Annotated in this window: 55 protein-coding genes (2 of these 55 cut by a window edge); 29 read left to right on the top strand and 26 right to left on the bottom strand. The window is 72.4% G+C overall.

Going from position 1 to position 55,815, the window contains the following annotated elements:
* Positions 1-137, bottom strand: partial view of a trypsin-like serine peptidase gene (locus BMX74_RS30790; RefSeq protein ID WP_055505290.1) — the 5' end (the start) only. It extends 949 nt beyond the left edge of the window; the window shows 137 of its 1,086 coding nt (coding positions 1-137); it begins with the start codon at positions 135-137; its stop codon lies beyond the left edge, outside the window.
* 315 nt (positions 138-452) lie between these two features.
* On the opposite strand from BMX74_RS30790, the gene BMX74_RS30795 reads away from it, so the two are divergent.
* From BMX74_RS30795 to BMX74_RS30805, 3 genes are all read left to right on the top strand, one after another.
* On the top strand, positions 453-713 hold the full coding sequence (locus BMX74_RS30795; protein ID WP_055505289.1) for an SSI family serine proteinase inhibitor: 261 nt from the start codon (positions 453-455) through the stop codon (positions 711-713).
* Positions 714-880: 167 nt separating this feature from the next.
* A complete protein-coding gene (locus BMX74_RS30800; protein WP_091104127.1) occupies positions 881-1,762 on the top strand; it encodes a hypothetical protein in 882 nt (293 codons plus the stop codon).
* A 9-nt stretch (positions 1,763-1,771) separates the two neighbouring features.
* Positions 1,772-2,728, top strand: a complete 957-nt coding sequence (locus BMX74_RS30805; protein ID WP_055505287.1) for a zinc-binding dehydrogenase — start codon at positions 1,772-1,774, stop codon at positions 2,726-2,728.
* Between the two features lie 180 nt (positions 2,729-2,908).
* Here the strand turns inward: BMX74_RS30805 and BMX74_RS30810 are convergent, their stop codons facing one another.
* The 5 genes from BMX74_RS30810 to BMX74_RS30830 all read right to left on the bottom strand — a co-directional run bounded on the left by BMX74_RS30810 (position 2,909) and on the right by BMX74_RS30830 (position 9,745).
* Positions 2,909-3,649 (bottom strand): PadR family transcriptional regulator, encoded by a 741-nt coding sequence (locus BMX74_RS30810; protein ID WP_055505286.1) that lies wholly within the window; start codon positions 3,647-3,649, stop codon positions 2,909-2,911.
* Positions 3,646-4,449, bottom strand: coding sequence for a DUF4097 family beta strand repeat-containing protein (locus tag BMX74_RS30815; protein WP_055505285.1), 804 nt, complete (start codon positions 4,447-4,449; stop codon positions 3,646-3,648). The genes BMX74_RS30810 and BMX74_RS30815 overlap by 4 nt, the downstream gene beginning before the upstream one ends.
* Before the next feature lie 357 nt (positions 4,450-4,806).
* Complete coding sequence (locus BMX74_RS44425) at positions 4,807-4,983, bottom strand: DUF6104 family protein (RefSeq protein WP_091104129.1); 177 nt, start codon at positions 4,981-4,983, stop codon at positions 4,807-4,809.
* Positions 4,984-5,258: 275 nt separating this feature from the next.
* Positions 5,259-8,894 carry a multifunctional oxoglutarate decarboxylase/oxoglutarate dehydrogenase thiamine pyrophosphate-binding subunit/dihydrolipoyllysine-residue succinyltransferase subunit gene (locus BMX74_RS30825; RefSeq protein ID WP_055505284.1) on the bottom strand — a complete coding sequence of 1,212 codons (3,636 nt, stop codon included), beginning with the start codon at positions 8,892-8,894 and terminating at the stop codon, positions 5,259-5,261.
* 206 nt (positions 8,895-9,100) lie between these two features.
* Positions 9,101-9,745, bottom strand: coding sequence for a B3/B4 domain-containing protein (locus tag BMX74_RS30830; RefSeq protein ID WP_091104130.1), 645 nt, complete (start codon positions 9,743-9,745; stop codon positions 9,101-9,103).
* A 74-nt stretch (positions 9,746-9,819) separates the two neighbouring features.
* Between BMX74_RS30830 and BMX74_RS45095 the strand changes: the two genes are divergently transcribed.
* Positions 9,820-10,404 (top strand): winged helix-turn-helix domain-containing protein, encoded by a 585-nt coding sequence (locus tag BMX74_RS45095; RefSeq protein WP_091104132.1) that lies wholly within the window; start codon positions 9,820-9,822, stop codon positions 10,402-10,404.
* On the top strand, positions 10,401-11,747 hold the full coding sequence (locus BMX74_RS30840; RefSeq protein ID WP_218154101.1) for an MFS transporter: 1,347 nt from the start codon (positions 10,401-10,403) through the stop codon (positions 11,745-11,747). Before BMX74_RS45095 ends, BMX74_RS30840 begins: the two co-directional genes overlap by 4 nt.
* Here the strand turns inward: BMX74_RS30840 and BMX74_RS30845 are convergent.
* Complete coding sequence (locus BMX74_RS30845) at positions 11,695-12,543, bottom strand: glutathione S-transferase family protein (RefSeq protein ID WP_055505280.1); 849 nt, start codon at positions 12,541-12,543, stop codon at positions 11,695-11,697. The genes BMX74_RS30840 and BMX74_RS30845 overlap by 53 nt on opposite strands.
* 55 nt (positions 12,544-12,598) lie before the next feature.
* On the opposite strand from BMX74_RS30845, the gene BMX74_RS30850 reads away from it, so the two are divergent.
* From BMX74_RS30850 to BMX74_RS30885, 8 genes are all read left to right on the top strand, one after another.
* Positions 12,599-13,660: an MBL fold metallo-hydrolase gene (locus tag BMX74_RS30850; protein WP_091104133.1), complete on the top strand. Its 1,062-nt coding sequence runs from the start codon at positions 12,599-12,601 to the stop codon at positions 13,658-13,660.
* 78 nt (positions 13,661-13,738) lie between these two features.
* The gene (locus BMX74_RS30855; RefSeq protein ID WP_055505278.1) at positions 13,739-14,611 is read left to right on the top strand and encodes an SDR family oxidoreductase; all 873 of its coding nucleotides are present in this window, start codon (positions 13,739-13,741) and stop codon (positions 14,609-14,611) included.
* A gap of 177 nt (positions 14,612-14,788) precedes the next feature.
* Positions 14,789-15,946: an ROK family transcriptional regulator gene (locus BMX74_RS30860; protein ID WP_055505277.1), complete on the top strand. Its 1,158-nt coding sequence runs from the start codon at positions 14,789-14,791 to the stop codon at positions 15,944-15,946.
* 41 nt (positions 15,947-15,987) lie between these two features.
* Complete coding sequence (locus BMX74_RS30865; RefSeq protein ID WP_055505276.1) at positions 15,988-17,472, top strand: sugar ABC transporter ATP-binding protein; 1,485 nt, start codon at positions 15,988-15,990, stop codon at positions 17,470-17,472.
* On the top strand, positions 17,472-18,509 hold the full coding sequence (locus BMX74_RS30870; RefSeq protein WP_201784646.1) for an ABC transporter permease: 1,038 nt from the start codon (positions 17,472-17,474) through the stop codon (positions 18,507-18,509). Before BMX74_RS30865 ends, BMX74_RS30870 begins: the two co-directional genes overlap by 1 nt.
* Positions 18,506-19,552 (top strand): substrate-binding domain-containing protein, encoded by a 1,047-nt coding sequence (locus BMX74_RS30875; protein ID WP_091104135.1) that lies wholly within the window; start codon positions 18,506-18,508, stop codon positions 19,550-19,552. Before BMX74_RS30870 ends, BMX74_RS30875 begins: the two co-directional genes overlap by 4 nt.
* 11 nt (positions 19,553-19,563) lie before the next feature.
* Complete coding sequence (locus BMX74_RS30880) at positions 19,564-20,718, top strand: Gfo/Idh/MocA family protein (RefSeq protein WP_091104137.1); 1,155 nt, start codon at positions 19,564-19,566, stop codon at positions 20,716-20,718.
* Positions 20,715-21,719 (top strand): sugar phosphate isomerase/epimerase family protein, encoded by a 1,005-nt coding sequence (locus BMX74_RS30885; RefSeq protein WP_055505273.1) that lies wholly within the window; start codon positions 20,715-20,717, stop codon positions 21,717-21,719. The genes BMX74_RS30880 and BMX74_RS30885 overlap by 4 nt, the downstream gene beginning before the upstream one ends.
* Positions 21,720-21,770: 51 nt before the next feature.
* Here BMX74_RS30885 and BMX74_RS30890 read toward each other — a convergent pair whose 3' ends face one another.
* The 3 genes from BMX74_RS30890 to BMX74_RS30900 are packed head-to-tail and all read right to left on the bottom strand — an operon-like array spanning position 21,771 to position 23,515.
* Positions 21,771-22,856: a zinc-binding dehydrogenase gene (locus BMX74_RS30890; RefSeq protein ID WP_091104138.1), complete on the bottom strand. Its 1,086-nt coding sequence runs from the start codon at positions 22,854-22,856 to the stop codon at positions 21,771-21,773.
* An 18-nt stretch (positions 22,857-22,874) separates the two neighbouring features.
* A complete protein-coding gene (locus BMX74_RS30895; RefSeq protein ID WP_055505271.1) occupies positions 22,875-23,066 on the bottom strand; it encodes a ferredoxin in 192 nt (63 codons plus the stop codon).
* On the bottom strand, positions 23,063-23,515 hold the full coding sequence (locus BMX74_RS30900) for a pyridoxamine 5'-phosphate oxidase family protein (RefSeq protein ID WP_091104140.1): 453 nt from the start codon (positions 23,513-23,515) through the stop codon (positions 23,063-23,065). Before BMX74_RS30900 ends, BMX74_RS30895 begins: the two co-directional genes overlap by 4 nt.
* A 79-nt stretch (positions 23,516-23,594) precedes the next feature.
* Here BMX74_RS30900 and BMX74_RS30905 point away from each other — a divergent pair, with 79 nt between their 5' ends.
* On the top strand, positions 23,595-24,230 hold the full coding sequence (locus tag BMX74_RS30905) for a class I SAM-dependent methyltransferase (protein WP_420538150.1): 636 nt from the start codon (positions 23,595-23,597) through the stop codon (positions 24,228-24,230).
* A gap of 30 nt (positions 24,231-24,260) precedes the next feature.
* Here the strand turns inward: BMX74_RS30905 and BMX74_RS30910 are convergent, their stop codons facing one another.
* The 4 genes from BMX74_RS30910 to BMX74_RS30925 form a co-directional block, all read right to left on the bottom strand.
* Positions 24,261-25,241, bottom strand: a complete 981-nt coding sequence (locus tag BMX74_RS30910; RefSeq protein WP_176573443.1) for a DUF1702 family protein — start codon at positions 25,239-25,241, stop codon at positions 24,261-24,263.
* Positions 25,242-25,456: 215 nt separating this feature from the next.
* On the bottom strand, positions 25,457-26,524 hold the full coding sequence (locus tag BMX74_RS30915; RefSeq protein WP_091104141.1) for a glycoside hydrolase family 15 protein: 1,068 nt from the start codon (positions 26,522-26,524) through the stop codon (positions 25,457-25,459).
* Positions 26,521-27,231, bottom strand: coding sequence for a class I SAM-dependent methyltransferase (locus tag BMX74_RS30920; protein ID WP_055505266.1), 711 nt, complete (start codon positions 27,229-27,231; stop codon positions 26,521-26,523). The genes BMX74_RS30915 and BMX74_RS30920 overlap by 4 nt, the downstream gene beginning before the upstream one ends.
* Positions 27,232-27,278: 47 nt before the next feature.
* The gene (locus BMX74_RS30925; RefSeq protein WP_055505467.1) at positions 27,279-28,550 is read right to left on the bottom strand and encodes a glycosyltransferase family 4 protein; all 1,272 of its coding nucleotides are present in this window, start codon (positions 28,548-28,550) and stop codon (positions 27,279-27,281) included.
* Positions 28,551-28,798: 248 nt separating this feature from the next.
* On the opposite strand from BMX74_RS30925, the gene BMX74_RS30930 reads away from it, so the two are divergent.
* Positions 28,799-29,827, top strand: coding sequence for a GDP-mannose 4,6-dehydratase (locus tag BMX74_RS30930; RefSeq protein WP_055505265.1), 1,029 nt, complete (start codon positions 28,799-28,801; stop codon positions 29,825-29,827).
* A gap of 126 nt (positions 29,828-29,953) precedes the next feature.
* Here BMX74_RS30930 and BMX74_RS30935 read toward each other — a convergent pair whose 3' ends face one another.
* The gene (locus tag BMX74_RS30935; protein WP_256257359.1) at positions 29,954-30,778 is read right to left on the bottom strand and encodes an AraC family transcriptional regulator; all 825 of its coding nucleotides are present in this window, start codon (positions 30,776-30,778) and stop codon (positions 29,954-29,956) included.
* A 293-nt stretch (positions 30,779-31,071) separates the two neighbouring features.
* Here BMX74_RS30935 and BMX74_RS30940 point away from each other — a divergent pair, with 293 nt between their 5' ends.
* A complete protein-coding gene (locus BMX74_RS30940) occupies positions 31,072-31,914 on the top strand; it encodes a hypothetical protein (RefSeq protein WP_143078817.1) in 843 nt (280 codons plus the stop codon).
* A 376-nt stretch (positions 31,915-32,290) separates the two neighbouring features.
* Here the strand turns inward: BMX74_RS30940 and BMX74_RS30945 are convergent, their stop codons facing one another.
* Both BMX74_RS30945 and BMX74_RS30950 read right to left on the bottom strand, forming a co-directional pair.
* Complete coding sequence (locus BMX74_RS30945; RefSeq protein WP_055505263.1) at positions 32,291-32,665, bottom strand: CBS domain-containing protein; 375 nt, start codon at positions 32,663-32,665, stop codon at positions 32,291-32,293.
* Between the two features lie 81 nt (positions 32,666-32,746).
* Complete coding sequence (locus BMX74_RS30950) at positions 32,747-33,037, bottom strand: hypothetical protein (protein WP_055505262.1); 291 nt, start codon at positions 33,035-33,037, stop codon at positions 32,747-32,749.
* Positions 33,038-33,297: 260 nt separating this feature from the next.
* Between BMX74_RS30950 and BMX74_RS30955 the strand changes: the two genes are divergently transcribed.
* Complete coding sequence (locus BMX74_RS30955) at positions 33,298-33,729, top strand: CBS domain-containing protein (RefSeq protein WP_055505261.1); 432 nt, start codon at positions 33,298-33,300, stop codon at positions 33,727-33,729.
* A gap of 109 nt (positions 33,730-33,838) precedes the next feature.
* A complete protein-coding gene (locus tag BMX74_RS30960; protein WP_201784645.1) occupies positions 33,839-34,540 on the top strand; it encodes a phosphoribosyltransferase in 702 nt (233 codons plus the stop codon).
* A 358-nt stretch (positions 34,541-34,898) separates the two neighbouring features.
* Here BMX74_RS30960 and BMX74_RS30965 read toward each other — a convergent pair whose 3' ends face one another.
* Complete coding sequence (locus tag BMX74_RS30965; RefSeq protein ID WP_305728677.1) at positions 34,899-37,838, bottom strand: ATP-binding protein; 2,940 nt, start codon at positions 37,836-37,838, stop codon at positions 34,899-34,901.
* 167 nt (positions 37,839-38,005) lie between these two features.
* On the opposite strand from BMX74_RS30965, the gene BMX74_RS30970 reads away from it, so the two are divergent.
* A complete protein-coding gene (locus tag BMX74_RS30970; protein ID WP_091104149.1) occupies positions 38,006-38,362 on the top strand; it encodes a VOC family protein in 357 nt (118 codons plus the stop codon).
* 201 nt (positions 38,363-38,563) lie between these two features.
* Positions 38,564-39,139 (top strand): DoxX family protein, encoded by a 576-nt coding sequence (locus BMX74_RS30975; protein ID WP_091104150.1) that lies wholly within the window; start codon positions 38,564-38,566, stop codon positions 39,137-39,139.
* A 92-nt stretch (positions 39,140-39,231) separates the two neighbouring features.
* On the opposite strand, the gene BMX74_RS30980 is transcribed toward BMX74_RS30975, so the two are convergent.
* Positions 39,232-39,627, bottom strand: a complete 396-nt coding sequence (locus tag BMX74_RS30980; protein ID WP_305728678.1) for a CBS domain-containing protein — start codon at positions 39,625-39,627, stop codon at positions 39,232-39,234.
* A 141-nt stretch (positions 39,628-39,768) separates the two neighbouring features.
* The gene (locus BMX74_RS30985) at positions 39,769-40,953 is read right to left on the bottom strand and encodes a cytochrome P450 (protein ID WP_218154102.1); all 1,185 of its coding nucleotides are present in this window, start codon (positions 40,951-40,953) and stop codon (positions 39,769-39,771) included.
* A gap of 278 nt (positions 40,954-41,231) precedes the next feature.
* On the opposite strand from BMX74_RS30985, the gene BMX74_RS30990 reads away from it, so the two are divergent.
* The 4 genes from BMX74_RS30990 to BMX74_RS31005 are packed head-to-tail and all read left to right on the top strand — an operon-like array spanning position 41,232 to position 45,209.
* The gene (locus tag BMX74_RS30990; protein WP_091104153.1) at positions 41,232-42,077 is read left to right on the top strand and encodes a fumarylacetoacetate hydrolase family protein; all 846 of its coding nucleotides are present in this window, start codon (positions 41,232-41,234) and stop codon (positions 42,075-42,077) included.
* A complete protein-coding gene (locus BMX74_RS30995) occupies positions 42,074-43,513 on the top strand; it encodes an L-fuconate dehydratase (RefSeq protein ID WP_256257362.1) in 1,440 nt (479 codons plus the stop codon). The genes BMX74_RS30990 and BMX74_RS30995 overlap by 4 nt, the downstream gene beginning before the upstream one ends.
* A complete protein-coding gene (locus BMX74_RS31000; RefSeq protein ID WP_091104155.1) occupies positions 43,510-44,265 on the top strand; it encodes an SDR family NAD(P)-dependent oxidoreductase in 756 nt (251 codons plus the stop codon). The genes BMX74_RS30995 and BMX74_RS31000 overlap by 4 nt, the downstream gene beginning before the upstream one ends.
* Positions 44,262-45,209 (top strand): aldo/keto reductase, encoded by a 948-nt coding sequence (locus BMX74_RS31005; protein WP_055505253.1) that lies wholly within the window; start codon positions 44,262-44,264, stop codon positions 45,207-45,209. Before BMX74_RS31000 ends, BMX74_RS31005 begins: the two co-directional genes overlap by 4 nt.
* Before the next feature lie 3 nt (positions 45,210-45,212).
* Here the strand turns inward: BMX74_RS31005 and BMX74_RS31010 are convergent, their stop codons facing one another.
* Positions 45,213-46,160 (bottom strand): DNA polymerase ligase N-terminal domain-containing protein, encoded by a 948-nt coding sequence (locus BMX74_RS31010; protein WP_091104157.1) that lies wholly within the window; start codon positions 46,158-46,160, stop codon positions 45,213-45,215.
* Between the two features lie 205 nt (positions 46,161-46,365).
* Here BMX74_RS31010 and BMX74_RS31015 point away from each other — a divergent pair, with 205 nt between their 5' ends.
* The gene (locus tag BMX74_RS31015; RefSeq protein ID WP_055505251.1) at positions 46,366-46,887 is read left to right on the top strand and encodes an RICIN domain-containing protein; all 522 of its coding nucleotides are present in this window, start codon (positions 46,366-46,368) and stop codon (positions 46,885-46,887) included.
* A 106-nt stretch (positions 46,888-46,993) separates the two neighbouring features.
* Here the strand turns inward: BMX74_RS31015 and BMX74_RS31020 are convergent, their stop codons facing one another.
* The 5 genes from BMX74_RS31020 to BMX74_RS31040 form a co-directional block, all read right to left on the bottom strand.
* Positions 46,994-47,668 carry a FadR/GntR family transcriptional regulator gene (locus tag BMX74_RS31020; protein WP_055505250.1) on the bottom strand — a complete coding sequence of 225 codons (675 nt, stop codon included), beginning with the start codon at positions 47,666-47,668 and terminating at the stop codon, positions 46,994-46,996.
* A gap of 25 nt (positions 47,669-47,693) precedes the next feature.
* Complete coding sequence (locus BMX74_RS31025) at positions 47,694-48,719, bottom strand: MBL fold metallo-hydrolase (RefSeq protein ID WP_055505249.1); 1,026 nt, start codon at positions 48,717-48,719, stop codon at positions 47,694-47,696.
* Complete coding sequence (locus tag BMX74_RS31030) at positions 48,716-49,831, bottom strand: steroid 3-ketoacyl-CoA thiolase (protein ID WP_055505248.1); 1,116 nt, start codon at positions 49,829-49,831, stop codon at positions 48,716-48,718. The genes BMX74_RS31025 and BMX74_RS31030 overlap by 4 nt, the downstream gene beginning before the upstream one ends.
* Positions 49,832-49,873: 42 nt before the next feature.
* Positions 49,874-50,863: a sigma-70 family RNA polymerase sigma factor gene (locus BMX74_RS31035; RefSeq protein ID WP_055505247.1), complete on the bottom strand. Its 990-nt coding sequence runs from the start codon at positions 50,861-50,863 to the stop codon at positions 49,874-49,876.
* Between the two features lie 70 nt (positions 50,864-50,933).
* On the bottom strand, positions 50,934-51,587 hold the full coding sequence (locus BMX74_RS31040; RefSeq protein ID WP_176573442.1) for a TetR family transcriptional regulator: 654 nt from the start codon (positions 51,585-51,587) through the stop codon (positions 50,934-50,936).
* A gap of 188 nt (positions 51,588-51,775) precedes the next feature.
* Between BMX74_RS31040 and BMX74_RS31045 the strand changes: the two genes are divergently transcribed.
* The 4 genes in view from BMX74_RS31045 to BMX74_RS31060 are tightly spaced (each overlapping or abutting the next) and all read left to right on the top strand, a layout consistent with a single transcriptional unit that may run on beyond the window.
* A complete protein-coding gene (locus BMX74_RS31045; protein WP_091104160.1) occupies positions 51,776-53,437 on the top strand; it encodes an AMP-binding protein in 1,662 nt (553 codons plus the stop codon).
* Positions 53,437-54,540, top strand: a complete 1,104-nt coding sequence (locus BMX74_RS31050; RefSeq protein ID WP_055505245.1) for an acyl-CoA dehydrogenase family protein — start codon at positions 53,437-53,439, stop codon at positions 54,538-54,540. The genes BMX74_RS31045 and BMX74_RS31050 overlap by 1 nt, the downstream gene beginning before the upstream one ends.
* Entirely contained in the window at positions 54,540-55,694 is a 1,155-nt protein-coding gene (locus BMX74_RS31055; protein ID WP_055505244.1) for an acyl-CoA dehydrogenase family protein, read from the top strand. Before BMX74_RS31050 ends, BMX74_RS31055 begins: the two co-directional genes overlap by 1 nt.
* On the top strand, positions 55,691-55,815 hold the start of the coding sequence (locus tag BMX74_RS31060) for a bifunctional MaoC family dehydratase N-terminal/OB-fold nucleic acid binding domain-containing protein (RefSeq protein ID WP_091104161.1). Its footprint extends 820 nt past the window's final position; only the first 125 of its 945 coding nucleotides appear in the window; its start codon is at positions 55,691-55,693; its stop codon lies off the right edge, out of view. The genes BMX74_RS31055 and BMX74_RS31060 overlap by 4 nt, the downstream gene beginning before the upstream one ends.

The raw sequence follows: 55,815 nt of genomic DNA on the forward strand, positions 1-55,815 counted from the left end.
TTCTTCACGTCCGCCGCGGTCTTGGCGAGGGAGACGGAGAACACCCTGCCGGCGGCCGCCGCGGTCCCCGCGAACACGGGCAGCACGAGCAGCGCGCTGAGCGCGGCTGCCAGCAGATGCCTGGTCCGGGGGATCATGAAAATGCCTTTCTTGGGGTCGTAAGGGTGGATTTTTCCAGATGTAGACCCCGTATTGCAGCTTGGATGGTGATTCGTTACCTGATCAAGGCTGCCGACCGTGCTATAAGGCGGACGTCAGCCGATGTGTCCTGATACGCCGGAAATGATCAGGCGTGTTGGTTGTTGCCGCAGGTCAGGGGGCTGATGGACGCTGCTGGCATGCGACGAATTCTGTGTCTCGCCGCGCTTTCCTGCGCGGCTTTCGCGGCCACGCCAGTGGCGTACGCCACGCCGTCGCCGCCCGATGTGCCGAGGTTCCACAAAAGGTTTTTCGTGATCACGGTAGGCGACAGGTACGGCCTGCTGGTCTGCGGACCGGCCCCGACGAGCCCTGCGGCGTGCGCCGCGCTGGAGCGGGTGGGCGGCGATCCGGCCCTGCTCGCCCGGCGCCCCGACGCCTCCTGCACGATGGAGTACGCGCCGGTGAAGGTGACCGCCAGGGGCGTCTGGGACGGCGTCCGCCGCCGCTACACGCACACCTTCCCGAACGCCTGCGAACTGGCCGTCACCGGCGGCTCCGTCTTCAGCGTCTGACGGCCGGAGGTCCCGGTCCTCTGCCGGCCGGGGGCCGGCGGGAAGGCCGCTGATCGCCGCTGATTCCTCCGCAGGGGCTTGCGGGGGTGGCGTCTGCTCCGCTGAACTGGGGGAGGCGCGTGGGCCGTCCTGACTCGGCCGGGACCGCGCGGGATCGCGGGGGTGCGGTGGCCGACCGGTTCGACGTCATCGAGGCAGGCGGACGCAGGCGCCGCCGGTGGATCGGTGTGGCGGTGGTGGCCGCCCTCCTGGTGGTCCCCGCCGTCAGTCTGCTGCTCAGCCGCGACCCCGGCCCGCCGCCGCCCGTTCCCGCGTCCACGTCCCGGCCGGTGGCGACGCCCGTCGCCGCCGACGACACCCCCAACGCCGTCCACCCGCGCGCCGTCCGCAAGGGCGGGGACGAGGTGATCGAGGTGGTGTTCCCCGACGGGCGGCGGGCCGAGGTGCGCTACCCGGCCGAGCTGGCCCTCGCCGGCCTCGGCGTGCGGCCGTTCCAGGGCGTCTGGGTGGACGGGCAGTACCGGCCGCTGACCGCGCCGTACAGCGTGGCCGCGGAGGTCGGCAGGGGCGGCAGGCCGCTCAGGACCTTGACCCCGAACGTCGCCCTCTGGCCCCCGCCGCCCAGTGGCGTGTCGAGGGGCGACGTGCTGCTGTTCACGTTCGGCCCGTGGCGGGTGGCCCTGCCCGACCAGCCGGTGGCGCTCACCTTCGAGCAGCGCCTGGCGGCGGCCGAGGGGCTGCGCGGCACGGTCACCGAGGACGGCTACCTGGTGCTGTCGGCCAGGGGCGCGGTCCGGCTGGCGCGGCCGGGCGAGACCCTGGCGGGCCTGAGCGTCGGGCCGCAGCTCTGGTTCGGCGGGGGTGCGGGCCCCCTGCTGGTGTTCACGCAGGCGCCGCACTGCCGCGCGGGCCAGGCCGCGCCTTCGGCGGTCCTCAGCCGGACGCAGCCGTCCGGCGCGGTCTGCCGCGACGGTGTGCAGATCGCCGTCTCGAGCTCCGAGGAGTTCCGCGGCAAGGCGCTCGACGGGATCCGGATCACGCTGAAGTAAGGTGCGGCCATGTTCGCCGTAACCGCCACACAGACCGATCCCGACAATCCACTCGCCGGGCTCACGCTCGGCGAGCACCCGGAGCCCGAGGCCAAGGACGGCTGGACCACCGTCTCCGTACGGGCGGCCGCGCTCAACCATCACGACCTGTGGACGCTCAAGGGCGTCGGCATCCGGCAGGACCGCCTGCCGATCGTGCTCGGCTGCGACGCGGCAGGCGTGGACGAGGACGGCAACGACGTCATCGTCCACTCCGTGATCGGCACGGGCGCCGACGAGACGCTCGACCCGAAGCGCAGCCTGCTGTCGGAGATCCACGACGGGACGTTCGCCGAGCGCGTGGCGGTGCCGCGCCGCAACCTCGTCCCCAAGCCAGCCGCGCTCAGCTTCGAGCAGGCGGCGTGCCTGCCGACGGCGTGGCTGACCGCGTACCGGATGCTGTTCGACAAGGCGGGGCTCGAACCCGGCTCGACCGTGCTCGTGCAGGGCGCGGGCGGCGGCGTCGCCACCGCGCTCATCGCGCTCGGCCGCGCGGGCGGCTACCGGATGTGGGCGACCAGCCGGTCGGAGGAGAAGCGGGAGCGGGCCAGGAGCCTGGGCGCGGACCAGGTGTTCGAGCCGGGCGCACGGCTGCCGGAACGCGTGGACGCCGTCATGGAGACCGTGGGGCAGGCCACCTGGGACCACTCGCTCAAGTCGCTCAAGCCGGGCGGACGGATCGTCGTGTCGGGCGCGACGAGCGGCGCCGTGCCGCCCGCCGACCTGAACCGGGTCTTCTTCCTGCAGCTCTCGGTGGTCGGCTCGACGATGGGGACGCGCGACCAGCTCCAGCGGCTGGCGGTGTTCCTGGAGCAGACCGGGCTGCGCCCCGTGATCGACAGGACGCTGCCGCTACGCGAGGCGCGGGACGGCTTCGCCGCCATGGCGGAGGGCGACCTCTTCGGGAAGATCGTCTTCACCGTCTGACGGCCGGCGGCGGGCCTGCCGCACGCCGCGGTTCCGGGTGGTACGGACGGATGAGGGCCGTATCACCCGGGCGACGGCATCAGGGAGGGGCGGCGTCACGGAGAGGTGGCGTCACCGAGGGGCGGCGCACCTACGGCAGGGGGGTGGCGTTCACCGCAGGCCGGGCGGACGTCGCCGCCGTCAGTCCTCCAGGATGCGGCGGACGTCCTCGGCCGCCCGGTCGAGCGTGCGGCGCAGCTCGGCCAGCTTCTCCGGCGTGAGCGGGGCGCCGGACGCCTCCTGGCGGGCCTGCGCGACGAAGTCGGCCAGCAGCTCGCCCAGCTCGGCGTCCAGATCGGCACGGTTCGGGGGCGCGCCGCCCATCGTGGCCCAGATCTCCGTCCAGATCCTGCGCCACTCGCCGGCCAGCCGCTCGCTCTCGCCCTGCCAGTGGTAGGCGTGGTCCATCCACTGCCGCTTCTGCTGCTCCTTGAGCCGCTTGAAGTCCTCCCGCTGCTTGGCGTGCATCCGCTTGACGTCCTCGCGGCTGCCGGTGCGGACGTCCTTGGCCATCCTGGTCAGCTCCTCGCGGAGCGACTTGACCGTGTCGCGGACGTCCTCCTTCACCTCGCGGGCGATGTCGCGGACCGAGGCGGAGATCTCCTGCTCCAGGTCGTCGAGCTCGTCGAGGCGCGCGTTCAGCTCCTCGCGGCCCTTGTCCGTGATCGAGAAGACCTTCTTGCCGTCGATCACCTCGTGCGTCACCAGGCCCTCCTCCTCCAGGCGGGCCAGGCGCGGGTAGATCGTGCCGGGGGAGGGCGAGTAGACGCCGAGGAAACGGTCCTGCAGCAGCCTGATCACCTCGTACCCGTGCTTGGGGCTCTCCTCCAGCAGCTTGAGCAGGTACAGCCGGAGCCGGCCGTGACCGAAGACTGGGCTCATTCCTTCTCCCCCCTGAGCAGCGCGACCTTGCCGGAGACCGTGGTCGCCGACAGCGAGGCCATGCCGCCGCCGAGCCTGCCGGACAGCGACTTCGCGCCGGGCCTGCTGCTGTCGATCAGTTCGTCGAACGTGCTGACCAGCCTGCCTGAGGTGGACCGCACGGCGACGTCCGCGTCCACGTCCTCCTGCAGTCTGACCAGGATGGCACCGGAGACGCTGTTCAACGTCACATGTCCGGTGGGTCGCAGCGTCAGGTCGGCGGTGATCCGGCCCGACACCGTGTTGGCCCGCAGCCGGCGCGGCACGCCGTCGGCCACGGTCAGGTCGCCCGAGACGCTCTTGAAGGCGAGGTCGCCCTCCATGGCGCGGCTCTCGACGGCCCCGGAGACCGTCGTCGCCGACACGTCGCCGCTGACGCCGTCGAGCACGATCTCGCCGGACACGCTCCTGACCTGAGTGGTCCGCTCGAACCCGGCCACGACGGCGGGCGCGGACACCACGCCGGCGTTGACCGTGCAGTGCTTGGGCACCGTGAGGGTGACCACCGTCCTGCGTCGGTCGCGCCGCAGCCAGCCCAGCAGGCCGTCCCAGGAGAGGTCCTTGTAGGTGATGGTCAGCTCGCCGGTGTCCTCGTCGTACGCGACCATCAGCGGGGACGCCGACTCGATCTCGGCCACCTCCAGAGTGGGCGGGCCGTCGCTGGCGAGCACCGCCAGGCGGCCCGCGACGATGCGCACGTCGAGGGAGTCGACCGGGCCGAACGTCAGCCGTTCGGGCTCCTTGATCGTCCACTGCTGCATGATCCCGCCCTCTCGTGTCAGACGACTCTCGTACAAGACACGATATGTCGCGTTTCGCGATTACTCAAGATGTATCGCGTTTTAGACTACTGGGCAGGGCTCTGGCATGGTGAACGGGCTGTCACGGGCGCTGGGAGGACGCGCGGGAGGGCTCGGCAGGCCGGCACGTCCGGCTCGGTGCGATGGCTCGCCACCACGCCTGGACGCACCCCTGATCAGGCGTTGCCGTTACCGGAGAGGGGGCTGTGCCCAGGGGCCTCAGGACCGGGGCCGGGCCCGTCGTGGGCGGTGGCTTCGGATGGTCGGCGAGCGCCCGGCCGACGCCCGGCGGGGCCGCCGGGCGCGGCTTCGGCCGGTTTACTCGTCCTCGTCGTCGAGCCGGGCCAGCCAGGTGGCGAGCCGCTCGACCGGCGTCTCGAACTCCGGGTTCAGATCGACGAACTCACGCAGGCGCTCGCCCAGCCACAGGAGGCTGACCTCCTCCTCGCCGCGCCGCTCGACCAGCTCCTCGATCCCCCGATCCGTGAAATACATGTGCACACTCTAGCCGGGCCGACGACCCCCTCCCGCCGCACCACCGGGGGTCCTCCCGGGGGCGGCTACGGGCCGACGACCCCCTCCCGCCGCACCACCGGGGGTCCTTCCGGGGGGCGGCTACGGGCCGACGACCCCCTCCCGCCGCACCACCAGGGGTCCTTCCGGGGGGCTACGGGGTGACGAACCCCTCCCGCCGTGAAGGCGTCGGTCGTCTCTTGGAAACGGAAGGCCCCTCGCCCTGGGCGGGCGAGGGGCCTGAGGGAGGTCCTGGGTCAGCTGAAGAGCTGCGACAGGATCTCCTCCAGCTCCGTGTCGTGGGAGTTGTGCGAACCCGTCGCGGGCGAGCTGTTCGGGGTGCGCGAGACGCGGCGGAGCGGGCGGCCGCCCAGCGTCTGCGGGTCCTCGGCCAGCTTCAGCGTCAGGTACGGCCACGGGCCCATGTTGACCGGCTCGTCCTGCGCCCAGACCAGCTCCGCCTGCGGGCTGAAGCGCGACAGCGCCGCGGCCAGCTCGTCGGCGGGGAACGGGTACAGGCGCTCCAGACGGACGATCGCGACGTCCTCGCGGCCCAGCTTCTCCCGCTGCGCGGCGATCTCGTAGTAGACCTTGCCCGAGCAGAGGATGACCTTGGTGACCTTCGACGGGTCGGCCGTCGTGTCGCCGAGGACCGGCTGGAAGGTGCCCGAGGTGAAGTCGGACGCCTTGGACGTGGCCGCCTTGTGGCGCAGCAGCCACTTCGGCGTGAAGACCACCAGCGGCTTGTGCCGGCCGGACTGCACCTGCCAGCGCAGCAGGTGGAAGTAGTTGGCCGGGGTGCTGGGCTGCGCCACCGTCATGTTGTCGAGGGCGCAGATCTGCAGGAACCGCTCGATGCGGGCCGAGGAGTGGTCGGGGCCCTGGCCCTCGAAGCCGTGCGGCAGCAGCAGCACGACGGACGACTTCTGGCCCCACTTCTGCTCACCGGACGAGATGAACTCGTCGATGATCGTCTGGGCGCCGTTGACGAAGTCGCCGAACTGCGCCTCCCAGCAGACCAGGGCGTCGGGACGCACGACGCTGTAGCCGTATTCGAAGCCGAGCGCCGCGAACTCGCTCAGCAGCGAGTCGTAGACGTAGAACTTCGTGGTGCCGTTGTTGAACGCCTTCAGCGGCGTGTGGTCGGCGCCGGTGAGGCGGTCGACCAGCACCGCGTGCCGCTGGGTGAACGTGCCGCGCCGGGAGTCCTGGCCGACGAGCCTGACCGGGTGGCCGTCGATGAGCAGCGAGCCGAAGGCGAGGGTCTCGCCCATGGCCCAGTCGATGGAGTCCTGCTCGACCATCTGGCCGCGGCGCTGCAGCACGGGCGCCAGGCGCGGGTGCGGCGTGAAGCCGTCGGGCAGGTTGAGCTGGGTGTCGACGATGCGCTTGAGCGTCTCGTCGGTGATGGCCGTGGGCGTGCTGTCGTGCGACCACTTGACGACCTCGGTGTGCGGCACGCGCATCGCGCCCGCCTCCAGCGGCTTCTTGGCCGCCTCGCGCACCTCGGTGAACGCCTGCTCCAGCTTGGCCTGGTAGTCGCGCAGCGCCGACTCGGCCTCCTCGACCGTGATGTCGCCACGGCCGATCAGCGCCTCGGTGTAGAGCTTGCGCGTGGAGCGCTTGGCGTCGATCAGGTCGTACATCAGCGGCTGGGTGAAGGCGGGGTTGTCGCCCTCGTTGTGGCCGCGGCGGCGGTAGCAGATGAGGTCGATGACGACGTCCTTGCGGAACGCCTGGCGGTACTCGTAGGCGAGCTTGCCGACGCGGACCACGGCCTCGGGGTCGTCGCCGTTGACGTGGAAGATCGGCGCCTGGATCATCCGCGCGACGTCGGTGGCGTACACCGACGAACGGGACGAGGCGGGCGAGGTGGTGAAGCCGACCTGGTTGTTGACCACGACGTGGACGGTGCCGCCGGTGCGGTAGCCGCGCAGCTGCGACAGGTTGAGCGTCTCGGCAACGACGCCCTGGCCGGCGAAGGCCGCGTCGCCGTGGATCAGCACGGGAAGGACGGTGAAGCCCTCCTCGCCGCGCTCCAGGAGGTCCTGCTTGGCGCGGACGACGCCTTCGAGGACGGGGTCGACCGCTTCGAGGTGCGACGGGTTGGCGACCACGGACGCGGTGATGGTGGTGCCGCTCGGCGCGGTGAACGTGCCCGACGCGCCGAGGTGGTACTTCACGTCGCCGGAGCCGTGCGCCGTGCGCGGGTCGATGTTGCCCTCGAACTCGCCGAAGATCTGCGCGTACGACTTGCCGACGATGTTGGCGAGCACGTTGAGCCGGCCGCGGTGCGCCATGCCGATGACGACCTCGTCGAGGTGCTCGTCGGCGGCGCTGCTGATCACGGAGTCGAGCAGCGGGATGAGGGACTCGCCGCCCTCCAGGGAGAAGCGCTTCTGGCCGACGAACTTCGTCTGCAGGAACGTCTCGAACGCCTCGGCCGTGTTGAGCCTGCTCAGGATGTTGAGCTGCTCGTCGCGGGCGGGGGAGGCGTGCGGCTTCTCCACCCGCGCCTGGATCCAGGCCCGCTCCTCGGGGTTCTGGATGTGCATGTACTCGATGCCGACGGTGCGGCAGTACGAGTCGCGCAGCACGCCGAGGATCTCGCGCAGCCTCATCAGCGCGCGCCCGCCGAAGCCGCCGGTGGCGAACTCGCGCTCGAGGTCCCAGAGGGTCAGGCCGTGGGACTGGATGTCGAGGTCGGGGTGCTTGCGCTGCTTGTACTCGAGCGGGTCGGTCTCGGCCATGAGGTGGCCGCGGACCCGGTAGGCGTGGATGAGCTCGATCACGCGGGCCGACTTGGCCACGTCGTCGTCGTGGGTGGCCGAGATGTCCTGGACCCAGCGGACCGGCTCGTACGGGATCCGCAGCGCCTCGAAGATCTCGTCGTAGAAGCCGTCCTCGCCGAGCAGCAGCCGGTGGATCTGGCGCAGGAAGTCGCCCGACTGGGCGCCCTGGATGATCCGGTGGTCGTAGGTGCTGGTCAGCGTCATGACCTTGGACACGGCCAGGCGCGACAGGGTCTCCGGGGCCGCCCCCTGGTACTCGGCCGGGTACTCCATCGCGCCGACGCCGATGATGGTGCCCTGGCCGGGCATGAGCCGCGGCACGGAGTGGACGGTGCCGATCGTGCCGGGGTTGGTGAGGGAGATGGTGGTGCCGGCGAAGTCGTCGACGCCCAGCTTGCCCGCGCGTGCCTTGCGGACGACGTCCTCGTACGCCATCCAGAACTGGCGGAAGTCCATCTCCTCGGCGCCCTTGATGGACGGCACGAGGAGCTGGCGGTCGCCGTTGCTCTTCTGGACGTCGATGGCGAGGCCGAAGCCGACGTGCTCGGGCTTGACGAGGGTCGGCTTGCCGTCGATCTCCGCGTAGGAGTAGTTCATCTCCGGCATCGCCTTCAGCGCCTTGACGATGGCGAAGCCGATCAAGTGCGTGAAGGAGACCTTGCCGCCGCGCCCCCGCTTGAGGTGATTGTTGATCACGATGCGGTTGTCGATGAGCAGCTTGGCCGGGATGGCGCGGACGCTGGTGGCGGTGGGGACCGCCAGGGACAGGTCCATGTTGGAGGCCGTGCGGGCCGCGGCGCCGCGCAGCCTGACCTCCTCGGCGCCCTTGGGCACCGGGGTGGCGGGCTGCTTCGGCTTCTCGGCCTCGGGCGCCTTCGGCGCCGCCTTGGTCGGAGGCGGGGCGGTCACAGTGCCGTTCCCCGCCTCTCTGGCCGGGGTACGGCCCGGTCCGTAGTCAGGGTTGTAGTCAGCGAAGAAGTTCCACCAAGCCTTGTCAACAGACTCGGGGTCTTGGAGGTACTTCTGGTACAGCTCGTCGACAAGCCACTCGTTCTGACCAAAGCTTGCCAGCGGGTTTGTCCGCGACGACTCAGACGACACGGCGGAAATCGCCCTCTTCCGCAGATCGGCGTTGATGTTAAGAGAACCTGTCCAAGGCTACTCGCCTGGACCGGCGGCGCGTGCCCGTGTGGGCGTGCCGCCTTGAACGATCCTCTCAGGAGACTCCAAAGAGGTCACGTCCCCCTAGTCAATCCAGGTGGTCACCCTCATTATTACTGTTTGATATCAACACCGGGGGCGGAGGTTTATTTCCCGGAAGCGATCACTCGGGTGGCGATCCTGACGTCCGGCGAGAGCCGTGTCAGCAGGTCGGCGAGCTCCTCTCCGGCCTCCTTCAGCTCCTCCAGCGTCATCGGCTCCAGCCGCTCCAGCAGGAACAGGGCGTTGACCGTCTCCTCGGTGAGCCGGGTGCGCGCCACCTGGCGCCAGTTCCAGCGGCGGCAGGTGACGCCGGTGTCGTCGCGCCAGATCACCTCGCCGGGCTCGGGCGTGCCGAGCGCCTCCTCGGACGCCTCGTCGCCGGCGGCGCGCACGAGCCTGGCCGGGCCGTCGTAGCGGTCGAGGTCCTCGCCGCCGATGGGCAGGGCGTGCCTGACGCTGACCGTGTTGTAGGCGTCGACGACCAGGTTGATCTCCGGCAGGGGCATGCGGCGGGTGAGTGCGTCGACGGAGGGGCGGGTGCGCTGGGGTTTGGCGCCGAAGCCGCGATAGGCGTCCTTCCACGCGTCGATCTTCTCGGGCTGCGGCTCGCACGCGGAGGCGGCGGCCAGCCAGGCGCGGGAGCGGTCGTCGGTGGGGCCGTTGGTGAGGCCGTGCGCGGTCATGGCGAGCACCGCGAAGTCGGGGCGCAGGTCGAAGACGGCGTCGTCCACCCGGATCTCGTCGAGCATCCACCCAGTCTACGAGGCGGGGAGAATCGCAAAATTCCCTTTGCAAAATTCCCCTTGCGGTCTACCGTGAAGGGATGGAGGAAGCGTTCAAGATCGACGATCCGCGGCTGCTGAAGGTCGTCGCGCACCCGCTGCGCGTGCGCCTGCTCGGCCGGCTCAGGGCGCAGGGCCCGGCCACGGCCAGCGAGCTGGGCCGCGCGGTGGGCGAGAGCTCCGGCCTGACCAGCTACCACCTGCGCGAGCTGGCCAAGCACGGCTTCATCGAGGAGGACCCCGAGCAGCGCGACGGGCGCGAGCGGCGCTGGCGCGCCCGCCACCGCTACACCTCGTGGGACAACCTGACCCTCGCCGCCTCGCCCGAGGGGCGTGAGGTGCTGAAGGTCATGCACCTGCGCCAGGTGGAGGCCGTCGCGCGCTCCGTCGAGGCGTTCGACGAGAGCGAGTGGCCGCGCGAGGTGGTCGACGCCGTCGGCATGAGCGACCACCTGGTCATGCTGCCGCCCGAGGGGGTGCGCGAGCTCCAGGAGCGCGCCGACGACCTCGTACGGGAGCTCGCCGCCCGCTACGCCGGCGCGGACGGCGCCGAGCAGTACCACGTCTGGGCCGGCGCCTTCCCGTACCCGAAGCACCCTGACCACCCGCAGAAGGAGGAGCAGTGACCGCGCGCTCGGCGTTACGCCGCTACCTGCTCGTCAGCTTCCTGACCTGGCTGCCGCTGGGGCTGATGATGGCCGTGATGGTGCTGCTGATGACGCAGCGGGGCCTCAGCCTGGCCCAGGTCGGCCTGTGCGTGACCCTGTTCTCCGCCGTGACCCTCTGCCTGGAGCTGCCGACGGGCGGGCTCGCCGACGTCGCGGGCCGCAGGACCGTGCTCGCCGTCTCCGCCGGGTTCCTCGCGGCGGCGCTGGCGCTGATGAGCGTGGCGCAGACGGTGTGGGCGTTCGCCGGCGTCGCCGTGCTGAAGGGGGTGGCCAGGGCGCTGTCCACCGGGCCCGCCACCTCCTGGTACGTCGACACGCTGCACGCGATCGAGGGGCCCGACGCCGATCTCAAGCCCGGCCTGGCCAGGGGCGGGGCGATGGAGTCGGCGTCGCTGTGCGTCGGCGTGCTGGTGGGCGGGGTGCTGCCGCTGGTCGCGCCCGGCGGGCCGGTGCCGCCGCTCGCGTTCTCGCCGGCGCTGGGAGCGGTTGCGGCGGTCGCGCTGCTGGTCGTCACCGTCTTCGCCCTCCCCGAGCCGGGCGGACGGCGTCCCGCGGGAGCGCGGCGCGGGGTGGTGGCCGGGCTGCTCAGGGACGTGCCCGCCACCGTGACGGCGGGCCTGCGGCTCGTGGGGGGCCGTCCCGCGCTGCGGCGCCTGATGCTGGCGTCCGCCGCCTCGGGGGTGGTGCTGTGCGTGATCGAGCTGCTCACACCCGGGCGCCTCGCCGAACTGGCGGGGACGGCCGAGGAGGGCAGCCTGGCCTACTCGGTCGTGGCGGCGCTCGGGTTCGCGGGGAGCGCGGCGGGCAGCGCCCTGGCCCCTCGTGTCGCCCGCCTCGCCGCTCCCGCCGCCGCGGCCTCGGCCCGGGGGTCGGTGCGCGGCGCCGTCGTGGGCGTGGTGGTGGCGGCGTCCTCGCTGGGGGCGCTGGCCGCGACGGCGGGGCTCGGGGGCGCGGCCGGGCTGGCCGGCGCGGGGATCGCGTACGTCGTGCTGTTCATGGGGCTCGCGGTGGCGGCGGTGCTGTGCCAGGAGATGACGCACCGGGCGGTCACCGCCGCGCAGCGCACCACCGTCACCTCGACCTCGTCGCTCGCCCTGCAGTCGGGCGCCATCGCGGCGAACCTGGGGTTCGGCGCGCTCGCCACGCAGGCGGGAACGGCCGTCGCGTGGGGGGCCGCCGCGGTGCTGGCGCTGGCCTCGGCGCTGCTGTTCGTGCGGATGCCGGCGCCGGCTCGGGAGCCGGCGCCGGTCAGAGCGTCCAGTCCAGATCCGGTCCGACCGGGACGATCCGGCTCGGATTGAGGTCGGTCTGGGTCATGTAGTAGTGCCGCTTGATGTGGTCGAAGTCCGTGGTGTCGCGGAAGGCCGGGATGGCGTACAGCCGGCGGGCGTAGGCCCACAGGGCCGGGTAGTCGGTCAGCCGCCGCACCGAGCACTTGAAGTGGCTGTAGTAGACGGTGTCGAACCTGGCCAGGGTGGTGTAGAGGCGGACGTCGCTCTCGGTGAGCGTGGAGCCGAAGAGGAACTCCGACCGCGACAGCCGCACCTCCAGCGAGTCGAGCGTGGAGAAGACCCTGGCCACCGCCTCCTCGTACGCCTGCTGGCCGCGCGCGAAGCCGGCCTCGTACACGGCGTTGTTGAGCCCGTGGTAGAGGCGGTCGTTCATGATGTCGATGTCGGGGCGCAGGCGCTCGGGGTAGAGGTCGGGCGAGGCGCCCCAGGTGGTCTCCAGGTCGAGGGTGATGCGCGGGAAGTCGTTGGTGACGATGCGGCCCTCGCGGGTGTCCCAGACGCAGGGGACGGTGTAGCGGCCCTGGTAGCCGGGGTCGGTGGCGTGGTAGAGCTCCGACAGGTACTCGGGGTCTCCGCCGGGGACGCGCCAGCCCTTCTCGTCGCGGATCGGGTCGACGATGACGACGTCGAGGACGTCCTCCAGGCGCAGGAGCGCGCGGACGATGAGGACGCGCTGCGCCCAGGGGCAGGCGTAGGAGGCGTACAGCCGGTAGCGGCCCGGCTCCGGCGGGCCGAGCGGGTCGGTGAAGCGGTTGGGCTGCCGGACGAAACGGCCGTCGTCGGCGATCTCGCGTGCCAGCTTCATGGTCCTAGTAGAACACGATTCGGGAATAGAACTTCATTCGGGCAGAATCGGGTCCATGGCGAAGTTCGTGGTGACCCCATCCAGCCAGGCGCAGCGCGACGCCTGGACCGGCGGCGGCTTTCCCGAGGTGGAACGGGTGCGGCCGGGGCTGTGGTCCGTGCCGGTGCCGATCCCGATCAACCCCCTCCGCTACGTCCTCGTGTACGTGCTGGAGCTGACCGACGGCGTGGCGATCGTCGACGCCGGGTGGAACACCGACGAGGCGTACGACGCGCTCGTGGCGGGGCTGCGCGTCGCCGGGTACGAGATCACCGACGTGAAGGGCGTGCTCGTCACCCACATCCATCCCGACCACTACGGGCTGGCCGGGCGGGTGCGCGAGGCGTCCGGGGCCTGGATCGCCCTGCACCCGGCCGACGCCGCGCTCGTCGGCGAGCGCTACGACGACGCCGCGATCGACTCGCTCGTCGCCCGCGAGCGCGAGCTGCTGCTGCGCTCCGGCGTCCCGCGGGCGACGCTCGACGAGCTGGCGGGCGCGTCGATGGCGATCAGGCACATGGTGGCCGTGGCCAAGCCGGACCGCCTGGTCGAGGACGGCGAGGCGCTGGGCCTGCCCGGCTGGGACCTGCGCGCCCTGTGGACGCCCGGCCACTCGCCCGGCCACCTGTGCTTCGTGTCGCCGTCGCGCAGGCTGCTGTTCTCCGGCGACCACGTCCTGGCCAGGATCACGCCGATCGTGGCGGTGCACCCGCAGTCGGGGCCCAACCCGCTGGCCGACTACCTCGACGCGCTGGCCGCCGTGCGCGAGCTCGACGTGGACGAGGTCCTGCCCGCCCACGAGTACCGCTTCCTGGAGCTGGCCGAGCGGGTGCACCACGTCATGGCGCACCACGACGAGCGGCTGGCCGAGATCGAGGCCGTCGTCGCCGCCGGACCGGGCGTCACCTGCTGGGCCGTCGCCACCCGCCTGACCTGGTCGCGGCCGTGGGAGACGATCGCGCCCTTCATGCGCCGCGCCGCCACCAACGAGACGCTCGCCCACCTGGTGTGGCTGGAGGCGCGGGGGCGGGTCAGGCGGGAGGGCGGCGTGCCCGAGCTCTGGCATCCGGCCGGGTGACGCGCGTCACGCTTGACGGGCGCCCCGCGGGTTATGGTGCTCATACCAGAATGTTGTTCTCCTGTGCTGGAGGGTTCGATGCTTCGGTTCGATGACAGGGTCGCGATCGTCACGGGGGCCGGGCACGGCCTCGGCAGGTCCCACGCGCTCCTCCTCGCCGAGCGGGGGGCCAAGGTCGTCGTCAACGACCTCGGCGGCGCGCTCGACGGCACCGGCGCGTCCGCCGGGCCCGCCGCCGAGGTCGTCGAGCTCATCACCAAGAACGGCGGCCAGGCCGTCGCCAGCACCGACGACGTCGCCACGCCCGAGGGCGCGCGGGCCATCGTCAGGTCCGCGATCGACGCGTTCGGCAGGCTCGACATCGTCGTCAACAACGCCGGCATCCTGCGCGACAAGTCGTTCGGCAAGATGACGGTCGAGGACTTCGACGCGGTGATCGCGGTGCACGTACGCGGCTCGTACCTGGTCAGCCAGGCCGCCTACCCGTACATGAAGGAGGCGGGCTACGGGCGCGTCGTCAACACCTCCAGCCCCGCCGGGCTGTTCGGCAACTTCGGCCAGGCCAACTACTCCACCGCCAAGATGGGCCTCGTCGGCCTCACCAAGACCATCGCCGTCGAGGGCGCGCGCAACGGCATCAGGGCCAACGCCATCGCCCCCATCGCCTGGACGCGCATGACGGAGGCGCTGCTGCCCGCCGAGTTCGAGCAGAAGTTCACGCCGGAACGGGTCAGCGCGCTCGTCGCCTACCTCGTCCACGACTCGTGCGAGGTCAGCGGCGAGGTGTTCAGCGTGGGCGGCGGCCGGGTGGCGCGCGTGTTCGTGGCCGAGGGGCCGGGCTGGAAGACCGACGACCTGACGCCCGAGGCGCTCGCCATGAACTGGGAGTCGGTCATGGCCGAGCAGCCGTACGTCCTCACCGCGTCCGACTCCATGAAGGCCATGCTCTGACCTTTCCCGAGCATCGAGACACCGCCCCGGCAGCCGTACGGGGCGGTGTCTTTTTGTGCCTGACGTGCGGACATATCCCGAGGACCGGCGATCTTTGTTCGTCGATCGGCGAAAGTGGCGGAAGTTCGGGCGATTCTCACTCTTGATTTGCCGGATCAGCGATCTTATTGTCGCGGCATGACCCCCCAGCCGGGCTCGCCCGGTGACGTCCTGACGCTCATCAGCACGGGCTCGGCCACGACCAGGTCCGACCTCGCGCGGGTGACCGGCCTCGCCCGCTCGACGATCTCGCAGCGGGTGGACGCCCTGATCGAGCGCGGCCTCGTGGAGGAGACCGAGACCGGCGAGTCCACCGGAGGCCGTCCGCCGCGCCAGCTCCGCCTGCACACCGAGGAGCACGCCTTCGCCGGCGTGGACCTGGGCGCCACCCACTGCCGGGTCGCGCTCATGGACATCTCCGGCGAGATCCTGGCCGCGTGCGAGGACCCGCTGCTCATCGGCGACGGGCCCGAGGAGGTGCTGGCCCACGTCGACCGACGGCTCGACGCGCTGCTCGCCGACGCGGGACGCCCGAGGGCGGCGCTGCGCGCCATCGGCATGGGGGTGCCGGGACCGGTCGAGTTCGCGACGGGGCGTCCCAACAACCCGCCGATCATGCCGGGCTGGAACGACTACCCCATCCCCGAGTACTTCGACGGCCCGTCCGTGCTCGTCGACAACGACGTGAACGTGATGGCGCTGGGCGAGCACCGCCACGCCTTCCCCGGGGCGCGGCACCTGCTGTTCGTCAAGGCCGGCACCGGCATCGGCTGCGGCATCGTCGCCGACGGCAAGCTGCACAGGGGCGCGCAGGGCTCGGCCGGCGACATCGGCCACATCAGGGTCAGCGGCCACGACGACGCCGGCTGCCGGTGCGGCAACAGCGCCTGCCTGGAGGCCGTCGCGGGCGGCGCGGCGCTGGCCAGGCGGCTGCGCGAGCTGGGCCTCGCCGCCGAGTCGGCCGCCGACGTGGTGGCGCTCGTCCAGGCGGGCGACACGCAGGCGCTGCGGCTGGTCAGGGAGGCCGGCAGGCTGATCGGCGAGGTGCTGGCCGGCCTGGTCAACTTCTTCAACCCCGAGGTCATCGTCATCGGCGGCGCCCTGTCACGGGTGCACGACCACCTGGTCGCCGGCGTCAGGGAGACGATCTACCGCAGGTCGCTGCCGCTGGCCACCCACCACCTGTCCATCACCCCGAGCCGCGCCGGCGTCGACGCCGCCGTGCTGGGCGCGGGCCTGCTCGCCGTCGAGCACTACCTGTCACCCGACAACATCAACCGCATCGTCAACGCCTGACAGACAACGCCTGAAGAGACAACCCCTGGAAGGGGCCATCGATGCTGGTCATGCGAGGCATCGTCAAGCAGTTCCCCGGTGTGCGCGCGCTGGACGGGGTGGACCTGGACGTACGGGCGGGCGAGGTGCACTGCCTGCTCGGCCAGAACGGCGCGGGCAAGTCGACGCTCATCAAGGTCCTGGCCGGCGTGCACCAGCCGGACGAGGGCACGATCACGTTCAACGGCGCCGAGGCGCGGCCGGGCAGCCCCATCGACGCCATCAGGCTCGGCTTCGCCACCATCTACCAGGAGCTCGACCTCGTGGACGGGCTGAGCGTGGCCGAGAACATCTTCCTCGGCCACGAGCACGCCCGCCTCGGGTTCGTGGACCGGGCGGCGGGCAGGCGGGCGGCCCGCGAGGTGCTGGAACGGCTCGGCCATCCCGAGATCCGCCCGAACGCCGAGGTGGGGCGGCTCCCGCCGGCGGCCAAGCAGGTGGTGTCGATGGCGCGGGCCCTCTCGCACGACGCCCGGCTCATCATCATGGACGAGCCGTCGGCCGCCCTCGCCCACGACGAGGTCGCCAACCTGTTCCGCATCATCCGCGAGCTCACCGCGCAGGGCGTGGCCGTCGTCTACATCTCGCACCGCCTGGAGGAGATCCGCGAGATCGGCGACAGGGTCACGGTGCTGAAGGACGGCCGGACGGTCGCCGTCGGCCTGCCCGCCCGCGACACGCCGACCTCGCGCGTCGTCTCGCTCATGACCGGCAGGGACGTCGAGTACGTCTTCCCGCCGCGCTCGTCGCGTCCTCCCGGCGAGGAGGTGCTGCGCGTCGAGGGGCTGAGCGCGCCCGGCGCGTTCTCCGGCGTCTCCTTCTCGGTGCGCGCGGGCGAGATCGTGGGGCTGGCCGGCCTGGTCGGATCGGGCCGCTCCGAGATCCTGGAAGCCGTGTACGGCGCCCGCCGCGCCGCCGGCCGGGTGCTGCTCGGCGGCCGGCCCGTACGGCGCGGCGTCACGCACGCCGTCAGGAGCGGCATGGGCCTCGCCCCGGAGGAGCGCAAGGCGCAGGCCCTGCTGCTCGACCAGAGCGTCACCGCGAACATCACGCTGGGCAGCCTGCCGGGGTTCGCCAGGTTCGGCTGGATCGACCGCGGCAGGGAGCGGGCGGAGGCCGCCCGGCTGGCGGACCTGCTCGACATCCGCCCGCCCGACACCGAACGCCCCGTCAGGACGCTGTCGGGCGGCAACCAGCAGAAGGCGGTGCTGGCCCGCTGGCTGGTCGGCGGGCGCAGGCTGCTCCTGCTGGACGAGCCCACCCGCGGCGTGGACGTCGGCGCCAGGGCGGAGCTGTACGCGGTGATCCGCGACCTGGCCGACAGGGGCATCGCCGTGCTGCTGGTCTCCAGCGAGGTGCCGGAGGTGCTCGGCCTGTCGGACCGGGTGCTGGTGCTGCGCGAGGGGACGGTCATCCACGAGGGTGACGCGGCCGTGCTGGACGAGCACCGCGTCCTCGACATGATCATGGAAGGGAGGGCGGCGTGATGAGCGAGCCCACTCCGCCTGTGCGCCAGGCCGCGGGGGCGCGGGGCGCGCAGGCCGACGCGGCGCGGACGAACCTGCTGTCCGGGTTGCGCGGCGTCGGCGAGCTGCGGCATCTGGGGCTGTTCGTGGCGCTCGCGCTGCTGGTCGCGGTCGGCCTGGTGACCAGGCCCGACGCCTTCGCCACCGCCTCCAACCTGGTCAGCGTCCTGTCCCTGGCCGCCACGATCGGCGTCATCACGGTCGGCGCGACCTTCGTCATCATCGGCGGCGGCATCGACCTGTCGGTCGGCGCCGTGATGGCGCTCGCCTCCGTCTGGGCGACGACGCTGGCCACCCAGTCGTACGGGCCGGTCGTCATGGCCGTCTGCGCCGTCCTCGTCGGCACCGGAGCGGGCCTGGTCAACGGCCTGCTCATCGCGTACGGGCGGCTCGTGCCGTTCATCGCCACGCTCGCGATGCTGGTGGCGGCGCGCGGGCTGGCGCAGCGCATGTCCGACCGCAAGACCCAGCTCGTCCAGCAGCCGGACAACGGCGCCATCGTGAGCCTGTCCACCACCCGCGTGCTCGGCATCCCGCTGCTCGTGTACGTGTTCGCCCTGGTCGTGGTGCTCGGCTGGGTCGTGCTCAACCGCACCACGTTCGGCCGCCGCACCTACGCCGTGGGCGGCAACCCCGAGGCCGCCAGGCTCGCCGGCATCGACGTACGCAGGCACACCATGCTGCTCTACGCGCTGTCGGGGCTCTGCTGCGGCATCGCCGCGATCCTCATCATGGCCCGCACGACCACAGGCTCGTCCACCCACGGCGACCTGTACGAGCTCGACGCCATCGCCGCCGTGATCATCGGCGGGACGCTGCTCACCGGAGGCCGCGGCACGATCATGGGCTCGATCCTGGGCCTGCTGATCTTCACGCTCATCACCAACCTCTTCATCCTCAACGGCCTCAACACCAGCGACCAGCTCATCGCCAAGGGCCTGATCATCGTCGTCGCCGTCCTTCTCCAGCGGCGGAACCTGAAGGAGAGAGCACCATGAGTGAGAACGTCGCGCGCCGCGGATTCCTCGTCGGCGGAGCCGTGCTGCTGGCCACCGGCTGCACCAGCAACGAGCCCGCCGCCGCCCCGTCCAGCGCCGCGCCCGCGCCCGCCCCGGCGGCGAGCGGCAACGACCAGCCCGGCGAGAAGGTCGTCATCGGCTTCTCGGCGCCCGCCGCCGACCACGGCTGGATCGCGGCCATCGCCAAGAACGCCGAGGCCGCCGCCAAGCGGTACTCCGACGTCGAGTTCAAGCCGGTCGAGCCGACCAACGACATCAACCAGCAGATCTCCGCCGTGGAGTCGCTGATCGCGGCGAAGGTGAGCGCGCTGGTCATCCTGCCCAACGACGGCCAGCAGCTCAACCAGGTGGCGTTACAGGCCACCCAGGCCGGCATCCCCGTCGTCAACCTCGACCGGGTGTTCCCCGACAAGCTGGCGTACCGGACGTGGATCGGCGGCGACAACTACGGCATGGGCGTCGCGGCCGGCCACTTCGTCGGCAGGAAGCTGAAGGAGAAGGGGGTCTCCGACCCCGTCATCGTCGAGATCCAGGGCATCGCCACGCTGCCGCTGACGCAGGACCGCAGCAAGGGCTTCGCCGACGCGCTCAAGACGTACGGCTTCTCCGTCACCGCCAAGCAGGACGCCAAGTTCACGGTCGAGACCGGCAACCAGGTCGCGACGTCGCTGCTGCAGGCGCACAAGAAGATCGACGCGCTGTGGAACCACGACGACGACCAGGGGGTGGGCGTGCTGGCCGCCATCAAGGAGGCGGGCAGGAACGAGTTCGTCATGGTCGGGGGCGCCGGCTCGCTGAACGCGATGAAGGAGATCCAGTCGGGCTCCTCCGTGCTCCAGGCCACGGTCACCTACAGCCCCACCATGGCGTCGTCCGCCGTCAGGCTGGCGCGGCTGATCGCCCAGGGGAAGGGCATGAGTGATCTCGTGGAGAACCAGGTCCCGCAGTCGATCACCCTGGCGTCCGAGACCATCACCAAGGAGAACGTCGAGAAGTACCTGCCGCTCGGCTTCGAATCCTGATCGGGGGTTGCATGTCAGACAAGACCACCATCGGCGTGGGCATGGTGGGCCACGCCTTCATGGGCCGCGTCCACTCGCAGGCGTGGCGCAGCGTCGGCGCCTTCTTCGACCTGCCGCTGGCGCCGCGCATGGCGGTGCTGGCCGGACGGTCGAAGGAGCGCGCCGCCGCCGCGGCCGCCCGGCTCGGCTGGGCCGACGTCGAGACCGACTGGAGGGAGCTGGTCGCGCGTGACGACGTGCAGATCGTCGACATCTGCACGCCCGGCGACTCGCACGCCGAGATCGCCGTCGCCGCGCTGCGCGCCGGCAAGCACGTCATCTGCGAGAAGCCGCTGGCCAACACCGTCGCCGAGGCCGAGGCGATGGTGGCGGCCGCCGAGGCGGCGCCCGGCAAGAGCATGGTGGCCTTCAACTACCGCCGGGTGCCCGCCGTGGCGCTGGCCCGCCGCTACGTCGAGGAGGGCAGGCTCGGCGAGATCAGGCACGTACGGGCCCAGTACCTCCAGGACTGGATCGTCGACCCCGAGTTCCCGCTCGTGTGGCGGCTGATGCGGGACAGGGCGGGGTCGGGCGCGCTCGGCGACATCGGGGCGCACATCGTCGACGCCGCCCAGTTCGTCACCGGGCAGGACGTCGTCGGCGTCTCCGCGCTGACCGAGACGTTCGTCAAGGAACGCCCGCTCGCGGCCGGGTCCGAGGGGCCGGCGGAGCGCGGGTCGGCCGCGAGGGGCGAGGTCACCGTGGACGACGCCGCGCTGTTCATCGGCCGGATGTCGGGCGGGGCGCTGGCCTCGTTCGAGGCCACCAGGTTCGCCACCGGGCGCAAGAACGCCATGCGGATCGAGGTCAACGGCTCGCTCGGCAGCCTCGCGTTCGACTTCGAGTCGATGAACGAGCTGTGGTTCTGCGCGGGCGGCGGCGGCTTCGAGCGCATCCTCGTCACCGAGCCCGACCACCCGTACGCGGGCGCGTGGTGGCCGCCCGGCCACGGGCTCGGCTACGAGCACACCTTCACCCATGAGATCAGGGACTTCCTGGAGGCGGTCGCCACCGGCGCCGCCCCGTCGCCGTCGTTCGCCGACGGGCTGCGGGTGCAGCGCGTGCTGGACGCCGTCGAACGCAGCGCCGCCGACGGGAGCCGTTACACCACCGTGGAGGAGCGATGAGACCGGTTACGTTGTTCACCGGGCAGTGGGCCGACCTGCCGTTCGAGGAGGTGTGCCGGCTCGCGGCCGAGTGGGGCTACGACGGCCTGGAGATCGCCTGCTCGGGCGACCACTTCGACGTGCGGCAGGCGGTGTCCGACCCGTCGTACTGCGAGGACAAGCGCGCCCAGCTCGACAAGCACGGGCTGAAGGTGTGGGCCGTCTCCAACCACCTGGTGGGGCAGGCCGTCTGCGACCACCCGATCGACGAGCGGCACCGGGCGATCCTGCCGGCCAGGATCTGGGGCTCGGGCGACCCCGAGTCGGTGCGTCAGGCCGCGGCCGAGGAGATGAAGGACACCGCGAGGGCGGCCGCCCTGCTCGGCGTGGACACGGTGATCGGCTTCACCGGCTCGTCGATCTGGCACACGGTGGCGATGTTCCCGCCGGTGCCCGCCTCCATGGTGGAGGCCGGCTACCAGGACTTCGCCGACCGCTGGAACCCCATCCTCGACGTCTTCGACGAGGTCGGCGTGCGTTTCGCGCACGAGGTGCACCCGAGCGAGATCGCCTACGACTACCACACGACGGTGCGGACGCTGGAGGCCGTCGGCCACCGCCCGGCGTTCGGGCTCAACTGGGACCCGTCCCACATGGTGTGGCAGGACCTCGACCCGGTCGGGTTCATCCTCGACTTCAAGGACCGCATCTACCACGTCGACTGCAAGGACACCCGGGTCCGGGTGGGCGACGGGCGACGCGGCCGGCTGTCGTCGCACCTGCCGTGGGCCGACCTGCGCCGCGGCTGGGACTTCGTCTCCACCGGCAGGGGCGACGTGCCGTGGGAGGACTGCTTCCGCGCGCTGAACTCCATCGGCTACGACGGCCCCGTCTCGATCGAGTGGGAGGACGCCGGCATGGACCGCCTCGACGGTGCGCGCGAGGCGCTGGCCTACATCCGCAGGCTCAACGCCATCACGCCGCCCGCGTCGTCGTTCGACGCCGCCTTCTCCACCACGTAGCCCGCCGCGGCCCCGGCGGGCGGTGATCCCCGCCCGCCGGGCTCCCGCCCGTCAGTCCATGAGGACGATCTGGCGCAGCACCTCGCCGCGGCGCAGCGCCTCGACGGCGTCGTTCAGGTCGCCCAGCCTGATGCGCGAGCTGATCATCGACTCCAGGTCCAGCTTGCCGGCCTTGTAGAGCTTGGCGAGGTACGGGAAGTCGTGCCGCACGTCGGCCTCGCCGTACAGGCTGGACAGCAGGTTCTTGCCCTCGAACAGCAGGTTGAAGGCGGGGATCGACCACATGTCGTCCACCGCGCCCGCGCCGACCACCACCACGTTCCCGCCCGGCCTGGTGGCCTGCCAGGCGGCCTGGATGGTCGCCGCCTTGCCGACCACCTCGAAGCCGTAGTCGAAGCCGGAGCCGCCGGTCAGCTCGTTCAGCGCCTCGGGCAGCCCCTCGGGCGTCGCCGTGTGGGTGGCCCCCACCTTCCTCGCCAGCTCGTGCTTCGACTCCAGCGGGTCGATCGCGAGGATCGTCCTCGCGCCGGACAGCCGCGCGCCCTGGACGACGGAGAGCCCCACGCCGCCGCAGCCCACCACCGCCACGGTGGAGCCGGGACGCACCTTCGCGGTGTTGATCACCGCGCCCACGCCCGTGGTGATGCCGCAGCCGATGAGCGCCGCCACCTCCCACGGCACGTCGTCGTCGACCCTGACCACGCCCTGCTGCGGGACCACGACCTCCTCGGCCCAGGTGCCGCAGCCCGCCATGCCGTACGCGGTGGTGTCGCCGCCGAAGCGGAACGCGCCCTTGCTGAACGACTCGATGACGTACTTCATACACATGTACGGCTGGCAGCCGACGCACAGGTCGCACTCCTGGCACGACGGGCGCCAGCTGATCACGACGTGGTCTCCCGGCTTGACCGAGGTGACGTGCTCGCCCGTCTCCACCACCTCGCCCGCCCCCTCGTGGCCGGGCACCAGCGGCACCGGCTGGGGCAGCACGCCGGACATGGCCGACAGGTCGGAGTGGCAGACGCCCGTCGCCCTGATCCTGACCCGGACCTCGGCCGGCCCGACGGGGGCCAGCGTGACGTCGTCGCGGATGTCGAGCTTGTCGTTGCCTACGGCGTGCAGGATCGCGGCGCGCATGAGGGGTTCCTCCTCCGGCTATTCCTCAAGGGTGAGGGCGGCTTTGGGGCAGGACCGGACCGCGTGGCGCACGCGGTCCAGCAGGTGCGGGGGCGGTTCGGGGAGCAGGATGTGCAGCCTGTCCTCGTCGTCCACCTCGAACACCTCGGGCGCGAGACCCATGCAGACGGCGTTGGCCTCGCAGACGAGCTCGTCGACCTTGACTTTCATGTGAGCCTCCCGTGATCCCATGAGACCACTCGCGTACGCTCCACACGGTAGGCGACCCGCTTGCGTCCCGTGTGCTCCACGTACGGGCGGAGCTGGTCGTCCGGCACGCCGGGCGTCATCCGGCGGGCGACCGCCAGGCCGACGGCCAGCACGCCGGCGGGGTCGCTCAGCTGCTCGGCCCGGCCGTACACCAGGACGCCGCGCAGCTCGTCGTAGGAGTCGCCGGCCTCGACCAGGCAGCTCACGCGAGGGTCGCGGGCCAGGTTGCGGGCCTTCTGCGCCTTGGCGTACGTCCAGAAGACGATGCGGCCCGCGTCGAGGCCGTAGAACATCGTGACCAGGTGGGGCGTCCCGTCGGGGTTGATGGTCGCGAGCTGGAGCTTGCGCGACCGTTCCAGGAACGCGGCGACGTCCTCGTCCGGCATGGCGACGCGTGCGCGCTGATTCACGTGCCAAGTAGAACAGGTTCCAGAAGAGCTGGGCAAGGGCTCCACGGAATGTTGTTCGGTTCGACTAGGGTGCAGAGCCATGGAGATGCCCCCCGACCTGCTGCACGCCGCCGAGAACGCCAAGGGCTTCATGCCGCGCGAGGAGGGCCTCGCCCTGTACGAGGCGGCCCTCAGATACGGCCCGCTCGGCCCGATCTGCGAGATCGGCACGTACTGCGGCAAGTCCGCGATCTACCTCGGCGCGGCGGCCAGGCAGGCGGGCTCCGTCGTCGTCACCGTCGACCACCACCGCGGCTCCGAGGAGATCCAGCCGGGCTGGGAGCACCACGACCCCACCCTCGTCGACCCCCGCTCCGGCAGGATGGACTCCCTGCCCGTCTTCCGCGCCACCATCGCGGCCGCCGGTCTCGAGGACGACGTCGTGGCCGTCGTCGGGCGGTCGGAGCAGGTGGCCAGGCTGTGGAACACGCCGCTCGGCATGCTGTTCATCGACGGCGGCCACTCCGAGGAGCCGGTGACCCGCGACTACGAGGGCTGGGCCCCGCACGTCGCGCCCGGCGGCGCGCTGGTGTTCCACGACATCTACCCCGACCCCGCCGACGGCGGCCAGGCCCCGTACCGGGTGTACCTGCGCGCGCTGGAGTCGGGCGCGTTCGCCGAGGCCGGCGCGCTGGGCTCGGTACGCGTCCTGGAACGCGTCGGCCCCGGAATCTGAGGGGCCCGCGTCCGAGGGACGGCGCGCGCGTCAGGGCCGGTGCCGGTGGGTCCAGGCCCGCCTGGTCCGCGCCTGCCAGTGGTGGAACTCCTCCTGCGTGCGGGCGTCGTGGCCGAGCGCGAGCAGCGCGTCGTCCGCCCACGAGGCCGCCTCCTCCGGCTCCGCCCCCGCGAGGATCGGCACGGCCCGCGCCACGTGCGCGGGCAGCGAGCCCGAGCGCAGCCGCGCCGCCGCCGCGAAGGCGCAGCCCTGCGCCAGGTGGGGCCTGAAGCCGTCGGCCCCCGCGTGCTCGGCCAGCCGCCACAGCTCGTCCGCCTCCGCGCCGCCGGTGGCCGTCGCGGCGAAGCCGACGCCGCTCCACAGGTCGGCCCGCCGCCCCGCCGGGTACGTGCCGACGCGCAGCGCCACGTCATCGGGCGACGCGCACTCGTGGTACCAGACCAGCCGGCCGAGCCCCTGGTCGAAGAGCGCGCCGTGGGCGCGGGTGAGCAGGTCGGGCGTGGCCCGCTCGCCCAGCATCCTGTCGGCCCTGCGCAGGCTCCACTCGAAGCCGAACCCGTCCAGGGCGAGCCAGCGCAGCAGCGGGTGCGCCCGCCGCGCCCCCCACACCGGCCGCAGCCGCAGCAGCGCGTACCCGCGCCCGGCCCCCAGGTACGCCGCGTGCCGGTGGAAGCGGGCAGGGCCGGCGAGCAGCTCCCGCAGCCGCCGCCCCCGCGCGAAGGTGAGGAGGTCGAGCACCGTGCAGGCGCACGCCGCGCCCTCGTAGGCGAAGGAGCGCTGCTCCAGCGGCACCTGCTCGATCGCGTCCGTGCCGCCCGCCAGCACGGCGTTGAAGCCGAACACGTGCCACGTCTCGGCGTCCGTGAACACCTTCTCGACGGCCCCGGCCCTGATCCGGAACCTGCGGCGGGTCAGATCGGCCTCCAGCGGGTTCTTCGCCAGGAGGCCGCGCAGCCCGCCCACACAGGGCGGGGCGGGGACGGATGCCGGTTCGATGCCGACGTGATCCAAGAACGATGATGTGCCCGTGTCGCCCACGCTTCCCCCGAAGACGCCTCGTACGGCCACGGACGACGCTAGTGACCGGCTCGGAACGCCCGCAGGCCGCCGCACCGGGCCACGCGGCAAAGAACCCGCAAAACCGCTTGCGCCCGGCAGGCAGGGTACGAGGGCCGCAACGAGTGCGACGCGGCTGCGAGCGCCGGGCCGCTACGAGGGCGACGCGGTCACGAGCGCCGGGCGGCGCGGGTGTCCGGCTGGTCGCCCGGCAGGTCCGCGCACCCGCACACCTCGGGGTCGGACGCCGCCGTGCCCGCGACGTCGCGGAACAGCCCCGACGCCGGGGACAGCCGAGCGAGCGCGTCGGCCGCCAGGACGACCGCCGCCGCCGTGTACGCCGAGCGCTCGTGCGGGAAGTGGCGGCCGTTCGCGAACTGCCAGCCCGTCCAGTACGAGCCGTCCTCGTGACGCAGGTGCTGCATGTCGGCGAACAGCCGCGCCGCCCGCTCCGCGTCGCCCAGCGCGTCAAGGGCGAGCACCAGCTCGCACGTCTCCGCCCCGGTCACCCACGGCTGGTCGGACACGCACCTGATGCCCAGCCCCCGCACCACGAACGTGGACCACTCGCGCTCGATCAGCGCGGCCCCCTGCGGCCCGCGCACCGCGCCGCCCAGCACCGGGTAGTACCAGTCCATCGAGAACCGGCTCTTGTCGGCGAACGCCTCCGGGTGCTCCGCCAGGACGTGCGCCAGCCGGTCGGCGGCCAGCTCCCAGTGGGGCTGCGGGTCGCCCAGCAGGTCGCCGAGCAGCACGCCGCAGCGCAGCCCCTGGTGGATGGACGAGCAGCCGGTGAGCAGCGCGTACGTCGAGGCCGCGCCGCGCGCGTCGCGCTCCCAGACGATCTCGCCGCGTTCGGTCTGCAGCCCCACCACGTAGTCCAGCGCGGACTTGACCATCGGCCAGCTCCGCTCGGTGAACCCGCGGTCGCCGGTCACCAGGTGGTGGTGCCACACGCCGACCGCGACGTACGCGGCGTGGTTCGACTCGCCGCCCTCCTCGGTCGCCACGCCGCCGACGAGCTTCATCGGCCACGAGCCGTCGGGCCGCTGGTGGCGCTCCAGCCACGCGTAGCCGCGCCGCACCGGCCCGTCCAGGCCCGCGACGGTCATCGCCATCAGGCACTCGACGTGGTTCCACGCGTCGACGTGGCCCTCCGGCCAGGGCACGCCGCCGTCGTCCTCCTGCACGGCGGCGATGCTCTCGGCCGTGCGCACCGCCTCCTCGCGGGAGATCATGGCTTCTTGACGTACAGGACGACGCTCTTGCCGATGATCGGGTTGAGCACGGCCTCGGCGATCCTCGTGGCGGCGGGGCGCTTCATGATGTCCCAGACCAGGAGCTGGTGGTAGGCCTTGGCGATCGGGTGGTCGTCGTTGCCGACGCCGACCGCGCACTTGATCCACCAGTACGGCGCGTGCAGGCCGTGCGCGTGGTGGTGCGGCCCGATCTCGAAGCCCGTTGCCTTCAGCTTGGCCGACAGCTCGGCCAGCGTGTAGATGCGGACGTGCCCGCCCGGCGCCGTGTGGTACGCCTCGTCGAGCGCCCAGCAGATCCGCTCGGGCAGGAAGCTCGGCACGGTGATCGCGGCGGTGCCGCCGGGCTTGAGCACCCGGAAGATCTCCCGCATCGCCGTCATGTCGTCGGGGATGTGCTCCAGCACCTCGGCGGCGATCACCCGGTCGAAGCTCGCGTCCTCGAACGGCATGTCCAGCGCCGTGCCCCGGACGGTCTCGCCGGTGGCGCCCTCCGGCACCTCGCCCGCCTTGTCCATCGCCACGAACATGCCGGCCACGCCGTCGAGCTCCGACTGGTCCATGTCGAAGGCGACGACGTCCGCGCCGCGGCGCAGCACCTCGAAGGCGTGCCTGCCGCCGCCGCAGCCCAGGTCGAGCACGCGTACGCCGGGGCCGACGGGCAGCCGGGCGAAGTCCACGGTGAGCACTTGTCGCTTCTCCTCGTCTGATCAGCTTCTGCGGCGTCGGGGGTGGGTCAGCCGGCGCGCCGGTTCGTGCGGTGGTTCGCGATGGCCTCGTGGTAGGCCTCGACGGTCCTCTTGGCCACGACGTGCCAGGTGTAGCGCTCCATGACGCGGTCGTAGCCGGCCTTGCCGACCCGCTCGCGCTCCTCGGGGGAGTCGTGCAGGCGCAGCAGCACGGCGGCCAGCGCCTCGGGGTCGCCCGGCGGCACCTGGACGGCCGCGTCGCCGACGACCTCGGGCAGCGCGCCGGTGCGGCTGGCCACCAGCGGGGTGCCGCAGGCCATGTGCTCGACGGCGGGCAGCGAGAAGCCCTCGTACAGCGAGGGCACGACGGAGATCTCGGAGGTGGCGATCAGCTCGCCCAGCTCCTCGTCGGAGATGCCGTGGACGAAGCGGACGCGGTCCTGCAGCGACAGCTCCTGGACGAGCTGCTCGGTGGGGCCGCCCGGGGTGGGCCTGCTGACGACGGTGAGGTTCACGTCGCGTTCGGTGGCGAGCTTGGCGACGGCGCGCAGCAGCGTGGCGACGCCCTTCATGGGGGAGTCGGCGCTGGCCACGGCCACGATCGAGCCCTTGCGGCGCGGCTTGTCCGGGCGCGGGTGGAAGTAGCGGGTGTCGACGCCCAGCGGGATGAGCCGCATGTTCGCCTGCGGCACGTTGAAGTCGCGGTGGATGTCGGCCAGCGACGACTCGCTGACGGTCAGGATGGGGCTGAGCCTCGGGGCCACCCTGGCCTGCATCTTGACGAAGCCGTACCAGCGGCGCAGGCTGAGCCGCTTGGCGCCCTCGGCCGCCTCCAGCTCGATGCGGCGGTCGACGCTGATGGGGTGGTGGATGGTGCCGACCACGGGGAACAGCTTCTGGATGCCGAGCAGGCCGTAGCCGAGGGTCTGGTTGTCCTGGACGACGTCGAAGTCGCCGACCCGCTTCTTCAGCTCCCTGTAGGCGCGCAGCGTGAACGTCAGCGGCTCGGGGAAGCCGGCCGTCCACATGGTGCCGACCTCCAGCAGGTCGATCCAGTCGCGGTACTCGTCGCGCCTGGGCGTCCTGAACGGGTCCTCGTCGCGGTACAGGTCGAGGCTCGGCACCTCGCGCAGGATCACGCCCTCGTCCAGCTCGGGGTACGGCTGCCCGGAGAACACCTCGACGTGGTGGCCGAGCGCGACCAGCTCGCGGCTGAGGTGACGGAGGTAGACGCCCTGCCCGCCGCAGGTGGGCTTGCTGCGGTACGACAGCAGCGCGACGCGCAGCTCAGGACGCCGGGTTGGCTCCCGCACGGACACCCCCTTCTTCACCGGTATCCCCCGAGACCGGGCGTGTACCGTGAAAGATGACCTTAGTCCGAGAAGGCTACCATTCGGTAGGCCGCCTGGAATTGTTCACAACGGCTTCCGCAGGCCGTGCGAACTGCACCGTTGCCGTGACCGAGCGTGATTCGGTAGAACGCGTTCTAGGTGGGGTTGCTGCCCCCCTGGGTGGATAGTTGTACATTCCGTCACAACGGACGCGGTTTGCGATAGTTGGAGGACCCTTGGCCAGGCGCGCGCTGATCACCGGGATCACCGGCCAGGACGGCTCCTACCTCGCCGAGCACCTGCTCGGCCAGGGGTACGAGGTCTGGGGGCTCGCCAGGGGACAGGCCAACCCGCGCGTCTCCCGCACGCGCAAACTGCTGTCGGACGTCCGGATCGTCCGCGGCGACCTGCTCGACCAGGGCTCCCTGATCTCCGCCGTGGAACGCGTCCAGCCCGACGAGGTCTACAACCTGGGCGCCATCTCGTTCGTCCCCATGTCATGGGAGCAGGCCGAACTGACCGCCGAGGTCACCGGGATGGGCGTGCTGCGCATGCTGGAGGCGATCCGCGTCTGCTCCGGCGTCTCACGCGGAGGCGCCTCCGGCTCGCCCGGCCAGATCCGCTTCTACCAGGCGTCGTCCTCCGAGATGTTCGGGCAGGTCAGCGAGACGCCGCAGAACGAGCGCACCGCCTTCCACCCGCGCTCCCCGTACGGCGTCGCCAAGGCGTACGGGCACTTCCTCACCCAGAACTACCGCGAGTCGTACGGCATGTTCGCCGTCTCCGGCATCCTGTTCAACCACGAGTCGCCGCGGCGCGGGCCCGAGTTCGTCACCCGCAAGGTCACGCTCGGCGTCGCCCGCATCAAGCTCGGCCTCGCCGGCGAGCTGCGGCTCGGCAACCTGGAGGCCCGCCGCGACTGGGGGTTCGCCGGCGACTACGTCGAGGCCATGCACCTCATGCTCCAGGCCGGCACGCCCGAGGACTACGTGATCGGCACCGGCCGGATGAAGTCCGTCAGGGAGCTCGTCGAGGCAGCCTTCGCCGCCGCCGGGCTCGACTGGGAGCAGTACGTCGTCACCGACCAGACCCTGCACAGGCCCGCCGAGGTGGACCTGCTCTGCGCCGACCCCAAGAAGGCCAGGGCGCAGCTCGGCTGGGAGCCGAAGGTGTCGTTCGACGAACTCGTGGCCATGATGGTCGAGTCGGACCTGCGCCTGCTCTCCGACGGCGACCACCCCGACCACGACAGCTCCTGGCCCTGATCGCCCCGGCGCGCCCCGTCAGCCGGCCGCGTGGCGGTAGACGCCGGGCGTGAGGCGGAAGCGTCGCGCTCGTCAGCCGGCCGCCTGGCGGTAGGCACCGGGCGTGAGGCCGAAGCGTCGCGCTCGTCAGCCGGCCGCCCGGCGGTAGGCGCCGGGCGTGAGGCCGAAGCACCGCGTGAACCAGCGGGTCAGATGGCTCTGGTCCGCGAACCCTGTGCGCGCCGCCACCTCGCCGATCGGCTCGCCGCGCGCGATGAGCTCCCTGGCCGCGCGCAGGCGGAGCTGGCGCTGGAAGTCGCTCGGAGAGAGCCCGTACTGGGCGCGGAAGGCCCGGTAGACGGCGTACCTGCTGGCGCCCGTCGCCACCGCGAGGTCGTCGATCGAGAGGTCGTCCAGCAGGCGGTCCTGCAGCAGCAGCCTGGCCCGCCTGGCGACCGGCGCCGACCCCGACGGCTCCGCCGCGCGAGGGGGAGCCGTCGCCGCCCTGCGCACCGTCGCCGCGATCGCCGAGGTGAGCAACTCGTCGCGGCGCAAGGTCGTCGCCCCGCCGCCGAGGAGCGAGGCGTGCAGCGCGCGCAGCGCCGACGCCAGCCGCGCGTCGGCGACCACGGGCTCGGGGAACAGCGGCAGGCCCGCGCGGTGGCCCGCGACATCCGACAGGACGTCCGCCAGCAGTTCAGGACCGATGTGGACGATCCGGTACGTGAAGCCCAGCGGGTTCGCGGCGTGGCCGTCGTGCGGGTCGTCGGGGTTGAAGGCCATGACCATGCCGGCGGCGCTCGTGTGGGCCGATCCCCGGCAGGTGAACGACTGCGCGCCCGCCTCCGTCACGCCGAAGGAGTAGGTGTCGTGGCTGTGCCGGTGGTAGACGTGCCGTTCGAAATGGGCGTGCATGGCCTCCAGCGGCCGGTCTCGCGCCCGCCAGTACCTGGACCAATCAGGTTCCACCACCCTCCCATTCTCTCCGGACCGTCGATGCGCTGATCGAGGTACTCGTCGAACGTGTGGAACGGCCCCCGCCCCCGGGATGTCGGCGGAGCAGGTCATGTTCAGCTCGTAGAGCGCCCATGTTCGGCCGTGTCACCGAGAGCCGCCATGACGGTGAAGCCGATGCCCGATCTTGTCAACGAGAGCCGCCATGACGGTGAAGCCGGCGCCGGCCTGTCGGCTGCGACGGAGAGGCTCTGTCCACAGAATGCGATTCGGCCCCGCCGTCCCCCACCTCCCACCGGCACCCTTACGCCGTGACCGCCGTGACCCCACCGCCCCGCACCCCCGTCCCCTCGCTGGCCGCGCGAGCCCGGCTCATCACCGACGCCGTCCCCCAGGCCGTGGTCTGCCGCCAGGCCGCCGCGCACCTCTGGGGCCTCAGCGTCCTCCCATGTCCCGAGTCTGAATGGCCCGTCGAGATCGCCGCCCCCGTCCACCTCCCCGTCCCCGACACGATCACGTACGTCACCGCCCTCCCCGCGGCCGACGTCACCCAGCACGCGGGCGTCCGCCTCACCACCAGGGAACGCACCGCCCTCGACTGCGCCCGCACCCTCCCGCGCCTCGACGCCGTGGCGGCGCTCGACCAGTTCGCCCGCCGGGGCGTCGACCTGGAGGCGCTGTGGCGCCATCCCCTCAACTCCTGGCACGTCCGCGACACCATCAGCATGGCCGACCCGGGCGCCGCCTCGCCCCGCGAGAGCTGGCTGCGCGTCATCCTCGTGGACGGCGGCCTGCCCCGGCCCGCCACCCAGGTCCCCGTGCCCCTCGGCCACCGCTGCGTCTACCTCGACCTGGGGTGGGAAGACTACCGGCTGGGCGTCGAGTACGACGGCCGCGAACACCACACCGCGCCTGGCGACGTGCGCCGCGACGCCGACCGCCGCGAGGAACTGCGGGCGCTCGGCTGGAGGGTGATCCCCGTGCGGGGAGACGTCGTGCCCGTACGAGCCGGCGACCTCCTCCAGGTCGTGGCCAACGCCCTGATCGAATGCGGCTGGCGACCGGGGCCCGACGGCATGACCCGCGTCCTCCGCCGCATCCGCGCCGCCCGCCGCCGCCCCGACGCGCCACCACTCCGCCGCCGAAGACACTGACCGAAAGACGGAGCCACGGTCGGGAGGGCACGGGTGACCGTCCGTTGCTGAAGGCGCTGGCTGGGAGGGGGAGGGTCGTCGGGAGGGCGCGGGGTGGTCGTCCGTTGCTGAAGACCTGACTGGGAGGGGGAGCCGTCCTCCGGAAGGCACGCGGTGGCCGTCCGTTGCTGAAGGCGCAGGCTGGGAGGGGGAGCCGTCGTCGGGAGGGTGCGGGATGGCCGGTGGAGCCCGGCGACGGGCGCCGGGTCACCGGCCACACGCTCGGCGCGACGGGCGGCCGCTTCCCCGGCCCTCGCCTCCGACGTCGCCTCCGACGCCGGCTCTGACGCGGGCTCCGATGCCGCCTCCGACGCCGGCTCCGACGCCGGTAGCCGGGTCACTCCGTCCAGGTCTCCACGGCGAGGAGGTCGCGCATGGAGACCATGCCGACCAGGCGGCCGGCCTCGTCCACGGGCATGTGCCGGATGCCGTGGTCGAGCATGCGGCGGGCCACCTCGCGGGTGTCCTCGTCCAGTCCGGCGACCTTCATGTCGGTGGAGGCGCAGGTCCCGGCCGTCAGCGAGAGGGGGTCCTCGGACGTGGCCAGGGCCGTCACGACGTCACGTTCGGTGATCACCCCGGCGACGCGGTCGCCTTCGAGCACGGCGAGCGCGCCGACGTTCTTCTCCGTCATCCGCCGTGCCACCTCGGGCAGCGCGTCGCCCGCCTGGCAGCCGAACACCATCGGGCGGTAAACGTTCGCGATCTGCATGGCTTCCCCCGTTCCTCCCTGCATGTTCAGCCAAGCACACCGTCCCGCGGCGAGGCCGGTCAGGGGCCGGTCAGGGGCTGGTCAGGGGGCGGGCGGAAGCGTGGCGGTCTCGGCGGGGATGCGGAGCAGGCCGAAGTCGAGCGACACCCGGAGTTCGGCACGCGCGGCGTCGCTGCGCAGCGTGACGTCCATGCTGGGGATCGCCCGTCCGAGCTGGTCGAGGGCGTCGACGAGCGGCGTGATGTCCCACCGGCAGTGCGGCGGGTGCGCGCGCAGGAACAGGGCGAGCCGCTGGTCGAACTCCTGCCGCAGGCCCGCGTCGTCGTGAACGTACCGGATGGTGATCCGCCGGATCCCGTCGTCGTCTGCCATGGCGGAGCCTGCCTTCCGAGCTGACGGATGGTGACCTTGCCGGACGGCGCCGGCGGGGTCCGTTCCGTCCCATCCTCGCCGTTTCGGTGGCACCCCTGCTGCCTGGGGGTACGCGGGAGCCCGTGACCTCCGGCGTGCGGCGTTCGAGAGGCCCGGTATTGCCGGGATTTGGGACGGATGTCGGTGACGGGGGCGGTGCGGGCGCAGGGGTGGGTAGGGAGACCTTCTGAGCGTCTGCCCCAGCCTGAGGGGGTGCGAACATGAAGGTCAGAGATGTGATGTCGGCGCCGGCGGTGGTTCTGGTGTCGTACGCGAGCATCCGCGACGTCGCACGGCACATGGACTACAACGGCGTCGGCTGCGTCGTCCTGCTGGACGGGCAGCGCGTCGTGGGCATCGTGACCGACCGCGATCTCGCTCTTCGCGCGCTGGCCCACGGCGTCGACGCCGACCTGCCGGTCAGGGAGGTGATGACGCCCGAGCCGGTGGTGACCGTGCGGCCAGGCGACGATCTCGATGTGGCGTTCCAGACCTTCCGCCGGCACGCGTTCCGCCGGCTGCCCGTGCTGGAGGAGGGGGTGGTGGTCGGCATGGTGAGCGTGGACGACCTGCTGCTGCAGGTCCACCAGGTCACCGCCGACCTGCTCAGGCCCTTGGCCAGCGAGATCAACGAGCCACAGTCGTCGATGTGACCCGCTCGTCCGGGCTCGTTGGGGGACGGGACGGATCAGGGTGTCCCGCCGCGTGTCGGTGCGGGCCGCCGGGGCGGCGGGCGTAGCAAGCGAGAGGGAGGTGAGCCGAGTGTTCGCTGATCGCCATGACGCGGGGGTGCGTCTGGCCGAGCGGCTGGCCGGACTCATCACCGATGAGAACGTGGTCGTCCTGGGGCTGCCCAGGGGCGGCGTGCCGGTGGCGTTCGAGGTGGCGCGGACCCTGGGCGCGCCGCTGGACGTGATCGTGGTCCGCAAGCTCGGCGTGCCGTTCCAGCCCGAGCTGGGGTTCGGCGCCGTCGGGGAGGGCGGCGTACGGGTGATCAACTCGGACGTCGTCCGCATGGCGCACCTGACGCACGCCGAGATGGACGTCGTGGAGGAGCGCGAGCGGGTCGAGGTGGAGCGCCGGGCGCGCCGCTTCCGCGACGACCACCGTCCGATCGACCTGGTGGGCCGTACGGTGATCCTGGTGGACGACGGCATCGCCACCGGAGGCACGGCTCAGGCGGCGTGCCAGGTGGCGCGGGCGCGGGGCGCCGGGCGGGTGATCCTCGCGGTCCCGGTCGGCGCGCAGGACACGGTGGAGCGGATGCGCGCGGACGCCGACGAGGTGGTCTGCCTGCAGACGCCCGCCGACATGCTCGCGATCGGCTTCTGGTACGAGGACTTCGCGCAGACGAGCGACGAGCAGGTGGTGACGCTGCTGCAGCGAGCCGCCGAAGCCAGAGCGAGCACCCTGGGCCACCCAGGCGGCACAGGCAGCGGGGGCACCGGTCAGGGCGGCGGCTGACGCAGGCAGGGCGGTGGCTGACACCGGCAGGGGACTTCCCGGGGTCCTGCCACTTTCCCGGGGGTGAGCTCCGCCTGGCCATGCCCCCTGCCACTTTCCTGGTGGTGAGCTCTGCTTTGCCATGCCCCTGTCACTTTCCAGGGGTGCCCGGCTTGGGCAGGGCGGTGGCTGACACCGGCAGGGGACTTCCCCGACGCCCTGCCGCTTTCCCGGGTGTGAGATTCGCCTGGCCGTGCGCCTGCCGCCTCCCCGGGGTGAGATCCTCTGGGCCATGGCCTTGGCCACTGCTCGGGGCTGCTGCGTCCTTGGGCTCTGGCTCGCCGTGCGGGCACAACGAATCTCCCGGTGCGTAACGAGGTCACCATCTTCGGCTGGTTGGTGTCATCGGGGCGAAACCGAGGTCGGCGAGGGCGGCCGCGCCGCGTTCGGCGTGGTGGCCGCCGGCGAGCACGAGGGTCCGCGCGAACTGGTAGCGGCAGCCGGCGGTGTCGAACGCGTCCGCCGTGGCGAGCAGCGCCTCCTGGTCGCCGTCGAGCAGGGCTGCAGCCCGTTCCACGATGGCAGCGGCGACCGGGTTGCCGGCCACGACGGTGCGGGCCTCGGCCACGATGTCGCGGGCGTCGGGGCTTTCGGCGAGCACGGCGGTCTCGCTGCGCAGCGCGACATACCAGTGGTGCCAGATCCAGGTGATCCACTTCCACATCTGCCGGGGCTCGGGGGCCATCCGCTCCAGCGCCTCCGGTGCCTGCCCGCGGTGCAGCAGGAGCATCGCGTCGAAGACCGCCCCGTAGCCGTAGGCATGCTCCGGCGAGGTGCCGACCCGGCCCAGGATCTCCTGCCATGCGCGCCTGGCGTCATGGTCGTCGCGCAGGCCGTGGATCATCGCCACACCGGCCACCGCCGGGGCGAGGATGGACCGGGCGGGGCTGCCTGCCCGCTGCCACGCGTCGAGGAACCGGACGCTGCCGGTGAGCACCTCGTCGACGTCGCCCGCCAGCGCGGCAACCATGAGCAGCCGACACGTGGCGCGATGACCTACCTCCGCCAGCGATGGGTGGTCGGCCAGTTGCCGTGCCCATCGGCGGGCGCCCCGCACGTCTCCCGCCCCGAGGCCGGCCTCGGCGACGATTCCGAGCGCGTCGATCAGCTCGTGGGTGCCGGCCGGCGAGATCGGCAGGGACGACAGGAGCATGATCCGGCGCCGGGCCGTGGCCGCGGCGGCGAACGTGTCGCCGGCCCAGCTCTGAGCGCCGGTGAGCGCGTCGAGCGCGGCCGACTCGGCGAGCGGGTCGCCGGTCCGGCGGGCGAGTTCGACCGCGTGCTCGGCGCGCTCACGCGTCTCCGGTACGGCGTTGCCGGGCGGGCCCTGGACGGCGCCGAACGCGTCGGTGAGCACCGCGGCCTCGGCCAGTGCGACCGCCGCCCGCGCGGCCGGATCGTCGCCGGCCTGCTCCCGCGCCTCGATGATCAGCTGGACCGCCTCCTCCTGAGACGGGCGCCGCACGAATGTGGTCGAGAACCGGAACGCGATGGTGGCGGCGGTCGCCAGGTCGGCGGCGGCGGCGGAAGAGGCGCCGGACGTGCGGGCGGCGTCCGCGGCCGCGCGGCGCAGGCGGTACATGTCATCGCCGGCTGTCCGGCACCCGGCCACGGCCGCGGCCTGCCGGAGCATCGAGGCGGAGGCGGCCGGGTCGGTCGCGAGTGCGGCGGCCTGCTCATAGCGCCGCTGGGACTCGCCGGTCAGGTGACGAGTGAAGGTCAGCTCCGCCAGGCACCGGGCGAGCTCGAACGCGTCGGCGCGCCGCTCCGGACGGCTGGCCGCCCACGCCAGGGCGGCGCGGAGGTCGTCGGCCACCAGGTCGAACCGGGCCCGCCAATCCTGGCGTGCCACTGCCAAGCCGGCCGCCTGCGCCAGGCACCAGCGGAGGTGCCGGGATCGAGCGTCGGTCAGCTCACCGGCCTCGGACAGCCGCTCCGTTCCGTACTGGCGGATGGTCTCCAGCGCCCGGTACGCGGTCCTGCCCAGGGATGTCGTCACCGTCAGCAGACTCTGTTCGGCGAGCCGGGCCAGGCCGTCGGCGACCAGGCCTTCCTCGTCCCCGGCCCCGGCCCCGGCCCCGGCCCCGGCCCCGGCCCCGGCCCCGCCCCCGGCCCCGTCCCCGGCCCCGTCCCCGGCCCCGGCCCCGTCCCCGGCCCCGGCCCCGTCCCCGGCCCCGGCCCCGGCCCCGGCCTCGGCCTGGTCCTCGTTCCCGGTCACCTGCGCCGCCGCCGTGGCGGTGAACGGCGCCACGAACACCGACACCCGGCGCAGCAGCGCCCGGTCGGCCGGCTCCAGCAGGGCGTGGCTCCAGTCCAGCGCCGCCCGCACCGAGCGGTGCCGGTCATCGGCACGGGAGCCGCCGGTGAGCATCCGCAGAGGGTGGGACAAGGCGGCGCTGATGCCGTCGAACCCGAGCATGGGATAGCGGGCGGCGGCCAGCTCGATCGCCAGCGCCATCCCGTCCAGCCGCTCACAGATCGCGGCCACCTGGTCGCGCGACGGCGGATCCAGCGGCCGGCCGACCGCCGCCGCCCGTTCCATGAACAACGCGACCGCGTCCGGCTCACCGTCGGCGGCCAGCGACAGCGGCGGGACCGGATACACCCGTTCGTACGGCACCATCAGCCGGGCCCGGCTGGTCGCCAGCACCGTCACCCGCGGGCACGTCGCCAACAGCCGCTCGAGAAACAGCGTCACCCCGTCCGCCACGTGCTCGCAGTTGTCCAGCACCAGCAGCGCATGACGGTCGGCCAACGCGGCGAGCACGGACTCGGTCATGTCGCGGCCGGGCTGCTCACCGAGGCCGAGCGCTCCCGCGACCGCGGTCGCGATCAGGCCCGGATCGGTGACCGGGACCAGGTCGGCGAACCACACTCCGTCGGCGTACTCGCCGCTCACCTCCGCGGCCACCGCCAACGCCAACCGGGTCTTGCCCACTCCGCCGGGACCGACCGCGGTCACCTGCCGGTGCGCCTTGGTCATCTCGGTCAGCTCGGCCCGCTCGCTCACCCGGCCGATGAACGAGGTCAGCGGGGTCGGCAGAACCGGTGCCTGGCCGGCACTGGCCGGCGTGGGCGCACGCTGGGCGAGCGCCCGCCGATCCGGCACCTCCAGCTTGCGCAGCAGCGAGGAGACATGGCTCTCCACGGTACGCACCGAGATGCACAGCCGTGCCGCGATCTCGGCATTGCTGAGATGGGCCCCGACCAGTTCCAGCACCTCGGCTTCCCGCGGCGAAGCCTCCACTCCGGTCACCACCGCCCCAGTTTGCCGCATTCCTCCGCAACCCATCCGTGCCGACGATCCGTGCCGACGATCCGTGCTGACGATCCGTGGTCACCACGGATGCGCGGCGGCCGAGCCGGGCGAAAAGCTGAGGACACGCAAACAGCGGGTCGATGTGACCCACGACGACAGGAGTGACCATGACCGGCTCTTCCTCCCCGGGGATCAAGACCGTGCTCCATCCCGTGTCCGATCTGGCCAAGGCCAAGGCGGTGTACGCGGCCCTCCTCGGTGTCGCGCCACAGAGCGACTCGTCCTACTACGTCGGCTTCGAGGCCGGGGGGCAGCACATCGGGCTGGTGCCGGGCGGTGGGCCGCAGGGCATGACCTCGCCGGTGGCCTACTGGCACGTACCGGACGTCGAGGCGAAGCTGGCCGAGCTGATCGCCGCGGGGGCCACCGTGAAGGAGGCCGCGCACGACGTCGGCGGTGGCCGCCTCGTGGCCACCGTCACCGACCCCGACGGCAACGTCCTCGGACTGCTTCAGGACCGATGAACGCCGACGCCGCCGCGACACCGAGCACCGGCTCACCCCCGACGACCTCAGGGCCTCCAGCGCCCTTCTCAAGATCAAGTACTTCAAGGTTTTCGGAGGGGAACCTGCCATGAGCAGCATCGAGACGACGGGCCGCCTCGCACCGGCCCGCCCACGAAGCTCCTTCCCCGGCCGACCCGACGAGAAAGGCAGTGATAGAGCATGAACGGGCATGTCAGCGCCGGCCTGCTCGGCGTCGAGAACGTCGAGCGGCAGCCTGAGAGGCGTGGGATGAGGCTCACGCTCAACGGCGCACTTTGGTCACTACAAGCGTTGTTCGGCTACTTCTTCGCCGGCAGCGGTTTCGGCAAAGTGCTGTTGTACGACGGAGCTCTGTACGCGGCAGCGCCCCGGGCGGTGGCTTGGTACGCCGCGGTGCCGCAGCCTCTGATCGTCTTCATCGGGGTCTGTGAGGTACTCGGCGGCGTCGGCCTGATCCTGCCGGCGATGGCGAAAGTCAGACCGATGCTGACGCCGCTCGCCGCCGTCGGCCTGACGCTGACGATGATCCTCGCCGCCGGTTTCCACATCACGCGCAACGAGTACGCATTGGTGCCCGCGAATCTCCTGCTGGGAGGCGTCGCGGCGTTCATCGCGGTCGGACGATGGAAGCTACGGCCCGTCGCACCCGCGCCCATCACCACCTCACGCGTACTCACGTCGGTCGCGGTCCTCGTCGCACTGGCCCTGCTGGCCTTCGTCCCGACGTGGTACACGATGACCAACGTCCAATTCTGATCACTCGTCGAAGAGATGACGGAGGAAGCGCCAGGGCCCTCTCCGGCGGGCTCGCCCCGAGTAGCCGGTCGCCGAGTGTGCGCCAGGGCGTGTCAGTCGAGGGCGTAGACCCGGTGGACGAATTCGGCGAGTTTCGTGTCCGGGAGTTCCTTGGCGAGGTCCGACTCGCTGATGATGCCGACGAGGCGGTGCTCCTCGATGACGGGCAGCCGTTTGACGTGGTGCTTCTCCATCCGGAACAGCGCCTCGTCGAGGTCCGCGTCCGCGTCCACCCACACCAGCCCGCGGGCGAGTTCCCCGGCCGTGGTCCTGTCGATGTCCTTGCCCGCGGCGCAGCAGCGCACGACGATGTCGCGGTCGGTGATGATGCCTTTGAGCTGGTCGTCCTCGCCGCAGATGGGCAGGGCGCCGACGCCGAGGTCGGACATCATCTGTGACGCGGTGCGCAGGGTCTCGTGCTCGCCGACGCACTGCACGCCTTCGTGCATCACGTCTCGGGCTCTCTTCTCGGTCCGTCCTGCAGCCATGAGTCGCCTCCCGGACGCGGAACTCCCGGACAGTCGCACCCGTCCTCGTACCCCGTGCCGGGCCAAGGAGCCACCCAAACTGCGCAAACAGTGCAAACCAGCTCAGCCGAGCGTGACGGGCAGCTCCTTGATGCCGTTGATGAAGTTCGAGCGCAGCCGCCGCGCGGGGCCGGTCCGGCGGATGCGCGGGTAGCGGCGGGCGAGCTGTTCGAACAGGACGCGCAGCTCCAGCTTGGCGAGGTGGTTGCCGAGGCAGAAGTGCGCGCCGCCGCCCCCGAAGCCGATGTGCGGGTTGGGGTTGCGGCCGATGTCGAAGACGCCGCCGTCGGGGAAGACGGAGGTGTCGCGGTTGGCGGAGGAGTAGAAGACGACGACCTTGTCGTCCTCCTTGATCTGCTGCCCGCCGAGCACCTGGTCGCGGGTGGAGGTGCGGCGGAACATGTTCACGGGCGACACCCAGCGGACGATCTCGTCGGCCGCCGTCGCGGCCAGGCCGGGGTCGGCGACGAGGCGGTCCCACTGCTCGGGATGCTCGAAGAGGGCGAGCATGCCGCCGGAGGCCGCGTTGCGGGTGGTCTCGTTGCCCGCGACGACGAGGAGGAGCACGAACAGGTCGAACTCGTTCTCGTCGAGCGTCTCGCCGTGCTCGTCGGGCTGGATGAGCTTGGTGACGATGTCGTTCCTGGGGTTGGCCTTGCGCTGCGCCGCGAGCTGGTTGGCGTACGCGTAGACCTCCATCGCGGCGGAGCTGCCCTCTTCCGGGGAGCTGGCGTAGTCGGGGTCCTGGGCGCCGATCATGCGGTTGGACCAGGTGAAGAGCTTGTCGCGGTCCTCGACGGGCGCGCCGAGCAGCTCGCAGATGACGAAGAGCGGGAGCGGGGCGGCGACCTGGGTGACGAAGTCGACCTCGTCGTCGCACTGGTCGAGCAGGTCGTCGCAGATGTCGCGGATGTGCGACTCCAGCGCGCCGATCGTGCGCGGCGTGAACCCGCGGTTGACGAGGGAGCGCCGCCTGGTGTGCTCGGGCGGGTCCTGGTTGAGCATCATCATGCGCTGGAACGCGCGCTGCTCCTCCGGCATCTCGTCGAAGAGCGCGAGCCTGCGGGAGGAGGAGAACAGGTCGGAGTGCCGCGAGACGTGCACGACGTCCTCGTACCGGGTGACGGCCCAGAAGCCGGGTTCGCCGTCGTGTCGGTGGACGGGCGAGTGGGCGCGCAGCCAGGCGAACTGGTCGTGCGGCGGCCCGGAGGTCGCGTAGCGGTCCCTGTCGACGAGATCGATGTGCACGCGGCTCACACCCTCTTGATCAAGCGCTTGTTCACACTTATTGAAACGTGTTCTATTACGCCACTGTACGACCGTCAAGGACGCGCCGCGCGATCTCTCCCGATGAACATCCGATGCGATCCGATGTTTCACGCCGCCCGTACGCCAGGAAGAAGCTCTGTGCCGGAGGCGCTACCCCCGGTCCACGGACGGATCAAGGGGTGGCCCCTTGACAGGCCGCCCTCCCTCGCATGAGCATCTGCACACGAGACATCGGATGTATGAGTGAAGGACGCGGTGTGAAGCTGCTGCGAGTGGGACCCGCCGGGCAGGAGCGGCCGGTGGTCATGGACGCCTCCGGTGCCCTGCGTGACATCGGGGAGCCCGAGATCGACGGGGCGTTCTTCGCCTCCGGGGGAGTGGCCCGGGTCAGGGCGGCGCTGGAGCGCGGCGACCTGCCCGTCGTCGAGGGCGAAGGGCTGCGGGTCGGCCCCCCGACCGCGCGGCCCGGCAAGATCGTGTGCATCGGGCTCAACTACCGTGACCACGCCGCGGAGTCCGGGCTCGCCGTCCCCGACGAGCCGGTCGTCTTCATGAAGGCCCCCGACACCGTGATCGGCCCGTACGACGAGGTGCTCGTGCCCAGGGACAGCGTGAAGACCGACTGGGAGGTGGAGCTGGCCGTCGTCATCGGCAGGCGCGCCCGCTACCTCGACAGCCGGGAGGAGGCGCTGGACGTCATCGCCGGGTACGCGATCTCCAACGACGTGTCGGAGCGCGAGTTCCAGCTCGAACGCGGCGGCCAGTGGGACAAGGGCAAGTCGTGCGAGACGTTCAACCCGTTCGGTCCGTGGCTGGTGACCGCGGACGAGGTGGGCGACCCGCAGGACCTCGCGCTGCGGCTGTGGGTGAACGGCGAGCTCCGCCAGGACGGCCGCACCAAGGACATGATCTTCGACGTGGCCGAGGTGGTGCGCTACCTGAGCCGGTTCATGGTGCTCGAACCCGGCGACGTGATCAACACCGGCACCCCGGCCGGCGTGGCGATGGGCCTGCCCGGCCAGCCGTACCTGCGCGCTGGCGACGTGGTGGAGCTGGAGATCGAGGGCCTGGGCCGCCAGCGCCAGACGGTGGGACAGGCATGACGCCCACCGGCGCCGCCCAGACAGGCACCACGCCGGCCGGTTCCGCCCACGCAGGCACCACGCCGGCCGGTTCCGCCCACGCAGGCACCACGCCGGCCGGTTCCGCCCAGGCGGGTGCGGCGGCCGTCCAGGGCGCGGGCGGCGGCCCCGGGTCGTACCGGATCGTCGCGATGGAGACGCACGACGTGCGCTTCCCCACCTCGCGCGAGCTGGACGGGTCGGACGCGATGAACCCCGACCCCGACTACTCGGCGGCCTACGTCGTGCTGAGGACGGACGACGGCGTCGAGGGCCACGGGTTCGCGTTCACGATCGGGCGCGGCAACGACGTGCAGACGGCGGCGATCGCCGCGCTGGAGCCGTACGTGCTGGGCCGGGACGCCGAGGACCTCGGCGCGCTGTACAAGGAGATGGTCAACGACTCGCAGCTGCGCTGGCTGGGCCCGGAGAAGGGCGTCATGCACATGGCCGTCTCGGCCGTGGTCAACGCGCTGTGGGACCTCAAGGCCAAGCGGGCGGGCAAGCCGGTCTGGCGCCTGCTGTCGGACATGTCGCCCGAGGAGATCGTCGATCTGGTCGACTTCCGGTACCTGAGCGACGCGCTGACGCGCGAGCAGGCGCTGGAGATCCTGCGCAGGGCCGAGCCGGGCAAGGAGGAGCGCGTCCGGCGGCTGGTGGCGGAGGGCTACCCCGCCTACACGACGTCACCCGGCTGGCTCGGCTACGACGACGAGAAGCTGCGCAGGCTCTGCCGCGAGGCCATGGACCAGGGGTTCGGCCAGATCAAGCTGAAGGTCGGCGCCGACCTGCGGGACGACATCCGCCGTTTCCGCACGGCCCGCGAGGTCTGCGGCCCCGGCTTCCCCATCGCGATCGACGCCAACCAGCGCTGGGACGTGGACTCCGCCATCGCCTGGGTGAACGAGCTGCGCGAGTTCGGCCCCCACTGGGTGGAGGAGCCGACGAGCCCCGACGACGTGCTGGGCCACGCCGCCATCGCCAAGGGCATCAGCCCCGTCCCGGTGGCGACGGGTGAGCACGTCCAGAACCGCATCGTGTTCAAGCAGCTCCTGCAGGCCGGGGCGATCTCGTACCTGCAGCTCGACAGCGCGCGGGTCGGCGGGGTGAACGAGAACATCGCGATCCTGCTGCTCGCGGCCAGGTTCGGCGTGCCGGTGTGCCCGCACGCGGGCGGGGTGGGGCTGTGCGAGCTGGTGCAGCACCTGTCGATGTTCGACTACGTCGCCGTCAGCGGCTCGATGGAGAACCGCGTCATCGAGTACGTGGACCACCTGCACGAGCACTTCGCCGACCCGGTCGTCATCGTCGGCGGCCGGTACGCCGCCCCGGCCGCGCCGGGGTTCAGCGCGCGGATGCGCGCCGAGTCGATCGCCGCCCACACCTACCCGGGCGGCTCCGTGTGGAGGGACGCATGAGTGTGAAGCCCAGCCTGAAGGCGGTCGTGACGGGCGGCGGCTCGGGCATCGGCCTGGCCGCGGCGACCCTGCTGGCCGAGCGGGGCATGGCGGTGGCCTGCCTCGACCTGAACCCGCCCAGCCTGCCGTTCGCCGGGATCAGGGCGGACGTCACCGACGACGCGAGCGTGCGCGCGGCGGTCGCGCAGGCGGCGGAGCGCCTCGGCGGCATCGACGTGCTGGTGAACAACGCGGGCATCGGCGCGCAGGGCACCGTCGAGGACAACCCGGACAGCGAGTGGCACCGGGTGTTCGACGTGAACGTGCTCGGCATGGTGCGGGTGGCGCGTGCGGCGCTGCCGTACCTGCGCAGGTCGGAGCACGCGTCGATCGTCAACACCTGCTCGATCGCGGCCACCGCCGGGCTGCCGCAGCGGGCGCTCTACAGCGCCACGAAGGGGGCGGTGCTGTCGCTGACGCTGGCGATGGCGGCCGACCACATCGACGAGGGCATCCGGGTGAACTGCGTCAACCCGGGCACCGCCGACACGCCGTGGGTGGCGCGGCTGCTGGAGGCGGCGGACGACCCGGAGGCGGAGCGGCGGGCGCTGAACGCCAGGCAGCCGATGGGCCGCCTGGTCAGCGCGGAGGAGGTCGCGGCGGCGATCGCCTACCTCGCCGGTCCCGAGTCCGGCTCGACCACCGGCACGGCGCTCGCGGTGGACGGCGGCATGCAGGGCCTGCGGCTGCGGCCGAAGAAGCAGGACCGGTGACGGCGCCGTCCGGGCGGGCCGCGCTCGACCTGCCGGAGAGGGGCTTCGGCGGCGCGCCCATCGGCAACCTCTTCCAGTCCGTCCCGGACGAGGAGGCCAGGGCCGCCGTGGACGCCGCCTGGGAGGCGGGCGTGCGGCTGTTCGACACCGCGCCGCACTACGGCCTCGGCCTGTCCGAGCGCCGCCTGGGCGCCGCGCTCGCCGGGCGCTCCGGCTACGTCCTGTCCACAAAGGTCGGACGTCTCCTGGTGCCTGCGGGCGACGGGCGGCGCGACGGCGAGGGCTTCGAGGTGACCTCCGCGTACGAGCGGGTGTGGGACTTCTCCGCCGACGGCGTGCGCAGGTCGCTGGAGGACTCGCTCGAACGGCTCGGGCTGCCCGCCGTGGACGTCGTGCTCATCCACGACCCCGACGACCACGCCGACCAGGCGATCGGCGAGGCGTACCCGGCGCTGGCCCGGCTGCGGGAGCAGGGCGTGGTGCGGGCGATCGGCGTCGGCATGAACCAGTGGCGGCTGCCGCTGCGGTTCGTCCGCGAGACCGACATCGACGTGGTGATGCTGGCGGGCCGCTACACCCTGCTCGACCAGTCGGGCCTGCCGCTGCTCGACGCCTGCGCGGAGCGCGGCGTGCGGGTCCTCGCCGCCGGGGTGTTCAACAGCGGCGTCCTGGCCACCCGCGACCCCTCGGGCACGTTCGACTACCAGCCCGCCGCGGGGCCGCTGCTGGAGCGGGCCCGGCGCATCGCCGCCGTCTGCGAGGCGCACGGCGTCGCCCTGCCCCAGGCCGCGATGGCGTTCCCGCTGCGCCACCCCGCGGTGGCGACGACCGTGCTCGGCGCCCGCTCGGCCGAGGAGGTGCGCGCCAACGCTGAGCTGTGGTCGCGTCCCGTGCCCGGCGGCCTGTGGGCGGACCTCGCCGCCGAGGGCCTGATCCCCGGCTGAGCGTCAGGAGGGGATGAACAGCCAGGACGTGCCGCGGCCCGGCTCGTACGGGGAGTCGAGCCGCTTGGCGACGACGCCGGGCAGGCCCTGCTCGCGGGCCGCCCGGCGCACCGGCCCGGGATCGCCCGGCCAGGACGGCGCCACCTGCCAGCGCGGCGCCGCCGGGCCGAGCGACTCCAGCGCGGCCCTGCGCTCCCGGTACGGCAGCGCCACCAGTGAGCGGCCGTCGTCGTACAGCAGGTCGTACAGGACGAGCACGTCGGCCCCGCCCAGCGTGACGATCTCGCCGTCGAGCACGGCGGAGCGGCTGCCGAGCGAGGCGGCGAGCGGGCGCAGCCACGGGTGCTCCCGCGCGGCCGCGGTACGCCCGCCCTCGACGGGCACCAGCAGCCGCCGCCCGCCCCACGCGAACTCGAACGCGTAGGCGGCGGCGTCCCTGGGCGGCTGCCCGCGCTCGGTGGGCAGCATCGGGTCGAGCGGGGGGAACGGGTCGCGGACGGGCGCGTCCATCCGGTGGATCATCCAGTTGCTGCCTCTCGTCTGGAACAGCACGAAACGGCCGCTGGCGCGCTGCCCGTGCAGCACCACCTTCACCTCGCGGTCCGACCACTTCTCCGTCTCGTACGTGCCGGTGTCCCAGACCGTCATCGTGCCGCCGCCGTACTCGCCCCGCGGGATCTCGCCGTGGAAGGTGAGGTACTCCATGGGGTGGTCCTCGGTGTGGACGGCCAGGTGGTTCGTGCCGGGGTCGGCCGGCAGGCCCTTCGGCACCGCCCACGACACGAGCACGCCGTCGCGCTCCAGCCGCAGGTCCCAGTGCAGCGAGCGGGCGTGGTGCTCCTGGATCACGAACGCGTCGCCGTGACCCGGTTCGGGAGGCGCGGCGGGGACGGGCTCCGGCGTCCGGCCGGCGTCGCGTCTGCTGCGGTATCGCGCGAGTTTGTCGGGCACGAGGCCGGTACTACCCCGAGCCGCCTCCGGCGATCGTCGCCGCCCGCATGTCACCTCCAGGGAAGGTCTCTGTGTCCTTGACACCCAGGCGGACCTCTCCTACCAGGCGATATCACGGAGAGTATGTGGATCACTACTGTTCGTGATGCTCGACCGGCGCCACCCCGAGCAGCCCTTGACAGACCCTCACGAGAAGAGGTGCCGAATGCGCTTCTCAGCACTCGCCCGGCGCGGCCTGGCCGCGGCGTCCCTGACGATCGTCGCCCTGGGGGCGGCCCCAGCGGTGTACGCCACGGCGGCCTCCGGCCCGCTGCGCGTCGACGTGTCCGTCCAGACGCGCGCCGACAAGTGCTTCGACGTCCGGGCGGGGAGCACCGTCAACGGGGCGGCGGTCATCCAGTACACCTGCAAGGAGTCGAGCAACCAGCGGTTCACGCTCCAGGGCGCCGGCGACGGCTCCTGGCAGCTCCGCACGCACGCCGACAAGTGCCTCGACGTCCGCGGCAGCAGCACCGCCGACGAGACCCCGGTCATCCAGTACACCTGCACCGGCAACGCCAACCAGCGGTTCAGGATCGTGTCGGTGCCCGGCGGCCTGGTGGAGATCCGCACCTTCGCCGGCAAGTGCCTCGACGTGCGCGGGGGCGACAGCTCCAACCTCGTGCCGATCATCCAGTACACCTGCAAGGCGTCGTCCAACCAGCGCTTCACGCTGGAGCAGCTGTGACCGGCGTCGCGTGATCGCGGCGTGAGCGGCCGAGCCGCTCGACCCGGGCGGCGCCCCGCCTTCAAGGGGGGCGCCGCCCGGCGGTGTTCCCGACCCGGGTGCGCCCTCAGGTGAGGGCGCGGCGGATCCACGACTCGACGTCCGCGATGTGCGCGGTCGCCCACGCGCGGGCCACCTCGGGCCGCCGCCCCGCGATGGCCTCGTAGATCGCGGTGTGCTGGTCGCGGGTCCGCTGGACGGCGTCCTCCTGGGTGAGGCCGCGCCAGGCGCGGGCCCGAGTGGTGGGCCCCGACAGGCTCTCGATGAACGAGCACAGCACGCTGTTGCCCGACCCCTGCGCGATGCGCTGGTGGAAGCGCAGGTCGTTGGTCACCAGCTCGTCGACCGTCGGCTCGGCCGGCAGCGACTCCAGCACCAGCCGCAGCTCCTCGACGTCGGCCTCGGTCATCAGCTCGGTGGCCATGGCGGTGGCCGCGGGCTCGAGGATGCGGCGTACCTCGAAGAACTGCAGCACGGTGTCGTCCCTGTGCAGGTCGAGCACGAAGGACATCGTGTCGAGCAGCAGCCGCGGCTCCAGGCTCGTCACGTACGTGCCGTCGCCCTGCCGCACGTCGAGGACGTTGACGAGGGCGAGCGCGCGCACCGCCTCGCGCAGCGAGTTGCGCGACAGGCCGAGCCGCTCGGCCAGGTCGGCCTCCTTGGGCAGCCGGTCGCCGGGCGCCAGCTCGCCCGAGATGATCATCTGCTTGATCCTGTCGATGGCCGCGTCGGTGACCGCCACACTCTTCTCCCTGGACATCGGATGTCTAGGAGTCTAGAGCCTGGAAACGGACGGGCCCGGCACCGGAGACGCGCCTGACGTGGCCGCGGACCTCCAGCGTGCGCAGGTGCGCGGCGGCCTCCCCGGCGGCCATGCCGCGCGGCACGGCCGACAGGTCGGCCCAGGGGCGGTTCCAGGTCATCATCGCGGCGACCTCCCAGATGGTGAGCGGTTGCGCCCGCTCGGCCAGGAGGATGCGCAGCCGCGCGAGCTTCTCCTCGTGATGGTGGCGGATCTCGGCCGCGCGCGCCGCCGCATTCGGGAACATCCACTCGTGTGCGGGCAGCGCGTCGAGGGGGCCCAGCTCGCCGACCCGGTCGAGGGAGCCGAGGAAGTCGCCCAGCGGATCGACGTCGTCCCTGTCGTACGGGTAGATGCCGATGTGCGGGGTGATGCCGGGCAGGACGTGATCACCCGTGAACAGCCGGCCGGCGTCCTCCAGGTGCAGGCAGATGTGCCCGGGGGTGTGGCCGGGGGTGTGCACGGCGCGCAGCACGCGCCCCGGGAGGTCCACCAGGTCGCCGTCGCGCAGTTCGCGGTCGGGCGCGGCGGGCGGCGCCGGACGCTCGCCGGTCGCCCGCGCCACGTCGTCCGGGCCCGCCCCGGCCCTGCGCAGCATCTCGGCCTGCAGGTCCGCCTGCCCGCCGCCCAGCTCCCGCATCAGCCTGACCAGCGCCGCGTCGGCCTCGTGCATGGCGATCCAGGCGCCCGACTCCTCCCTGACCCGCCCGGCGAGCCCCGCGTGGTCGGGGTGGAAGTGCGTGACCACCACGCCGCGCACCGCCGCCACGTCGAACCCCAGCGCCGACAGGCCGCCGCCGAGCGCCTCCCAGGCGTCGGGATGGTTCCACCCGGCGTCCACCAGCACCGGCCCGCCCGGCGACTCGATCGCGTACACGAGGGTGTAGCCGAGCGGGTTGCCGGGGATCGGCACGGGGACGCTCCACACCCCGCCGCCGGCGTCGCGCGGCCGCTGCTGCGCGTACGGCGCCCGCCCGGTCCTCGCCGTCACGCGACGCGTTCCAGGATCGTCGCCGTGGCGAGCGCCCCGCCCGCGCACATCGTCACGAGGGCGGTCGTCCCGCCGGAGCGTTCGAGCTCGTGCAGGGCCGTCGTGAGGAGCCGTGCGCCCGTCGCGCCCACCGGGTGGCCGAGCGCGATGGCGCCGCCGTTGACGTTCACCCGGTCCATGTCGGGCCCGTGGACGCTCGCCCACGACAGCACGACCGACGCGAATGCCTCGTTCACCTCGAACAGGTCGATGTCGCCGATCGTCATGCCGGCCGCCGCGAGGACCTTCGCCGTCGCGTCCACCGGCCCGTCCAGGTGGTAGTACGGTTCGGAGCCGACGAGCGCCTGCGCGAGGATCCGCGCGCGGGGGCGCAGGCCGAGCGCGCGGGCCGTCTCCTCGCCCGCCACGAGCACGGCCGCGGCGCCGTCGGAGATCTGCGACGACGTGCCCGCCGTGTGCAGGCCGCCCTCGACCACCGGTTTGAGCGCGGCGAGCCCTTCGGCCGTGGTCTCGCGCAGCCCCTGGTCGGTGCGTACCTCGCCGACCGGGACGATCTCCCTGTCGAACCGGCCCTCGGCCCACGCCCGCGCCGCGAGCCGCTGCGACCGCGCGCCGAACCAGTCGAGCCGCTCCCTGGTGAGCCCGCGCCGCGCCGCGATGCGCTCGGCGGCGGTGAACTGGTCGGGCAGGTCGATGGCCCAGTCGTCGGGCCTGGGGTCGGCGGGCAGCACGTTGCTGCCGAGCGGCGCGCGGCTCATCATCTCGACGCCGCAGCCGACGCCCACGTCGATCACGCCCGCCCTGATCATCGCCGCCGCCAGGTGCACCGCCTGCTGGGAGGAGCCGCACTGCGCGTCGATGGTGGTGACCCCCGTGCGGTACGGCAGCCCCGCGTACAGCCAGGCGTGCCGCCCGACATGACCGCCCTGCTCGCCCGCCTGCGTGACGCACCCGGCGAACACCTGCCCGATCGCGCCCGGATCGACGCCCGACCGCTCGACCAGCCCGTTCAGCGCCGTGGCGAGGACCTGCTGCGGCTTCAGGCCGGACAGGTGGCCGGCCCGCTTGCCGATGGGGGTGCGGACGGCCTCGACGATCACCGGTGTGCCCACGTCGCCTCCAGAAGGATGCTCTGGGGGCGACTGTAACCGGTTCTACTTTACGGCGGAAGCCTCCAGCAGCTCCGGCAGCTCGAACAGGTCGAACAGCCGCAGGTCGAGGAACATCACCACATGCCGCACCCGCTCGCCCGCCAGCCTCAGCACCAGCAGCGAGAACCGGCGGTGCACCGCCCCGTCGCGGAGGTACATGGCGAACGCCGGCTGCCCGTTCGCCGAGACCGGGACCAGCCGCAGATCGCCGGGCGCACCCGCCGGGCAGTGGGTGGAGATGAGCCGCACGATGTTCGCCGGACCCTGGTACCAGCCGGTGAACGGCGGCATCTCCCACACCGCGTCGTCGGTGAACAGCCGCACGATCTCGTCGACGTCGTAGCGCTCGAACGCGTCGGCGTAGCGGTCGAGCAGCTCGCGCTGGCCGGGCGACAGCGGCGCGACCGGGTCGTCGAGGCTCGGCTCCACCGCCGCCAGCTGGGCGCGGGCCCGCTGCAGCACGCTGTTGACCGCCGTGGTGGAGGTGCCCAGCGCCTCGGCCACCTCGGCGGCCCGCCACCGCAGCACGTCGCGCAGGATCAGCACGGCCCGCTGCCGCGGCGGCAGGTGCTGCAGCGCGGCGACCAGTGCCAGCCTGACGCTCTCGCGGGTGGTGACGACGGTCGCGGGATCGCCCCCGGCGACCCCCGCCAGGTGGTCGGGGACCGGCTCCAGCCACGGCACCTCGTCGTCGCGGGACAGCGGCGCGGCGCCCTCGTGGCCGGGCGCGCCCAGCCCGCTCGGCAGCGGCCGTCTGGCCCGGCCGTCGAGCGCGGTCAGGCACGCCGTGGTGGCGATGCGGTAGAGCCAGGTGCGCAGCGACGAGCGGCCCTCGAAGCCGTCGTAGCCGCGCCAGGCCCGCAGGTACGTCTCCTGCACGAGGTCTTCGGCGTCGTGGACCGAGCCGAGCATGCGGTAGCAGTGGGCGAGCAACTCGCGCCGCATGGGGTCGGCGAGCCGCAGGAACTCCTCGCTCGTCGGCTTCTCGCTCATCCCACCTGTATACCGACCCCCACCGACAAAACCACCCCACCCGCACCCCGGCGCGGGTGAGGAGGCGGTGTCAGCGGATGTCGCGCAGCAGGCGGTCGGAGGCGATCTCGATGCGCCGCTGCACCTGCTCGTACGTGCGCCGCCCCCGCAGCATCTCCAGCAGCTCCTGCACCCACACGCTGGACAGCGAGCCCGCGAGCGCGAGCTGCTCCTCGGTGGCCTCGTCGAAGGCGAGCCCGTCGGCGGCGACCCGCAGCAGCAGGCCCGTCATGCGGTCGCCGAACGGGGTCTCGACCTCGGCCAGGATCAGCGACCTGATGAGCGCGTCGGCCAGCTCGGGCTCGCGCATGAGCCCGCGCGTGGCGCGCATGAGGACGTCGACCGCGCGCCCCGAGGGCGTGGCCGCGCCGGGCGGCCTGCGCTCGATGCTGCTCTCCAGGAGATCGATCTCCTCGCCGACCACGGCCACGACGAGGTCCATCTTGGACGGGAAGTAGCGGTAGAGCGTTCCGAGCGCGACGCCCGCGCGCTCGGCGACCGTGCGCATCTGCATGGCCTCGACGCCGCCGCGCGAGGCGAGGGCGGCGGCGGCCTGGACGATGCGCTTGCGGCGCTGGTGCTGGCTGCGTGTGCGGACGCTGCTCCCGCCAGCCGGGGGGTGGCTCTCCATGGGCGCCTCCGTGTCGCTGGAGGGCACGGCGGTGGCCGCGTGCGGGGTGCGCATGAGAACACGTTATCTGATTTCGTCGCGGCGCGACTTGTTACTCGCGAGTCACAAAGCCTGCCTCATTGGCGCATGTCCAAGGCGTTACCGGGATTTATCCCCCGCGTTCGACGGGGGATTCCTATGGACAGAACTTAGAATCTGTTCTACTTTGCCATTCTGTTGAGCGAGCGCTTGGTGGAGGTGGGATGACGGCGGAGACGCTGGCCGCCCTGCTCCTCGCGCGGGCCGAGGACGACCGTCCGGGCCTGCGCTTCGAGGGCGGGACCCGGTCGTGGCGCGAACACGTCGCCGCCTGCCGCTCGACGGCCGCGGCCCTGGACGCCCTCGCCGAGGAACCAGACCTCCGCCCGGCGCCGGCGGGCCCGCCGTCCGCGCCCGGCGGCGCGCTGCACGTCGGGGTGCTCGCCGAGAACGTTCCCGAGCTGCTGGTTCTCATCGGGGCCGCCGCTCTGACCGGGCACGTCGTCGTCGCGCTCAACCCCACCAGGGCGCCGGACGAGCTGATCAGAGACGCCGCCGCCACGGACGTCGCGCTCCTGCTGGGGGACGGGCCGTACGAGGGGCGGGCCCGCGCCGTGGCCGAGGCGCTGGGCGTCCGCTCGCTGCCGCTGGCGGAACTCGCGGCCCAGGCGACGGCCCCGCCCCTGGAGCCGCCGGCGACGGCTGAGCCTGGTGGGCTGGTGATGCTGATCTTCACGTCCGGTACGTCCGGGCGGCCCAGGGCCGTGCGCGTGACGCAGCGCAAGCTCGCGGTCCCCGGCCTGACGCTCGGACGCCTGCTCACCCCCGCCGACGCCGTCTACTGCGCGATGCCCCTGTTCCACTCGGGCGCCCTCATGGCCGCGTACGCCCCGGCCGTCGCGTCGGGCGCGACGCTGGTGCTGCGCAGGAGGTTCTCGGCCTCCCGGCTGCTGCCCGACGTCAGGGAGCACGGCTGCACGTACCTCCACTACGTCGGCAAGGCCCTGTCGTACGTGCTGGCCACGCCTGAGCGCCCCGACGACGCCGACAACCCGCTGCGTGTCGCCTTCGGCAACGAGGGCGGCGCGGTGGCGACCAGGAGGTTCGGGGAGCGCTTCGGCTGCCGGGTGATCGACGCCTTCGGCTCCACCGAGACGGCCGTCTCGCTCGACCCCGACCCTTCGGGCCCGCCCGGGTCGCTCGGCAGGCTCCCCCCGGGCGTCCTGATCCTCGACCCGGCCACCGGGCGCCGCTGCCCGCCCGCCAGGATCGAGCACGGCCGCCTGCTCAACCCCGACGAGGCGGTCGGCGAGCTGGTGAACACCGCCGGGCTCGGCCTGTTCGACGGCTACTACAACGACCCCGAGGCGGAGGCCGAACGGGTCAGGGACGGCGCGTTCTGGTCGGGCGACCTGGCGTACGCCGACGCCGGCGGCCACGTCTACTTCGCCGGGCGCGGCACCGAGCGGCTGCGCGTGGACGGCGAGAACCTGGCCGTCGCCCCGATCGAGGCCGCGCTGCGCGAGTTCCCCGGCGTCGTCGAGGCGGCGGTGTACCCGGTGCCGGACGAGGCGGCCGGAGACCAGGTCATGGCGGCGCTCGTGCTCGACCGCCCCTTCGACCCCGGCGCGTACGCCGCCTTCCTCGCCTCGCGCGGCGACCTGGGCCCCAAGGCGCTGCCGCGCTACGTCCGCGTGGCCGGGCGGCTGCCCACGACGCCGTCCCACAAGGTCGTGAAGAGGGTCCTCGCCAGGGAGGCGTGGCGCACCTCCGACCCGGTGTGGTGGCGCACGCCCGCCGGGCTGCGCCCCCTGACCGCCACGGACGTCATGGCCATCGAGGACGGCTTCGAGCGGCACGGCAGGCGACACCTCCTGGAGGACTGATGGACTTCAACCTGGACGAGACCCAGCAGGACCTGCGGAAACTCGCCGCCGAGATCCTGGACAGGACGGCGGGGGGCGACGACGCCGAGGACGCGCTGCGCCGGGCGGGGCTGCTCGGCGTGTGCGTACCGGAGGAGGCGGGCGGCGCGGGGCTGGGGCCAGTGGAGCTGGCCGTCGTGCTGCGGGAGGTCGGGGCGCGGGCCGCGGCGGTGCCCGCGCTGCCGGTGCTCGCGGGCACGCTGGTGCTGGCCAGGCACGGCACGCCGGAGCAGGCCGCCGTGGACGGGCCGGTCACGCTCGCGCTGCGCGAGCCCGGCCGCGACCTCGCCGACCCGCCCCTGACGACCGCGACGCCGTCGGGCGACGGCTGGCTCCTGACCGGCCGCAAGACGTCCGTGCCCCTTCCCGGCGGCGGGCGGGACGCCGGTCGCGTGACGTCCGTGCCCCTTCCCGGTGGCGGACGGGAGGCCGGTCGCGTGACGTCCGTGCCCCTTCCCGGTGGTGAGGCGTCCGCGTCCCCGCCGCGTGGCGTGGCCGCGCTGGTCAGCGCCGACGCGGGGCTGTTCCTGGTGCGGGAGCCGCCCATGGCGCGTGAGCACGCCTCCACCGGGGAACCCCTCGCCACGCTGACGCTGGACGCCTTCCCCGCCGAACGCGTCGCGGGCCCCGAGGCGGTCACCGCCGCCCGGCAGGTCTACACGGCGGCCGTCGCCGCCCAGGCCGCGGGCGTCCTCGCCGGCGCGCTCAAGCTCACCACCGACCACGTCAGGACGCGCAGGCAGTTCGGCCGCGCCCTGGCCGAGTTCCAGGCCGTGACCATGCAGATCGCCGACGTCTACATCGCCGGGCGGGCGCTCGACGTCGCCCTGTGGTCGGCGGCCTGGCGGCTGGGCGAGGGGCTGCCGGCCGAGGAGGACCTCGCGCTGGCCGCGTACCACGCCTGCCGGGCGTGGGAGGCCGTCCACACCTGCCAGCACCTGCACGGCGGCCTCGGGCTCGACGTGACGTACCCGCTGCACCGCCACTTCGCCCAGGCCAAGCACCTGTCTCACCTGCTCGGCGGCGCCGACGCCCAGCTCGACCTGATCGGAGCGCTCGTCTGATGCTGATCGACCTGACCCCGGCCCAGCGCAGGCTCCGGGACGAGCTGCGCGAGTACTTCCGCGCCTGCCTCACCGACGAGGACCGCAGGAAGATCGCCGACGATCCGTTCGGCGAGGCGTACATGGAGCACTGCAGGCGGCTCGGCCGCGACGGCAAGCTCGGGCTCGGCTGGCCCGAGGAGTACGGCGGAGGCGGCCACGGCCCGCTGGAGCAGCAGATCTTCGCCAACGAGATCGCGCGGGCCGGGGTGCCGTACCCGATCATCACCGTGCAGACCGTCGGCCCCACCCTCATGCAGTACGGCACGCAGGAGCAGAAGGACTTCTTCCTCCCGCGCATCCTGGCCGGGGAGTGCCACTTCGCGATCGGCTACAGCGAGCCGGAGGCGGGCACGGACCTCGCGGCGCTGCGCACCACGGCCGTGCTGGACGGCGACCACTACGTGGTGAACGGCCAGAAGATCTTCACCAGCGGCGCGCACCACGCGCAGTACATCTGGCTGGCCGCCCGGACGAACCCGGAGGCGAAACGGCACAAGGGCATCACCATGATGATCGTCTCCACCGCTGATCCCGGGTTCTCCTGGACGCCGATCGTCACGATGGACGGCAGGCACCACACCAACGCCACCTACTACAGCGACGTCAGGGTGCCGGCGGACATGGTGGTGGGGGAGGTGGACAAGGGCTGGGACCTCATCGTCAACCAGCTCAACCACGAGCGCGTCACGCTCGGCCCGGCCGGGAACCTCGGCCAGACCTACGACCGCTTCCTCGCCTGGGCGCGGCGCGCGGGGCTGGCGGGGCATCCGGACGTCCGCAGGGCGCTGGGGGCGGTGCGGGCCGCGTTCCGTACGAACGAGCTGCTCAACTGGCAGGTCGCCGCGAACATGGACCTCGGCTGGCTGGGCGCCCCCGACGCGTCCGCGACCAAGATCTACGGCTCGGAGCGGATGCAGGAGACCGGGCGGCTGGTCTGCTCGGTCCTGTCCAGGTACGGCGACCCGTCCGACCCGGAGACGGCCGAGCTGATGGAGCGCATGGACCACGCCGTGAAGGGCGCGGTGGTGCTGACGTTCGGCGGCGGCGTCAACGAGGTGCAGCGCGAGCTGATCGCCATGCTCGGGCTCGGCCTGCCGAGGCCGCCCCGATGACCGCCGGGGAGCCCCGGGAGGGCGGGCTGCCCGGCGAGCGGGAGCTGCGCGAGCTGGCCGCCAAGCAGGCGGCGCTGGGGGAGATCCGGGGGACGCCCGCGGCCGACCCGGTCAACGCACC

The organism is Nonomuraea pusilla (genome assembly GCF_900109355.1).
Lineage (GTDB): Bacteria > Actinomycetota > Actinomycetes > Streptosporangiales > Streptosporangiaceae > Nonomuraea > Nonomuraea pusilla.

Coding starts and splice junctions, on each gene's coding strand:
- BMX74_RS30805 (WP_055505287.1), top strand. CDS start 1,772: ATGTTCGCCGTAACCGCCACACAGACCGATCCCGACAATCCACTCGCC.
- BMX74_RS30810 (WP_055505286.1), bottom strand. CDS start 3,649: ATGAGCCCAGTCTTCGGTCACGGCCGGCTCCGGCTGTACCTGCTCAAG.
- BMX74_RS30815 (WP_055505285.1), bottom strand. CDS start 4,449: ATGCAGCAGTGGACGATCAAGGAGCCCGAACGGCTGACGTTCGGCCCG.
- BMX74_RS44425 (WP_091104129.1), bottom strand. CDS start 4,983: ATGTATTTCACGGATCGGGGGATCGAGGAGCTGGTCGAGCGGCGCGGC.
- BMX74_RS30830 (WP_091104130.1), bottom strand. CDS start 9,745: ATGCTCGACGAGATCCGGGTGGACGACGCCGTCTTCGACCTGCGCCCC.
- BMX74_RS45095 (WP_091104132.1), top strand. CDS start 9,820: ATGGAGGAAGCGTTCAAGATCGACGATCCGCGGCTGCTGAAGGTCGTC.
- BMX74_RS30845 (WP_055505280.1), bottom strand. CDS start 12,543: ATGAAGCTGGCACGCGAGATCGCCGACGACGGCCGTTTCGTCCGGCAG.
- BMX74_RS30850 (WP_091104133.1), top strand. CDS start 12,599: ATGGCGAAGTTCGTGGTGACCCCATCCAGCCAGGCGCAGCGCGACGCC.
- BMX74_RS30855 (WP_055505278.1), top strand. CDS start 13,739: ATGCTTCGGTTCGATGACAGGGTCGCGATCGTCACGGGGGCCGGGCAC.
- BMX74_RS30860 (WP_055505277.1), top strand. CDS start 14,789: ATGACCCCCCAGCCGGGCTCGCCCGGTGACGTCCTGACGCTCATCAGC.
- BMX74_RS30865 (WP_055505276.1), top strand. CDS start 15,988: ATGCTGGTCATGCGAGGCATCGTCAAGCAGTTCCCCGGTGTGCGCGCG.
- BMX74_RS30870 (WP_201784646.1), top strand. CDS start 17,472: ATGAGCGAGCCCACTCCGCCTGTGCGCCAGGCCGCGGGGGCGCGGGGC.
- BMX74_RS30875 (WP_091104135.1), top strand. CDS start 18,506: ATGAGTGAGAACGTCGCGCGCCGCGGATTCCTCGTCGGCGGAGCCGTG.
- BMX74_RS30880 (WP_091104137.1), top strand. CDS start 19,564: ATGTCAGACAAGACCACCATCGGCGTGGGCATGGTGGGCCACGCCTTC.
- BMX74_RS30885 (WP_055505273.1), top strand. CDS start 20,715: ATGAGACCGGTTACGTTGTTCACCGGGCAGTGGGCCGACCTGCCGTTC.
- BMX74_RS30890 (WP_091104138.1), bottom strand. CDS start 22,856: ATGCGCGCCGCGATCCTGCACGCCGTAGGCAACGACAAGCTCGACATC.
- BMX74_RS30895 (WP_055505271.1), bottom strand. CDS start 23,066: ATGAAAGTCAAGGTCGACGAGCTCGTCTGCGAGGCCAACGCCGTCTGC.
- BMX74_RS30905 (WP_420538150.1), top strand. CDS start 23,595: ATGGAGATGCCCCCCGACCTGCTGCACGCCGCCGAGAACGCCAAGGGC.
- BMX74_RS30915 (WP_091104141.1), bottom strand. CDS start 26,524: ATGATCTCCCGCGAGGAGGCGGTGCGCACGGCCGAGAGCATCGCCGCC.
- BMX74_RS30945 (WP_055505263.1), bottom strand. CDS start 32,665: ATGCAGATCGCGAACGTTTACCGCCCGATGGTGTTCGGCTGCCAGGCG.
- BMX74_RS30950 (WP_055505262.1), bottom strand. CDS start 33,037: ATGGCAGACGACGACGGGATCCGGCGGATCACCATCCGGTACGTTCAC.
- BMX74_RS30955 (WP_055505261.1), top strand. CDS start 33,298: ATGAAGGTCAGAGATGTGATGTCGGCGCCGGCGGTGGTTCTGGTGTCG.
- BMX74_RS30970 (WP_091104149.1), top strand. CDS start 38,006: ATGACCGGCTCTTCCTCCCCGGGGATCAAGACCGTGCTCCATCCCGTG.
- BMX74_RS30975 (WP_091104150.1), top strand. CDS start 38,564: ATGAACGGGCATGTCAGCGCCGGCCTGCTCGGCGTCGAGAACGTCGAG.
- BMX74_RS30980 (WP_305728678.1), bottom strand. CDS start 39,627: ATGCACGAAGGCGTGCAGTGCGTCGGCGAGCACGAGACCCTGCGCACC.
- BMX74_RS30995 (WP_256257362.1), top strand. CDS start 42,074: ATGACGCCCACCGGCGCCGCCCAGACAGGCACCACGCCGGCCGGTTCC.
- BMX74_RS31000 (WP_091104155.1), top strand. CDS start 43,510: ATGAGTGTGAAGCCCAGCCTGAAGGCGGTCGTGACGGGCGGCGGCTCG.
- BMX74_RS31015 (WP_055505251.1), top strand. CDS start 46,366: ATGCGCTTCTCAGCACTCGCCCGGCGCGGCCTGGCCGCGGCGTCCCTG.
- BMX74_RS31035 (WP_055505247.1), bottom strand. CDS start 50,863: ATGAGCGAGAAGCCGACGAGCGAGGAGTTCCTGCGGCTCGCCGACCCC.
- BMX74_RS31040 (WP_176573442.1), bottom strand. CDS start 51,587: ATGCGCACCCCGCACGCGGCCACCGCCGTGCCCTCCAGCGACACGGAG.
- BMX74_RS31045 (WP_091104160.1), top strand. CDS start 51,776: ATGACGGCGGAGACGCTGGCCGCCCTGCTCCTCGCGCGGGCCGAGGAC.
- BMX74_RS31050 (WP_055505245.1), top strand. CDS start 53,437: ATGGACTTCAACCTGGACGAGACCCAGCAGGACCTGCGGAAACTCGCC.
- BMX74_RS31055 (WP_055505244.1), top strand. CDS start 54,540: ATGCTGATCGACCTGACCCCGGCCCAGCGCAGGCTCCGGGACGAGCTG.